Genomic DNA, 57,671 nt, shown 5'->3' on the forward strand with positions numbered 1-57,671 from the left:
ATGGCAAAAGAAATGATGGAACAGACTAAAAACTCTATTCTATCTCAAGCAGCTCAAGCGATGCTTGCTCAAGCTAACCAACAACCACAAAACGTACTTCAATTGTTACGTTAATCTACTTTAAAGAGGGACCTATCCTGGTTCCTCTTCTTTATATTCCCTCACAATTCTCTCTTATCCTCTTAAAGTCTGTCCATTCCTACCGATATACCTAATAACAGTGAACTGAATAGTTGGAGGTGCGAGATGGTGAATGGTATTTCGGCTGATATTGGTCATTTGGCTCCACAGTCTTTTACTAAAAGTTCTGTTCCTATAAATGAGCAGGCTATGGTTCAGAACGTTATTCCTCAACAAGAACAGTCACCTATGACAGATGTACAAATGAAAGAGAAGCTTACAGAAACGATGGAAGCTATGAATAAATTTATAGGTCCGATGCATGCGTCTTTAAAATTCGAGCTTCACGAGGATCTAAATGAATATTATGTAACCGTGGTTGATGATGTAACAGGCAATGTGCTACGTGAAATTCCTCCAAAGAAGATGCTTGATATGTATGCAGCTATGGTAGAGAACATGGCTTTGTTTGTAGATAGAAAAGTTTAAGGATGTGAAAGAATGCGTATTTCCGGTTTAGCTAGTGGCATAGATACAGATACAATGGTTAAACAGCTAATGCAGGCTGAAAGAATCCCTTTAGATAAATTAAAACAAAATAAACAGACACTTGAGTGGAAACGTGATGATTACCGTTCTATCAATACACTGTTAACGAATTTTCGCCAAGATGTATTGAACATGAAGCTGAGTTCTTCCTATCGTTCCAGAACGACAAGCAGTACGAATGATGCAGCGGTTACAGCCACCGCAACATCTGGCGCGAGCGCAACCAGTTATCAATTATCCGATGTTAAGCTGGCCAAAGCGGCTTCTCTTACAACTAAAGTATTGTCCGGTACAAATCCTAAAATAGATTCCAGTAAACCCCTAGAGTCCATGTCGGGCAACTTTTCTTCAGCTATCGAATGGAAAACAGGTGTGGTCGAAACACAAAAGTTTACGGCCAACGGGTCATCCATTGATCTTAAATTACCTGACACTGTAGCTATTCAAAATGATCAGGTTCAAATAAAAGTGGCAGGAAAAGTGTTGGAGCAATATTCGAAGGATGCCGATGGTAAGGACGTTAGAAATTATTCAATTGATAAAGGAATTATTACATTCGAAAATAATATACCTGCATCAGGGTCAGCCATCGAAGTAAACTATGTAACCAATAAAAAGGTAGAAAAAATCTCTATAGCTAAAGATGCCACAAGCTTTCAACTTTCTAAAGTAGCCATTAATGAAGGGTCTATGACCCTGAAAGTTGGGGGTAAATCTGTTACGGTTGACGAAAATGGAGACTTTAGTGTTGGTACTATATCTGGTACGGTAAATTTTAAAACAGGTAAGGTTGATCTTAAAACTGCTGCAAGTGAGGATATAGAAATAGAGGCTGAGTATACGAAAAAATATACTGCCATGAACATGAAGACTACAACCTCAAGTGGAGAGATGAGTGAAACATTCTTCATTACTTCTGATCAATCTCTGGATAACGTAATCAGTAAAGTGAATTCATCAAAGCTTGGATTAAACATGTTCTATGATTCATTTACAGACAAAATATCTATGACAAGAAAAGAAACAGGTACCTTTTCCACAGATTTGAAGGATATTCAAATAGATAATTCATCATTAGCTCAAGCCCTTCAATTGACTTCAGCTGATTACAAAGCAGGTTCCAATGCGTTATTAAAAATTAATGGTTTAGAGACTCAGCGGGCAAGTAACACATTCACTATGAATGGTGTCACATTCACGCTTAAGAGTGAATTTACTGAAGCGGTTACGGTTGGAATTAACAATGATACTACTAAAGTGTACGACAACATAAAGGGCTTTGTAGATAAATACAATGAATTAATTGCAACAATCCAAAGTAAGGTCAGCGAGGAACGTAACCGAAACTATTTACCTTTAACAGATGATGAACGTGATAGCTTGAGTGAAAAAGAGGTTGAGAAATGGGAAAATATTGCGAAGACAGGAATGCTGCGCAATGATTCTATTTTAAATGGAGCTTTAGATTCCATGCGGGGGAGCTTTTATAGCTCGGTTAATACATCAACAGGTATGTATTCATCCTTAAGCAGCATCGGAATCACGACAACCTCTGATTACATGGCAGGCGGTAAACTCGAAATCAATGAAACCAAATTAAAACAGGCTTTAGAGGATGATCCTGAAAGTGTAGAAGCTTTATTTGCTTCGGAGGATGGAATTCTATCAAAGCTGCAGAAAAATATATCTGCAGCTACTGACCAGCTGAAGGCAAGAGCGGGAACCTCATTGTCGACCAATGCTACGTTTACGATGGGAAGAGATTTAACCAATATTGATGATCGTATTAGTCGATTTGAAGACAGGCTTGTCCAGGTAGAGAATCGCTATTATAAACAATTCACTGCGATGGAAAAAGCAATTCAACAGGCAAACAGCCAATCAAGCTATTTATCATCCATGTTTGCGACTAGTTAATAAAAAGGAGTGTACGTATAAATGGCAATACAAAATCCGTACCAGGCTTATCAAACGAATACTGTAACCACCGCTTCACCGGGAGAGTTAACGCTTATGCTGTATAATGGCTGCCTGAAATTTATTAAAGCCGCACGAGTAGCGATGGAGTCGAAACAAATCCAAGCCAGACATGAGAATCTTCTAAAGGCGCAAAATATCATTAGTGAATTACGAATTACACTAAATATGAATATGGCAATCTCTCAAAATATGATGGCGATGTATGATTATATCAACAATCGGTTGATAGAGGCGAACACAAAAAATGATTCAGCTATGTTGGACGAGGCCGAGGAATTGGTTTTGGAGTTCCGTGATACATGGAAGCAGGCCATTCAACTCAATAGACGGAAGCAATATACCTCAGGAGGACATGCCTGATTCTAATAAAGAAGGGCTGAAAGATGAAGTAGATTGTTCATCTTTCGGCCCTTTTTCTTTCTATATTACTCTACTATATCTTGATCTTCTATATGAGTGATCCAAATATGATGCACACTATTAATAATACCAATCATAAGAATTTGCACAGATCCAAGAATGGCTAAGTTCAATCCTTGTAATCTTCCAGTTATGAAAGAATAGATGTTAAATATGATTAATACAACTAGTAAGCCATTCAGTATATGGATACTTTTACCCCTTTTCATTTCTCATCCTTCTTCCATTTTGATTAAAAACCCTTATGTGTTATTTATACCCATTATTGCCGATTATTTCTGTCAAAGCAAACGTTTTGTTGTATATTAAGAAATTTTTGTTCTTTTTAACGAATATTAGTGCTTAGGCAAACTAGGAAATTGTGTCTATTTCTTTATCACAAACTAATATTTGTATGCAATTTACCGATAAAAAGAGTAAGGAATTTGGACGGAGAGTGAACGCAATGCAGATTCAAGCAATCCATTCGGGGCAAAGCTTAAACGGAAAAAGCAATCAATATTCAGTTGGACAGATCCAGTCTGTAACCATTAAGGAAGGGGTATCCGTTAATACAGCTGTTGTTTCTTTAAAAGGGAAAGAGATGAGCATGACGTTTGAAAATGGAGTGCCGGCACAGAACAAGGCTCAAGTTGAGATTACAGCAATTAACAATGACCAATTAACGGTTAAAACTCTTTCAACAAGTCAGCCCGCAGCAGAAGGCCAGGCTCCTACCAAGGTTGAAGAAATTCTGAAAGCGGCCGGTGTTGATGCATCTAATAAAGACTTCCGTCAGGCTTTGCAAATTTTGCAGGAAAAAGGGTATCCGCTTTCTAAAGATAGTTTACAGACGATTCAGCGCTTTATGAACACAGAGGCGGGGACAGTGGAGCAAAAATTAGCTACCATTACGGCTTTGGCGGAGCGTCAGTTAGAGGTACGCAACCTTGAGCTAAAAGCAATTCACTCTGCCTTGCATGGTGAATCGATTGGGAAGATGGTTAGTAAAATTGGCAAAGAGCTTCCGGAGATTTCGAGGGTTTCTACACCACCTATTCATGTGCCGATAACTACAATCCGCGATTTAAAATCAGCCATCATACACCAGCAGGATTCTGCCAAAATCACTGAACAGGTGATGAAATTTATAAAGGATTCACCGGACCTTTCTCAAGCCGAAAAGAGTGCCATCTTAAAATCGCTGCTGGCTGGTAAAGAAGCTTTAATTCAAACTCTTTCCATCATTGATAAAAGCAAGGGAGCAGTCACTCCAGTGAATATGGAGGTTTCTGTTCATGGCAAGGAAGTAATGGATTTGATGAAAAGTGTTCAAAAGGATTCTTCCATGGCGGTGGTCTTAGCAAAAGCAACGGAATTTCTGAGTGGTGAATCTGCGAAACTATTTGAAGGTATTGAACGTCTGACAGGAGTGGTTGAAAAGGCAACAGAGCTTGTGTCCAAGGGTAGAGAATTGTCAGCGCGCAAAGAACTGATGACGGCATTATCAATCATGCAGGAGGAAAACCCAAAATTAATGGATGTAAAACCGGCCAACTCATTAACCGAATCTGAGCAGAATGCAATCAAACAGATCATCCAGGGTCTGAATCTCTCATCAAAAGATGTGATTGTTACTGAAATTAGTAAAAAGCTATCTCAGCTTACGATCGATTTTAAACATATAAAAAGAGAGATTACGAGAAACTTGGATCAGTCTATCAAAATGATGGAGCAAAAACAGCCCCAGGTTAAGCAGGTCTTGGAATCTACCATTAAGCAACTCGATCAAGCTATTTTAAAAGGTGAATTTATGCTTTATACCGATATGTCGACGGAGAAGAAGCTCCTGCAGGCTAGCAGCAGATTGCAGGAAGTAAAGAATTTTCTTATGAGTGGAAAGTCCCTTGAGGCGAACCAGATCGTGAAGGAAGTTAAAACATCGGTTGAGGGTCTTTTGTTTAAACCGTCTGATGTTAAAGTTAAGCATTTTGTGGCAGGCATGACGAGTAATGTCGGTGAAGATGTATTTACGCAAACTGCAAAGCCTGAGCAGTCTGGACGGAATGTGTTGGAGCTGATTCGAAAACTCGGGATGATGAATGAACATGAGGTGGCGAAGTCTGTTTTGAATGGAAAACAGCCGGAAATGCCGCAAACTGTAAAATCCTCTCTGCTTTCAATCTTACAATCAGACCAGCTGAATCCAAAGCAGGCACAGCAGGTGGAACAGGCTGTTCAAAATTTAACCGGTCAGCAGCTTCTAACTAAGCCTGACTCATCTGGAATGCAGAATCTGGCCATGCAGCTTCCGCTTTTACTTCATAAGGAAGTTGAGAATGTAAAAGTATTTGTAAACTCTCAATCTGATAAGGATCAAATTGATTGGGAGAATTGCAGTCTTTACTTTGTAATGGAGACCAAGCGTCTTGGTGAGATTGGAATTTCGCTGACGGTGACCAATCGAAATTTGTTTCTAACCTTTAAAAGTGATAAGGAAGATTTGCAGCAATCCATGACTCGAATATCGGATTCATCGCTTGATCGGTTCAAGGAAATTGGTTATTCGATTGGCTCGGTTCAATTTAAACCGATGACGGTGGAAACGAAGAATTCAGAACGAGAGGCAAGTCCAACAGCCCAAACAGCCTTTACGAAAAAGGGGTATGACATAACGATATGAGACAGCAATATTTCAATCAAATAAACCGTAAAAAGATGAATGGACCGACCGCAGCTGTCATCAGGTATGACGAACAAAATGGAGAGGCCCCGCAGCTAGTCGCTCAGGGAACTGGGGAAGTAGCCAGAAGGATTATTGAAACGGCTAAGAAAAATGATATTCATCTGCAGGAGGATGAGTCATTGGTCAGCCATCTTTTAGACATTGATCTTGGCGATTCAATTCCTCCGCAGCTTTATGCAGTGATTGCTGAAATCCTCCTTTTATTAGAAGAGCTCGATAAACAATATAACTAGCCCGTCGATATATAAAATAAGAGGACATGGAGGTTTTTGTGAATGGAATTTTTAACAGAGGAACTTATTGTGCAAAAATCATCTCAGGAATTAACGGCATTGCTGTATGAAGGATTATTAACCAATTTATATGAAGCAATTGATCAAATAGACGAGCCTAATTTATTCCAGGCTAATAAAAGCCTGCAAAGGGCCAGTGATATCGTTCATCGACTTGGTGTGGGACTTCGGTATGAAGCAGGCCCAATTACGGAGAATTTGGACACCCTCTATAATTTCCTGGCTGATGAGCTAATCCGGGTAAATCTAACTAAGAATACGGATAGCATTTCATTTCTGATCAAAATCGTTGAGACCCTATCCACTGCCTGGAATGATGCCATGCAACTGAAAAATAATGCAAAGGCTGATTCGTTAATTAAGATGGTATCGGCCTATGAAAATAACGTGATGAGGAAAAAATTCTAATAGAATGAGGGAGCATTTCCATGAAAATTAATCATAATATATCTGCCTTGAATGCCTATCGTAATCTATCAACTAATACAACCAATACAAATAAAAGCTTAGAAAAGCTATCATCTGGGCTTCGTATTAATAAAGCTTCGGATGATGCAGCGGGACTAGCTATTTCAGAGAAAATGCGTTCACAAATTCGCGGTCTAAATATGGCGGAACGAAATGCCCTTGATGGAGTTTCTCTCATTCAAACAGCAGAAGGCTCCTTGTCATCTGTCCATGAAATGCTGCAGCGTATGAGAGAGTTAACGGTTCAAAGCGCGAATGGGACGTATACGAATGAAGATCGTGAAGCCATCCAGGAAGAGTATAATCAGCTTACAGCAGAAATTGATCGTGTTAGTGAAACGACTGAGTTTAATAGTGCGAAGCTATTAGATGGAAGCCAATCTGAATTTAGTTTTCAAATAGGCGCTAATGCAGGCCAAACGATTGAGTTAACGATAAATAAAATGAATGCTGAAGAACTCGGATTAGGAACCGCAGCTGCACCATTGAATGTGAAAACAGCGGTGGCTGCCAATGCTGCTCTTTCAAAAATTGATGCAGCGATCGCGGCCGTTTCTGCAGAGCGCTCCAACTTAGGTGCGATGCAGAATCGTCTGGAGCATACGATTACGAATTTACAAACAATGAGTGAAAACGTAACCTCTGCAGAATCACGGATTCGTGATGTAGATATGGCTCTTGAGATGACCGAGTTCACAAAGAATACTATTTTAAATCAGGCAGCACAGGCCATGTTAGCACAAGCCAACCAACTTCCACAGGGTGTGCTACAATTATTGAAGTAACAAAGTTGAGGTGATCTCATGGAGGTACAAAGAGTAGGCAGGACTGGTTTGCAAAAGGTTAGTTCTAAGGAAGAGGTAGCGAAGGATTCCATTGCCTTTAAAGAGGTTATGGGAACTAGGCGCAATGATCTGACTCTTGAGCGATTGACACGGAAAATGCAGGAGATTGAGGAGCAGGGCAAGAGGCTCGGTGAAACTCAGTCGGTTGATCATTTGCGAAAATATAAGAAGCTTGTGAAAGAATTTTTAGATGATGCCGTAAAAAATGGGCTGCAATTAGAGGAGCATCGCGGTTTTAATCATCGTGGATCAGTAAAGGTGTATAAGCTTGTAAAAGAAGTGGATAAAAAGCTGGTTGACCTCACAAATGCTGTCCTTGATAAGGAAGATAAACGTATACATTTATTAGGCATGATTGGCGAAATCCAAGGAATGCTCATTAATATTTATACGTAATGGGGGTTTGGCCTTGGCTTTTACAGAAGTCAGGGCTTTTTTAAATGAGAGACAGAGGAGCTCGGTTTATGATGAGTGCACTGCGGGAATATTTTCAGGTAACAAGGGAAGCGATAGAGGTATTAAGTGATTTGAGCTGGGAAAAAAAACGCGAGATCGCTATTTCTAGGCTGGATGAAATCATTCGTATTCGGGAAAGTCTACAAAAAGACATACAGCCTCCTTTTACTGACGAGGAAAAAAAGCTTGGCGAGTTATGTGTGAAGTTGAATGAAGAACTGGCGAAAGCAATGGCCAAACGGAGAATGGAAGTGGCTCAGAACCTTAAAATGGTACGGGAGCAAAAGCAGCATAATCAAAAATATGCCAACCCCTATGAGGCGATTTTGACAGATGGAGTTTATTACGATAAGAGGAAATGATTACCTCAAATGAATTATCATGAGAAGTAGTGCTTTTTTGTTGTTGAATAGGGTATACTATATATGAATTCCTTGAAAATCCTGAATATTTAAACTTAAACAAATTGTCGATATAGGCAGGATTTTTAAAAGGGATTAGAGAATATTATAGTTATAGAGTAGAAAAGGAGGACTCACTTATGAATTATAACATTCGTGGTGAAAACATTGAGGTAACTCCAGCAATCAGAGAATATGTAGAGAAAAAAATTGGAAAATTGGAAAGATACTTTACAGAAACACCTGATGCAAACGTACATGTCAATCTGAAGGTGTACAATGATAAAACAACAAAAGTTGAAATCACTATTCCGCTACCTAACCTAGTGCTACGTGCAGAGGAAACAAATACAGATATGTATGCAGGTATCGATTTAATTAACGATAAATTGGAAAGACAAATTCGTAAATATAAAACAAAAGTTAACCGTCGTTCTCGTGAAAGCGGTAAAGAGTTATTCACTTTTCCAGCTGGAGAAGTCGGTGTTGAGCAAGAAGAGGATGATAAATTAGAAGTTGTGCGTGTGAAACGCTTTGATCTTAAACCAATGGACAGCGAAGAAGCAATTCTTCAAATGGACATGCTAGGACACAATTTCTTCATCTATACTGATGCAGAAACTGATGGCACTCACATCGTTTACAAACGTAAAGATGGCAAATACGGCTTAATTGAAGCACAAAGCTAATTTTATACTTGATAATGGGCAGCTCCTGTAAGGGGGCTGCTTTTTCATTGAATGATCGTGATCAGAAAATGGAAATCAGCCTAACCATTTATGAGGAAACCTCTCTTCAATATTTAAGCCCTTCATGCAATTTCTCTATCAAAATTTCAAAGCTCAGTTATGAACTTAAGTATATTTTGAGGTAAAATAACCCAAAAATATCATGTGTGTACACACTCCTTCTGTTGTTTTGTCCATTTGTAAGTGTTACTATTAATGTGAAATTTAAAAATATGAACGATTATTAATCTATATCATTCTAGGGCTAATGAACCCTGTACAGATAAGAGGAGAGACTGCTTAATGGGGATTTTGAATAAATTGTTTGACCCTAATAAATCTGAGCTTAAACGCCTGAATAAGGCTGCAAATAAAATAGAAGCTTTGGCATCTGCCATGGAAGCTTTGTCTGATGAAGAACTGTCTGCTAAAACAACGGAATTTCAAGAACGTTACGCGGGTGGAGAGAAACTCGATGATATACTGCCTGAGGCATTTGCAGTAGTCAGAGAAGCATCACGCCGTGTCCTTGGCATGTATCCTTTCCAGGTTCAATTAATGGGGGGTATCGCCCTTCATGAAGGTAATATTTCTGAGATGAAAACAGGGGAAGGTAAAACATTGACCTCCACTATGCCTGTTTACTTAAATGCGATTACTGGTAAAGGTGTTCATGTCATTACAGTCAATGAATACTTAGCAAGCCGTGACGCCACTGAAATGGGGCAATTATTTAACTTCCTTGGGCTTTCAGTCGGCTTGAATCTTACTGGAATGAGCCGTGAAGAGAAACAGGAAGCGTATAATGCCGATATTACCTATGGTACAAATAACGAGTTTGGGTTTGATTATTTACGTGACAATATGGTGCTGTATAAGGAACAGATGGTACAGCGTCCGCTTCATTATGCTGTAATAGATGAGGTTGACTCCATCCTGATTGATGAAGCACGTACGCCATTGATTATCTCTGGTTCCGCTCAAAAATCAACTCAGCTTTATATACAGGCGAATGCCTTTGTCCGTACTTTATCAAAAGAAAGAGATTACACATACGACGAAAAGACAAAAGGTGTTCAGCTGACTGAAGAAGGAATGAGCCGTGCTGAAAAAGCATTCGGCATTGATAACTTATTCGATATTAGCCATGTTGCCTTGAACCATCATATTAACCAGGCGTTAAAAGCGCACGTTTCCATGCATTTGGATGTGGATTATGTGGTTCAGGATGGCGAGATTGTCATCGTTGACCAATTTACCGGACGTCTAATGAAAGGTCGCCGTTATAGTGATGGCTTGCATCAGGCTATCGAAGCGAAAGAAAACCTCGATATCCAGAATGAAAGCATGACACTTGCGACGATTACGTTCCAAAACTACTTCCGTATGTATGAAAAGCTTGCTGGTATGACTGGTACAGCGAAGACTGAGGAAGAGGAATTCCGTAATATTTATAATATGAATGTTATAGCGATTCCAACGAACCGCGACATCGTGCGTGATGACCGTGCAGACTTGATTTTTGCCTCTATGGAAGGGAAATTCAAAGCGGTCGTTGAGGATATCGCTGAACGCCATGCGAAGGGTCAGCCAGTATTGGTTGGTACAGTGGCGATTGAAACGAGTGAATATGTATCTGAATTATTGAAGAAAAAAGGAATTCCGCATAGTGTCCTGAATGCGAAGCAGCATGAACGCGAAGGAAATATCATCCTTGATGCCGGTCAGCCAGGTGCCGTAACAATTGCTACGAATATGGCGGGCCGTGGTACAGATATCAAGCTTGGTGAAGGTGTGAAGGAAGTGGGCGGTCTTGCGGTTATCGGTACGGAGCGTCATGAAAGCCGCCGTATTGATAATCAGCTGCGTGGACGTTCCGGTCGTCAGGGAGATCCTGGTGTTACACAATTCTATCTTTCATTAGAGGATGAATTGATGCGCCGTTTTGGATCTGACAATATTAAGAGCATGATGTCCCGTCTCGGTATGGAGGATGACCAACCGATTCAAAGTAAAATGGTATCTAAAGCCGTTGAATCTGCGCAAAAACGAGTTGAAGGTAATAACTATGATGCCCGTAAACAATTGCTTGAATATGATGATGTACTTCGTCAACAACGTGAGATTATTTATAAGCAGCGTTTTGATGTACTATCAAGTGAGAATCTGCGTGAAATCGTAGAGACTATGATTCGTTCCTCTCTGCAGCGCAATGTCTATGCCTTTGCGCCTGATGTGGAAAGCGAAGAGTGGAATATTGAAGGATTGCTTGATTATGTCTATGCCAACCTTCTGCCTGAAGGTACTTTTAATGCTGAGGAATTAAAAGAGCTTGATGGGGAAGAATTAATTGAATTAATTTATGGCAAAATCATTGAAAAATACAATGAGAAGGAAGAAGAGCTTTCTTCTGAGCAAATGCGTGAGTTTGAAAAGGTAATTGTATTGCGTGCGGTTGATAGCAAGTGGATGGATCACATTGATACAATGGAACAATTGAGACAAGGTATTCATTTACGTGCCTATGCTCAAATCAATCCGCTCAATGAATATCAGCAAGAAGGTTTTGCGATGTTCGAAGCCATGATTTCTGCGATTGAGGATGATGTGGCTAAATACATCATGAAAGCTGAGATCCGCAATAATCTCGAGCGTGAAGAGGTTGTGAAAGGGCAAGCTGTTAATCCGAAGGGTGATGAAGGAGAGACAGTTAAGAAAAAACCGAAACGCAATGAAGAATCCGTTGGGCGAAATGCTCCGTGTCCATGCGGAAGCGGTAAGAAATATAAGAATTGCCATGGAAGATAAATAAGACATGTCAGTATCTTTAAACGACGTTGACGCGTATAATAAGATATGTTAAATAAAGAGGGACGGCTAAAGGATAGGCCGGCTCTCTTTTTCCTGAAAAGGAGATTTCAATTGTGAGTAACAAGCTTTGTAAAAATAGATGAGGTGAACGTAAATGGAAATAGCAGAAATTCGTAACGAGTTAGAAAAAACAGCCACACGTTTGGCGGACTTTAGGGGGTCTCTTTGACTTAGAAGAAAAAGAAGCCCGTATTATGGAATTGGACGAGATCATGTCCGAACCATCATTTTGGAATGACCAAGCGAAAGCGCAGGGAATTATTAACGAGGCAAATGGCTTGAAGGATCAAGTGGGCGAATTTAATGCATTAAATGAGTCATACGAGAATTTGGATTTGACCTTTGAATTAATTAAGGAAGAGCCAGATGTAGATCTCCAGGAAGAACTGGAGAGCGAGCTTATGGAACTATCCGAGAGATTGAATGCGTTTGAGCTTCAGCTGTTATTGAGTGAAGAATATGACAAGAATAATGCCATTTTAGAGCTTCATCCAGGTGCAGGCGGAACGGAATCTCAGGATTGGGCATCCTTACTGCTGCGTATGTATACAAGATGGGCTGAAAAGAAAGGCTTCAAGGTAGAAACACTTGATTATCTTCCTGGTGATGAAGCTGGAGTTAAAAGCGTAACGCTAGGCATTCGAGGCCACAATGCGTATGGCTATTTGAAGGCAGAAAAAGGCGTACACCGCCTAGTACGTATCTCGCCGTTTGACTCCTCAGGACGTCGTCATACCTCTTTCGTTTCCTGTGAGGTAATGCCTGAATTCAATGATGAGATTAATATCGAAATTCGTACAGAGGATTTGAAAATTGATACGTATCGTGCGAGCGGTGCCGGTGGTCAGCATATCAATACAACAGATTCTGCCGTTCGGATCACTCATTTACCAACGAATACAGTGGTCAGCTGCCAAACTGAGCGCTCCCAAATCAAGAACCGTGAAACAGCTATGAAAATGCTGAAATCCAAGCTTTATCAACTGGAAATCGAGCAACAAGAAGCTGAATTGGCAGAAATTCGTGGAGAACAAAAGGAAATTGGCTGGGGAAGTCAAATCCGTTCCTATGTATTCCATCCATATTCCATGGTTAAGGACCACCGTACAAATGCAGAAACCGGGAATATTCAGGCTGTCATGGATGGAGATTTAGATATGTTCATCGATGCTTATTTACGTTCAAAATTATCCTAATTCATATAGAACTTTTAAAGGATCAGCTAAGATATAGCTGGTCTTTTTTGGTTAATTTTTAATTATTTTGTATTTTCTGTAACTTTTATCCGTTTTATACGGTATTATTAATAGGTGTAATTTTTGAAAGGACGGGATGGTATGAATGAAACGGCTCTTGAAGTGAAGTCATTAACGAAAAAGATTGGCAGCACTGTTATTGTCAATGATGTTAGTTTCAGCGTTAAAAAGGGTGAAATTTTTGGACTGCTTGGTCCGAATGGTGCTGGTAAGACAACGATTATCAGAATGATTGCCAGTCTAATTAATCGTACGAACGGCCAGGTTCTTATTAATGGGCATGATCTGGATAGGGATTTTGAAGGGGCAATGCATGATTTAGGGGCAATTGTAGAGAATCCGGAGTTTTACAAATATATGACCGGCCGAAAGAATATGATCCATTATGCCCGAATGGCCAAAGAAAAGATTAAAAAAGAGCGGATTGATGAAGTTGCTCGCTTGGTAAAGCTTGACCATGCGATGGACAAGAAGGTAAAGACCTATTCGTTGGGAATGAGACAGCGTCTTGGGGTTGCGCAGGCTGTGCTGCATCGTCCTCAGTTATTAATCCTCGATGAACCAACAAACGGATTGGACCCACAAGGAATACGAGAATTCCGTGATTATTTACATCAATTAGCCAATGAAGGAATAGGTGTGCTAATTTCCTCTCATTTATTATCCGAGATGCAATTAATGTGTGATCGTTTTGCCGTTATTGAGAAAGGAAAGCTCATACATATAGAAAACAATATTATAGAGGAAAAAGAGGAAGATTTAAGAGAAGTGGTTTTCTCCATCAATAATGTATTGGCAGCAGTCAATGTAATTAAAGAGCAATTTTCAAGTCTGAATATTGTAAAGCAGGATAAAAAGATGATTACCCTCCAGGCAACACGCGAAGATATTGCCAAAGTAAATCGACAGTTAAATGAAGCAGAAGTAGATGTTTATGAAATTAATGTTGTGAAGAAAACGCTTGAAGATCGATTCTTCGAGATTACAGAGCAAGAGGAGGTGCGAGTATGATTTCATTGATTAAAAATGAATGGATGAAAATTTTCTCTAAAATGTCTTCGTATATATTTATCGGCTTTTTGCTAGTTGCTCTAGTAGGGAGTGCTATTCTAGTAAAGACCATGAATAATGCAGATGATTGGAAAGTGAAGGAAGAGAATAACATACAGTCCCAGCAAGCTGTTTTGGATGATCCGAAGACGTCTGAGGAAGAAAAAGAGTGGATTCAAGAAGATATTGCCCGAAGTCAGAAATTATTGGATACTGGTATCAATCCTAACCAAGAAACAAGTTGGACCTTTATGGTCAATTGGGTTACGTCAATCGCATCTTTTGTGACCTTATTTGCTGTTATTATCTGCAGCGCCTCAGTGTCCGCGGAGTTCTCTGATGGAACAATTAAGCAATTATTAATTCGTCCGCATCGGCGCTGGAAAGTTCTTCTCTCGAAATATATAACAACTTTATTATATGCAGCTACAATGGTGGTTGTATTAAGTGTTGCAGGATACCTTGTCGGGTTAATTTTCTTTGGTTCAGCATCATTCACAGATAAGATGATCGACCCTACAAGTTTTGACGAAGTGATAACATTAGAAGCAGGCCCATACTTTTTTGAGCTTATGCTATATTGGGTTCCAGGCTTCCTCATCATTATTACGATGGCTTTTATGTTGAGCACTTTGTTTAAAAGCCAGGCAATCGCAGTCGGTATTTCTGTTTTCATCTTGTTTGCTTCTTCAACCTTAAATATGTTAATCACCTCCCTTGTTGAACGATATGAATGGTTAAAATTTGTTTTGTTCCCTCACATAGATTTGAGAAGATATATTATGGAAAGTGCGCCTATGTTTGAGGGAGCGACGGTAGGTCTCTCACTCGGTGTGTTGGCTGCTTACTATGTACTGTTTATCGCGATAACCTTTATTGTTTTCAATAAGAAAGATATTTCGATTTAATCTACAATAGGTGCCCTTTACAGGGTGCCTTTTTCTTTTCAATTTGGCACAACTATTGTCTGACTTTTTCATCTTTTGCTCCCTTTCATTGTTTCATGTCGGAATTTCGTATAGAATGAATATACTTTAGTAAAGTTTAGACGGAGGCTTTTGCAATTGTGAAGAAAAAAAGAAACGCACAGAAGGAATCGCATCCTTACTTCAATCTAATTAAGGATTATTTATATGTTCTGATCGGCTCTGCCATTGTGGCCATCTCCTTTAATATGTTTTTATTGCCGACAAAAGTTGCATCCGGTGGGGTCAGCGGAATCAGTACGATTACGTATAATGTATTCGGATGGGAGCCGGCCTTTGTACAATGGGCCTTTAATATTCCGCTATTTATAGCTGGGGTTATTCTGCTTGGTACGCATTTTGGAATTAAAACAGCTGTAGGAACGATCTTTTTCCCATTCGTTGTTTTCCTGACGAGTAACTGGTCTCCATGGACTCAGGATCCTTTATTGGGAGCTTTATTTGGTGGGATTGGTGTTGGATTGGGACTTGGGATAGTATTCCTTGGAAAAGCTTCAACCGGCGGTACCGATTTAGCGGCGCAAATTGTTAATAAATATACCGGGCTTTCTTTAGGAACCTGTGTTGCCGCCATTGATGGTTTAATCGTACTGGCTGCTTGTCTTGTATTTGATATCGAGCAAGGTCTATATGCATTGATTGGGCTATATGTAACGAGCAAAACTATTGATTTAGTCCAAGTCGGCATTAATCGCTCTAAAACGGTTATGATTATTACCAATCATGAAACAGAAGTAAGACGAGCTATTTTAGAAGAAGTGGATCGCGGGGTTACAAGAATATCTGCCCATGGCGGATATACAGAGAGTGAACGTCCGGTATTAATGTGTGTAATCGATCAAACTGATTTCACAAAACTTAAACAAGTGGTTCAACGTATTGATGACCAGGCATTTGTCGTCGTGATGGATGCTGCCGAGGTACTTGGAGAGGGTTTTAAAAAAGCCTAGATACAGCTAAAATAAGGGTATACAAACGTTTTCCTAATATTGGGAGGGAACTTCCTTGAAGAACTATTTGCATTTTGGCATAGCAGTTGTTATCATTGCCCTTGTTGGTTGTACAACTCATTCGGGTACTGAGAATAATGAAACAGCCTCATCCACTCCCATTTCGATTGCTAATGATGGAAGTGAAGCGGCAAAGATTTATGAACAAAAATGTTCAAATTGCCATGGAGACACACTTGAAGGCCGAATTGGTCCTGGGTTGGTTTCTGTAGGTGAAAAATTATCCGTGCAAGAAATTGAAGCAATCATTAATGATGGGGCACCTGCCATGCCAGGCGATTTGATTGCAGAGGATGATGCTAAAAAAGTGGCTGAATGGCTTAGCAATAAGCAGTGAAGTATTTTAATAGAATTTACCAAACCGGAGGAGATTATCTTACCGGTTTCTGTTTGTCCTTTAATTAATTGAATAGGTTAAATGACCTCTTCTTTAAGATTGCAACTTGAGTACAATGAACCACAGGCATAGTTAATACTATATTTACGGTATCTGACAAAAAAGGTAATAGAGTTGAAATATAAATGTAATATAAACGTGGTTTTTCTGACATTTTATGATGTTATAATAAAATCGTGACAAAAGATGGATTTTTCCATCATAAAACAAGAAATAACGACACCTGTCGATAAAGCATAGAGGTACTATACACAACATGAAGGTAGAAAAAGGTGAAAACGACATGATAGAAATGATTAATGTTCAAAAGACATATCCTAATGGCGTTTCAGCAGTCAAGGGCCTAAATGTAAAAATCAAATCAGGAGAATTTGTTTACGTTGTTGGGCCAAGTGGCGCAGGGAAGTCTACATTTATTAAGATGATGTACCGCGAAGAAAAACCGACAAGTGGTACGATCATGATCAATGGCAGGAATATTGCCAATATCAAAAACTCGAAGGTGCCTCTTTTAAGAAGAGATATCGGGGTAATTTTCCAGGATTATAAACTGTTGAATAATCTTACAGTCTATGAAAATGTAGCCTTTGCTCTGGAAGTAACAGAGGAAAGACCACAGGTCATTAAGCAAAAGGTTATGGACGTGCTTGATTTAGTTGGTTTAAAGCATAAGGTTCGTATGATTCCAACTGAATTGTCCGGGGGAGAACAACAAAGGGTAGCGATTGCCCGATCCATCGTTCGCTCGCCTAAGCTGGTAATTGCAGATGAGCCGACTGGTAACCTGGATCCAGAAACATCATGGGAAATCATGAAGATTTTCGAAGAAATCAATAGTCTCGGTACAACAGTTGTGATGGCAACGCATAATAAAGAGATTGTTAATACACTACAACATAGAGTTATTGCGATAGAGAATGGATACATCGTGCGTGATGAACAGAAGGGGGAATATGGCTATGAACTTTAGAACCTTCCTCCGACATATAAAAGAAAGCTTCAAAAATATTGGCAGAAACGGCTGGATGACATTTGCTTCTGTCAGCGCCGTAACAGTTACACTATCTTTAGTAGGTGTATTTGTTGTTATTATGATGAACTTAAATAACTTTGCCAGCAGCATTGAGAGTGATGTTGAAGTACGTGTCCATGTGGATCGCACTGCTACTGAAGAACAAAGGATTCAACTTGAGAGTAATCTAGAAAAATTAGGGGAAGTAGATTCTATTACTTTTTCCCCGAAAGAAGATGAATTAAACAACCTGATTGAAAATATGGGTGATCAGGGAAGTGCCTTTGAACTCTTTGAGCAGGACAATCCTCTGAACGATGTATATATCATCAAAACATATCGCCCTGACGATGTCGCAAAGGTTGCGGAAGAAGCAGGAAAAATGGATTATGTTGAAACTGTCAAATACGGACAAGGCTTCGTTGAAAAAATGTTTAAAATAGTCGATACATCACGGAATGTAGGGATTGTTTTAATCGCAGCCTTGTTATTTACGGCGATGTTCTTGATATCCAATACGATTAAAATTACCATCTTCGCAAGAAGACGTGAAATTGAAATTATGAGATTAGTAGGTGCCACAAATGGATTTATCCGTTGGCCGTTTTTCCTTGAAGGATTATGGCTCGGCATCATGGGATCTATTATTCCAATAGCGATTATTGCTGTAGGGTATAAGTTCCTTTACGATAATTTTGCATTAGGTTTAACCATTGATTACATGAGCCTACTTCCATACAATCCATTTATCATTCAGGTCTCCCTATTGATTGTCCTGTTTGGAGCTTTGATTGGTATTTGGGGAAGTTTAATGTCGGTTCGTAAGTTTTTGAAAATATAACCATCTAAATTTCAAACATTATCAATTGTGCCCCTTGTAACAAAGGGGCCTACATAGAATAGACAGATTGTGTTACCTAGTATGAAAGGGGAAAGTCACGTGAAGAAGACCATTGTTGCATTAAACACAGCGCTAGTGCTGGGTTTTGCTGGCCTCTTTGGAGGCAGTGTTCAAGCAGCATCCATTGATTCTTTACAACAAAAGAAGAATAACATCCAAGAAAAGAAATCAGCTGTTGAAACAGATATCTCAGAAGCAAACGGTAAAATCAATCAGATTGAATCTCAAAAAGCTGAAGTAAAAGCAGAACTTAATAAATTACAAAAATCAATAACTGAAACACAAGAGAAAATTAAAGAGAAAAATAGCCAAATTACTTCAACACAAGAGAAAGTTACAAGTTTAAAAGAAAGCATTAAAGAAATTGAGGCCAGAATTGAAACTCGCAATGAGATTTTAAAAGAACGGGCTCGCTCCTACCAGCAAAATGGTGGAGGAGTGAATTATTTAGAGGTTGTTTTTGGAGCCAGCAGTTTTGGTGAATTTGTTGAACGTGTAGGTGCTGTATCCACTATTATGCAAGCGGATAAGGATATCTTAACGGAACAAGAAAATGATAAAGCTGACTTGGTTGCAAAAAAAGAAGAAGTTGAAGATAAGCTCAATAAATTAAATGCAATGAAACAAGAGCTGGTAACTATAAATGAAAAGCTTGATGGCCAGAAGGTCGAAAAAAATAAATTAATGGCTATTCTAAAATCCGAACAGGCTGAACTTGAAGAAGAAAAACTAAGCCTGGAGGAGGAAAAGCAATTATTGGCGAGTCAAGCAGAAGCTGTGAAAAAAGCCATTCAACAAGAAAAGAACCGTCAGGCAGAAGAAGCTAAAAAGGTTTCTGCAAGCACAGGCGGGGGAAATGGTAATACAGTATCTGCGCCGGCCATTACGTCCGGTAAATTTATGCGCCCTGCAGCAGGATATGTATCCTCAGGATTTGGCGGAAGATGGGGAAGAAACCATAATGGGATTGATATTGCCAAGTCAGGTACAGTTCCAGTCGTAGCTTCGGCAGCCGGTGTCGTAACAAGGTCAAATTTTTCAAGTTCCTATGGGAATGTTATCTACCTGTCGCACTATATAGATGGACAAGTTTATACAACAGTCTATGCCCATTTGAGATCAAGAAATGTTTCTGAGGGTCAAACAGTAAGTAAGGGCCAACAAATCGGAATCATGGGAAATACGGGTCGCTCATTTGGACAGCATTTACATTTTGAATTATACGTAGGTGAATGGACTGCTTCTAAAAAGAATGCTGTAGATCCATTGAAATATTTAAGTGGTATGTAAGTTGAAAGATGCACGTAACGCAGTTCTATATTGAACTGCGTTTTTTTATTCATGGGGTAAATGTGAATATGCTAGCAAAGAAACCCGAAATATGTCGGTTTACCTACTATTTTGGTGGATAAATAAAGTGTACTATTTAGACAACGCCTGCTAAAATTTGTATTATGGTATAGAATTTTACAAATAGTGAGGTGTGGCATGGAGGGTGTTATTTTGAAGGATTATCTGATCAAGGACGATCAACAGTTTACTGATTTTATCAGTAAACAAAAAGAACTCTATGATCCTACACAAATCGATTTACATAGTATTATATTTTCGCTGAATGATTTATTTCCTAATAACTATGAAAAACAGAAATATTTTCTGAAGGAATATTATATCAATTGCAGAGATGCTATAAAACCTCACATTTTAATGGAATACTTTACGATGCAGGGGGATACGAAAGAAGTAGAATCCCTCCTTCAAACTGAGAGAGAATTCGACAGTCCGGAGATGAGGACATGGCTCTCAATCTATTCCATCCTAAGTAAGCGAAGAGATGGTCTTTTAACTGGTACGGATTTAATTGATGCCATTTTTAAGGTGAAGAATACGAGTAATGAAACGCTTATTCTTTCATTAATTATTCATCTATATGGAATCAGCGAAACAGGCCTATATGAACCTTTTCATAAGGTCAGGCGTGTTATCGTACCAATGGTTGAATTAATGGATAATGATTTCCTGCGTGAATCATATTCAATCCGTTTGGCTGAGATGGAAGTTCTCACCTACCTGTATATGAATAAAATTGATCTCTGCAGAGAAAAATGCATGAAAGTGATTGAAAGACGCGAATTGGAAGTATATTTTCCTGTTATCTATTCCGTTTTCTATCACACATTGGGTCAATCCTTTATGTTTGAAAATTATCAGGTGGCAAAATACTGGCTAAATAAATCAATGGCTACTTTAAGTTCCCTGCCAGCCGATATACAATCCAAAAGGATGAGTTTTTTAATAAATACTATGGAGTTTTTGAACTCTTTTTGGGGAGTCGATACTGACTCAATACCAAAGGATGAAGCAGAAAAAGCCCATCGCTATCTTGTAACAGGACGAACAGAAGAGGCTTTGCATATATTAGATAATCTGAAAAAAGAGAATGGGTATTTAACTTCGTATCAGCTGTTTTTTTATAGCATCGCAACTGATAATGAAAAATTAATGCAAGTTGCCAGAGATGTTTTTACATCAAACTCAAACTTTTTTTATCTTCAACTATTGAACTCCGAGAATGTACATAGATACAAAGCAAGATTGGGAGGTGAATAGGTTTATGAAGCGAATAGCTGGGTTTGTCATCACGTTATGCATACTGACTTGCGCTTTTGGAAGTGCTGCAGTATTTGCTAAAGATCCAGGACCGATTGCTCCGGGTGCCAGTCAAAAATTAGATAAATAATCATACTATGTACAAGCCTTTCATACAGTATATAGTAGGACTAAGCATTGCACATTTATATGTGCAGTGCTTTTTTAAATGATAGAACTATGAAAGGAGCGATCTATGAAAAATAAATGGTACTGGTTATTTTCTGTAGCCATCTTTCTATTAGTTGTTACAATCGCTGGCTTGTGGTGGAAGTATGTGACATTGGAGAATACGCTTGAATCGAAGAATCAAAAAGAGAATCAGGCTGATTCCTGGCCCCAGTTTGATAAAGTACGACAGGCATATGATATTATTACGTCTAATTACGTAGAGCGTATAGATGGAGCGCAGCTGACTGAGGGAGCTATTAAAGGGATGCTTGGGGAGCTCAAAGATCCATATTCGGTATATATGGATGAAGAGACTTCGTCGCAGTTTCAACAAACATTGGATTCCAGGTTCCAGGGAATTGGAGCTGAAATAAGTTTTATGGACGGGAAGTTTATCATTGTGTCCCCATTTAAAAATTCCCCGGCCGAACGATCCGGTATAAAACCTGGTGATGAAATTATCCGTATTGATAGTAAGGATGTTAAGGGATTGGAACTATATGATGTGGTTTCCCTGATACGTGGGAAGATTGGAACTAAAGTGACGATAGATATTAAAAGAAACGGCAATGATCAGCCAATCACGTTTTTAGTGGAGCGTGATGAGATTCCGATTGAAACAATCCACACGGCTATAAAGAAAGTAAGGGATAAAAAAATTGGTTATATCCAAATCACCTCATTCAGTGAAGAAACTGCAGAGGATTTTCTGGAAGATCTAAAAGGTCTGGAAGAGGATAAGGTGGATGGACTTTTGATTGATGTAAGGGGAAATCCTGGAGGACTGTTAACAAGTGTTCAGGAAATCCTGGAGGTATTTGTAACGAATGAACATCCTTATATTCAAATTCAAGAGCGAAATGGCAAAAAGAATAAATTTTTCTCTACTTTAAAAAGTGAGAAGGAGTACCCGATTGCTGTGCTTATTAATAAGGGAAGCGCATCAGCTTCAGAAATATTTGCCGGTGCCATGCAGGAAGCGGAAGGTTATCCATTGATTGGTGAGAAAACATTTGGAAAAGGGACTGTTCAGCAGCCTGTTTCAATGGGGGATGGTAGTACTATTAAGTTAACCTTCTATAAATGGCTGACACCAAATGGTACGTGGATTCATAAAAAGGGTATTGCTCCGACGATGTCCGTTCATCAGGATAGCTACTATACCTTACAGCCCCTTGTTGTTACGGAAGACCTGCGGAAGGATATGAATAATAAACAGGTGAAGACACTGCAGCAGATGTTAGAGGGATTGGGATATGCACCAGGGCGTACAGATGGTTATTTTAGCAGTAAGACAGAGAAGGCTGTCCTAGCCTTTCAGCGGATGCATAAATTGCCGGTTACAGGGAGTGTTGACCAGGATGTCGCAGCTAAGCTCCAGCAGGCCGTAATGGATAAGATTAAGGATGAAAAAAATGACCGTCAGCTGCAAACAGGTTTAAGTTGGTTGGCCCAGCAATAGCGTTCGAGTGCCATGGATACCACTGTGAATATGAGGTGCCTTGGTCTTTAAAAGGTGAATATCAAAAAAGTGAAGGTTATGTGCCTTCACTTTTTTGTATGGCTGATTCATCCATTATCATTGTAATTCGTTACCGATCCTTTGTTTCTTCTGCAGGGTAGACATCTTAGAAGTTCTTGGTGAGTTTTGTAGTATAGTGACTATCTGAAAAGAATTGATAGGAAAGGAGGGGGGGATTTGATAGAATATTAAGTAAGTGTATGCGAGGTTGGTGATTAATTTGTGGGAAACGTGGATAATTGAAATTGCAAAAGGAATAGGCGAATTGTTTTTACACCCGCTTTTCTATGTGGGATTTATACTTACATATATACTTGGCTCCATGAGGGTCAAACAGGAAAGAAAACTGTTTCATGTCCGTGTAGAGGATTCTATGATTGAAATGAAGGAATATATTGTCCCTAGTTTAGTATGGGGACTCATTGTATCGGTCATCACTGGGCTACTCGGCTTAGCTGTACCATTTGATTTCATTGTAATCGTAGGAATCTTCATGTTACTGATTAGTGTAAGCATGCAAATCAGATTTCTTTCCCCGGCTTATACAGTTGGATTGGCCTTTCTTGTTATCTATATTTTATATGTAACAGGGTTTGAGGGCATCCTAAATAACAGTTTTTTTGCATTTGAGCAGGCGATTTATCCTTCAATAGCTGTTTTAATAGGTTTATTGATTATTACAGAGGGAGTATTAATTCGGAAAAGAGGAGCTATTCAAGTTTCTCCTTCAGTTGAAAAAGGAAAGCGCGGTCTCTATATTGGAACGCAAACAACAAAAAGAGTTTGGCTGGTGCCGGTCTTATTATTTATTCCTAATGGAATGTTGAATGTTAGCGGAGATTTTTGGCCTGTCTTTTCATTTGGAGGAACGGATTGGAGTCCTATTCTGGTGCCATTTTTTATTGGGTTCTCCCTTAAAGTGAAAAGTAATTTGATGGGCAATGTGGCTGGAAGGCTTGGAAACCATGTAGCTATCCTAGGCATCATTGTATTAGCTCTGGCTGTAGCTGGAAAGTGGTATCCGATTGCCAGTTTAGCAGCTGCCATTGTTGCAATCCTTGGCAGGGAAGTCATACAGTTTGTGTATAAAAATAATGAAAATCAATCGAATGCTTTCTTCACTTCAGGAAAAAAAGGCTTGATGATCCTAGGTGTACTTCCGGAATCGCCGGCAGAGCGAATGGGATTAAAAGCAGGGGAGCGTTTGACCCGTGTGAATGGACAACAGGTTTACAACTCTGAGCAACTTTATGAAGCCTTACAAATCAATCGTGCTCATTGTAAGCTAGAAGTCTATGATACGAATGAGCAAATCAGGCTTGTCCAAAATGCCTTATATGAGGGAGACCATCACGAATTAGGTATTTTGACAGTTGATAGTGAACTGAAGAGGTAGAAGCTTTAGTAATAGTATGAATGAAATAAAACAGTGGTCACAGGCTTATATCTGTGATCACTGTTTTATTTAGTTTTCGGATCATACTATTCAAATATTCCTGGACTTATTCAAAATAATATTCCCTACTCTAATCAACTGGTCCTGATCAAATATTTCATCAAATTCCAATCTACGCTTACCATATTGGATTTTTAATCCTCTTTCTAATAGTCCATCCTTGAACCAGTTGACGTTTCTAACGGTCTGATACCTGAATCTTTGTATTACACTGAACCTCTTATTAACAAAAATTATCCTTTTATTGGTAGGAATTAAGTATCCGAAAATTTCCTTCTTACTGCTTTTATCATATTCACAGTAAATGAAGGCCAAAGCCTTCTCATTAGGTTCAAAAACACGTTGAATAAGGGATCTAAAGAATACTTTATTCCTTTTAATTTCGTTATATTCATAAGGGGAACATTTTTGGTTGTTATTTTCCAATAAATCAGAGATGATAGCTTCAGTTTCTATTCTTTCCTGTTCTTCTCGTTCCCGTTTCAGCCTCTCTTTTTCCTGTTGCCTTTGAAGGCGAGCATGTTTCTTTTCAGCTCTCTTTTGTTCAACCTCAGCTTGAACCTCGGCATATTTCCCTTTTTTTGTAAACAATTTAATAAGCATATCTTCTACTTTATAAAGTATGGTTTGATAAATATTCATTTTAGCCCTCTTAACTATTCTATTTTTACCAATCAATCCTCTTGCTATTGTAATAATTGTCTCTTCCCATGCTTCATTATAATCTTCTCATTAATGATTTCAAAAGGAATCTGATCAGTTTTCAGCCATAATTTCATTTATGTAATCTAAATTCTTTTTGTAATAGTAGTATTGGTTTTTGTAATATTTGTAATACATATTTAGTGAATGTTATAATATGGAAAAACAGTAGGGGTCATTTAATGAATTTAAACAAGGTTCGTAAGAGTTATTTTGATCTGGACTTATTGTTGATTATCTTTGTTTTTATGGGCATCAGCTGTTTCTATATTTATAGTGCACAGAAGTATTTACCTTATGGAAATCCATTTGCAATAAAGCAGGCCATTTATTTTTGTATAGGACTAATCCTGACATCGGTTGTTTATTATTTTGATTTGAGCCAGATTAAGAGAATGTCTATCTATCTATATCTTTTCGGAATCGGTGTATTAGCTTTCCTTCTAGTCGCTCCTGAAAGTATTGCGGAGGAAACGAAGGGGGCAAAATCCTGGTTTCAACTACCTGGTTTTTCTGTGCAGCCTTCAGAGTTTATGAAGGTATTTCTCATTCTTTTTTTGGCAAAAATCATAGTCTCCCATAATGATAAATTTATGAGAAATAAATCTCTTAAATCTGATTTCATCTTATTGCTGAAATTAGGATTGGCTGCAATTCCGCCCCTTGGATTGATTCTCTTGCAGCCCGATGCAGGTACGGCTATGGTAATCGCAGCTATTTTAATAGGCATGATTTTTGTGTCCGGAGTGAATTGGAGAATCATTTTCACCTTGATTTTAACAGGGATTTCTGCCGTGGTTACGCTAGCTTACATCTATCTTTATCATACAAAACTATTACTAAGCTTTTTAGGAGAATATCAAATAAATCGGATACACGCCTGGGTTGATCCATTTAATTTTAGTGAAGGCTATCAGCTGAAAAATTCCATACTTGCCATTGGATCAGGAATGGATTCGGGCAGAGGCTTTAACAATGGTGTTATGTATGTTCCGGAAGCTCACTCTGATTTTATTTTTACCGTGATTGGAGAGGAGGGAGGCTTTATCGTTGCCAGTATGGTCATTGCCCTTTACTTCATTATGATTTATAAAATAATTGCAATTGCCACATTAAATAAGGGACAGTATGAACGGTATATCTGCATAGGTATCGTTTCCATGCTCTCCTTCCATATCTTTGAGAATATAGGAATGGTCATGGGACTTGTTCCGATTACTGGCATCCCTTTACCATTGCTGAGCTATGGAGGGAGCTCAGTATTGGGAACTCTTCTCGCTTTAAGTATTGTGTTAAATATATCTACAAAGACTAAGACCTATATGTTTTCTAAATAATAATTGTCAATCCTCTCTATTGTGAGAGGATTTTTTTGTAATCAGATATCTGGATGCGCCATATAGATTGATACAAAAGGGATTCATTTATAGGAATAAATAGTATAAGTTCTTTCTGGAATTATTTGACTGTTAAATAAATAGATAGTAAAATGTTCTTAAAAAAGAACGTTTCTATATTTAATATGGATTTAGACCATTAGTCCGTATTCAGGACTTAATCACCATCATTATATGCTATTTTTTTGACGTTATTGTTCTTTAAAAAGAACATTTAAGGAGGATATTATGTATCGTAAAAATTGTTATATCTGCCATCGAGCTTCTTATAGCAGCTGTGAAATTGGTGAATGGCTATGTCCTTCCTGTGGGAATGATTTAACCAAACAACAGGTGTTAAGAGCCTTAGAGTATTCGCAAAATAAACAAATTTATTATGAAAAATATCAGATGGAAAAGGACAAATTTCATTTGTTTTCGACATAAGTCTAGTTTAGAAACGGCATATATCATCCTTTTTACCTATATTTGTAGAAAAATGAAGGAAAATATACCCAAAAAAGGTTTGAAAACTACAAACAGTGGCAATAAAATAGTGAGTAAGCAATTATACTAATGAAGACTGACAGTAAAGGGCAAACTTATTGAAAAATAAGGACGCAAAGTCACAGGTCTAAGGTTTAATTACTATGATGGCTGGACTGCCTGAAATAGAGGAAAGTATTTTAGGGGGGAGATATAGTAGATGTGTACCGTTAAAGCTGAATTGGATCAAGAGTGGGTAAATCTTATATTGATCGCCCGACAAATAGGATTTACTAAAGAAGAGATTAGGGGCTTTATAGAGAGAGAAGAAAACGCACAGGAATGAGGGTGAATATATGAAATGCCTCGGTTTCAGTTGAAGTTCGGGGTATTTATTTTGTTTTCTTAAACAAGAAAAAACACTTACAGCTATATAAGTGTTTTGGGAATTCTAGTATTTATTTTAAGGCCTTTCTATTCAATCTTTCTTAATACGCCATTTATTAAATTCAATAAACTCTCTGAACTGATCTTTGGATACTCCCGAATTCATTGCTTCTTTTATTAACTCTGCCCAGTCCTCATCAAGATTGGTCATGTCTGGTTCATCGTTTAAGAGAGCATCAAGTGGGATATTTAGTACAGCTGCTATCTTTTCAAGAAATTGAACGGAGGGATTCACCTGTATATTTCTTTCGAGTGAACTTAAATAGGACTTTGCTACTCCTGCCTTCTCCGCTAGCTCCGTCATAGACATCTTTTTCTCTTTTCTAATTCTTTTAACACGATCACCGATCATATTTGATTCCCTTTCTAGATAATAGATTACAAATTATGTAAACATTACCTTAGCTGATAAAATTATTATAATAGTTAGAACCTTCACATTCAATTGCTTTTAGAATTTGACTTGAAAACGTAGCGAAATTGTAATCTTAATAGGTTAATGGCCATTCAGTATTAGTTACATGGTTCATGTTGACTGCTCTCTGCTATAGTGTATCCTTCGATTTGAAATGTACAATGTTCAATCTGATGATTGTTCTTTAACCAATTCTGTAATTGAATAAGAATTTCATCACGGTCCACTTTTTTCTCAACGACAACATGGCAGCTAAGTGCTGGGAAACCGGATGTGATCGTCCAGATATGTAAATCATGCACATCCAGAACACCCTCTATACTCATTAGACTTTTTCTTACCTGCTCGATTTGGATTCCTGTAGGAGTACCCTCCATTAAAATATGATAAGAGTCCTTTAATACACGCCATCCGCTAACTAAGACAAGAGTTGCTACAATCATGCTGGCAATCGGATCTGCCAAGTTCCAGCCGAACAGAATGATTAAGATTCCGGCAATAATTGCGCCGACTGATCCAAGTAAATCCCCTAATACATGAAGGAAGGCTCCTCGCATATTCAGATTTTCCTCTGTATCACCTCTCATCAAGATCCAGGCAACCGCTAAATTGACAATCAATCCAATTAGAGCAATCCAAAGCATATTGGAGCTAACCTCTGGCGGCACTCTAAAACGTTCAATTGCCTCCCAATAGATAAAGAAGGAAATAATGATTAAAGTCATGCCGTTTATAAATGCAGCTAATATTTCGAAGCGCTTATAGCCATAGGTTTTGGAGTAATCAGCAGCCTTTTCTGAAAATTTAAAGGCAAATAAGCCTAATCCCAAAGCAGCTGCGTCACTAAGCATATGGCCAGCATCGGAAAGAAGAGCAAGACTGTTGGTCCAAATCCCGCCAATCACTTCTATAATCATGAAGGCAAATATTAAACTAAAGCTAATCGCAAGGGCTTTTTTATTTGCATTATGATGATGATGGCCTCCGCTTTCGTGACTATGATGATGACCATGGTGATGATGCTCACTCATTGTAAACTCCTCCAATCTCAGGATTTATAGGTATGTTTATAAGCCTGTGTTCTGTTGACTATTTAATCGTATTATATATGTTATGCCCCCTCTTTATTGAATATCTATCATGAAATAAATACCTGATTTAGTTTCAGCAAATGGTTCAATTTTATTTTCGGTTTATTTGAAGTATTTTTTAGACGAACGAAATTATTTAAATATTGTTATTTTATAATACTACCTAAGTATAAATTATAATGATTGCTTTGTTCATTAGTTTTTTTTCCTTGATGCAGATTTAGAGGGGTCTCAGCTAATCCCGGGAATCTATAATCATCCAAATGAATAAAGGGGTTATGAATGTTTCGGAAGGTATGCAGTTGATTATAGTTCTTTTCATATGTGTTCTGAAAAGTTCGGAAGCTGCCTCTGAAATAGCCGGAACGTGTAATTGACAGTATTAAGAAATCAATAATCAGATATATATTAACTCAAACAAATATCGAGAATAACCATAGATTAAGTGATGATACTCAGGGTATTGCTGAAAAGGTTGCTTGTCTATAGTATATCCATCCAGTCAGAGATGATGGCTTAAGTTGTTTCAGAAGATCAGAAAGTATATCCATATAAAATGAAAGGATCTTCTGGCCAATATAGACCTGAAGATCCTTTTTGCATAGTTTATCCACAGGGGGAAATTTACTTTGCTTATTAAATGTTATGAATAAACTGTGATTACCGTGTATAAGTGTGTGGACAACTTGGCTTATCCACAGGCGGTTAAAGTTCTATTCCATTCTCTTTCATTTCTAAAACAGTCAAAATGAACATAGCGTGTGACCAAGTAAGCGGTAATACCCAGGCAGGTCTGCCTGTAATTTTGTCAATTTGCTCTGCTAAAAGATCCAAATCAGTGGCATGATCGACGACCCATTTAAATAATTTCTTTGCTTCAAGCTGTTTATTAATGCGAATATAATAAATCGCGAGCCAGAGCGTCGATATGATCCAAGGGTCACCACTAATATAGATATCCCCCGGGAAGCGTTCGATACCGCCAATAATCTTGGAGCGGCACAGTCGGTCAATGGTGGCAGCTGTTTGTTTCATTTTTGGATCATTGGCATCAATCATATTGAAGGGTACCTGAAGGCCAAGTAAACAGATATCGATGACATCATCCCTGACCTGACGATAGATTGGATATCCCTTTGCATCATATTCCTTTGAGACATCCTTGCCCTGAGCTTTCTTATTTAAGTAGGCCGGTTCATCGAGTCTTAAATGAAAAGCTCGGAAAAACGCTTCATTCGTCTCATTGTAGCCAATCTGCATGATAGTCTTTTTAATAGCTGCTGCAGTATTCCTATAAAGAATAGCTTTTTCGGGATGACCTAATTTCTCGGCCCATTCAGAAGATCCTAACAGCCCTCCATATACTGCGGCGGCTGAATAAAAGTGTTCAGCTTCTCTTTTTTCCCATATATCCATACTAGGAAGAGGAAGATGGGTGATGGGATCGATAAACTTAGTAAGGAAGTCCGCCCCTTTTTCCATGACTGGCCACATTTCAACTACAAAGTCCTCATCACCGGTAATTTCATAAAATTGATGGAGTCCCCACAGAATGGAGCCTGTTTCATCAATTTGCAAGCCCCAGGCAGGAGCTAAATGTCCGTCTAAATAGTGGCGCTGATCCCATTTTCCTTCCTCATCCTGAAGAGTTCTGGCAAATCGGTAAAACTCTTTAACCTGTCTGTGATAGCCTGCACGAGCATATGCAGTGGCGGTGTAGGCTGCATCACGACCCCAGCAATAGGAATATCCACCTGAAAAGGCATATTCCTCATCTACCTCAGGGGCAGCAATGAAACCGCCATTTTTATTATTCATTAAATGAAACATAAGTAAAGAACGCTCATAAATTTTCTTTGTTCGTTCATCTTTAATTTCAACTGGCTTCGCTTGATCCAAATATTCATACCAATAGTGCAAGGTCTCCTTGAAATGTTCGTCAAAGGGAATCTCTTTTACATCCTTTAAGATGTCAATCGCTCCTTGAGAGCCGTTGCCTGCTGCAATATAAAGCGTAATGGATTTTTCCTCGTTGGGATCGAGAGAAAGCGGATCATATTCAATTCCACATGATGATTTATTGGCAATTCTTTTACCCCTAAGAATACCGTCATTTAGCTCCTTAAATGTAGCTCCACATTGAAATTTCTTAACGTTATGAGTGGAGCCAACTGCAAATCCATATTCTCTGTGGTAATGGGTAAAGCTATCTGTATCTTCCTCGAACATAACAGTTTGATAGCGTCTTTTTTCATCAATCATAAAATCGCTGTAAACTACGAAGCTTATATTTTGTGGACGATCTGATAGATTTTTAAAGGTAAAGTGCCGAACATAGACATCTTTTTTGGGTAACACAAAATCGAGCTGTCTGATAGACAAGCCAGAACCGCCGAGTGTGGATATGGTTTCTAAAATGTTCGTGCGGTTCATATATGCTTGTTTATGATTCCAAACATTCTCATGAAGGAAGAAGGTCTTTACCGAGCCTTCAATGCCGCGAATACCTGTATAAAATAGATTTAGATGCTGGGGAAAATCGATATTTGGCCATGTGATCCTTTGCGCCTGCCCATCTTTTGTTAAAGATACCAGCATGCTTGAATTACCAATGATTGCTTCTGTAATATACGGTTTTTTTTCCAACAAAATCCCCCTCAACGTTGAAACAGTACATTCGTTTTATCCCTTCACTGATCCTGATGTCAAACCGGATACTATTTTTCTTTGGAAAATCAACACCAATATAACAATTGGAATGGTGACGATGACAGTTGCTGCCGTTATATCACCCCAAGGAATGGTGTAATCACTTTGGTAAAGGGATATACCTACTGGTACAGTTCGTGCTGCTTCTTTTGAATTAATAGTTAAAGCAAATAAATATTCATTCCAAGCTGCGATAAATACAAGGATGGCTGTCGTAAATACGCCGGGTGCAGCCAATGGGAAAATGATTCTTCTAAAGGTTTGAAATGGTGTAGCACCATCCATCTTCGCTGATTCCTCAAGATCCTTTGGTATTTTCTGAAAGAACGTGGATAATAGCCAAATAGCCAAAGGTAAGCTGAATGTAATATAGGGAATCACCAACCCTGTATACGTATTACGTAAATTGAAGTCGGTTACAAAGTTATAGATTGGTGAAATAATAGCGATATGCGGAAACATAGATGATGCGAGTATTACAGCAAATATAATACCCTTTCCTTTAATCGGTAAACGTGTTAACGCATAAGCTGCAAATGATGCAAACGTTATGGCGATTACGGTCGTAACGGTAGAAACGATTAAACTATTTTTCATGTAACTGAGCAGGGGCCTTGAAGTTAAAGCAGATTTATATGAATCTAGAGATGGATTCTTGGACCACCATTTATACGAGGCAAAAATTTCACCCGGTTCTTTTAAGGATGTAAGAAAGACCCAGAGAAATGGGAACATGATAACAAAGATAAAAAGAGCAATCGACACATAGAAAAGTATGGTTTTTACAGGCTTCTTCATTTAATTTTCCCCCTTTCCGTTTATGCGGTCTCCAAATAGGTCAGAACCTATGAATTTAATGTAAATCAGGCTGATAATCGCCACTGAAACAAACACAATCATCGAGAGGACGGAGCCTTCGCCGAAATTTTGTTGAGCGAATAAGGTTTTATATGCATATATGGTAATCACTTCTGTTGAATTTGCAGGTCCGCCGCCTGTTAAGACGAAAATGAGGTCAAATACTCTGAACGCATCAAGTGTACGGAAGAGCAGGGCAACAAGAATGCTGGATTTTAATAAAGGTAGTGTTATTCTGCGGAATTGGTACCACTTGCTTGCTCCATCGACTGAAGCAGCTTCATAAACATCCTTGGGGATGGTCTGCAAGCCCGCTAACAATAACAAAGCCATATAGGGTGTTGTTTTCCATATATCCGTTAGAATAACAGACGCCATCGCTCCGACACCTGTGCTTAATAAATCCCCGGCGTTTGAAATAATATGAAGCTCTTCGAACAAGTGGGCGATAATGCCTGATTGCCCATCATAGAGGAACATCCACATCATCGCTGATACAGCGGTAGGGATCGCCCAGGGAATTAATACAACTGCTCTGACCGCACCTCTGCCAAAGAACGCTCGATTAATTAATAAGGCAATGGCTAATCCAATCACCAATTCAAAAAAGACTGTAATAACTGTGAAAATCATCGTATTGGATAACGATTTCCACATGCGTGCATCAGATAGGTATTTACTGTAGTTATCTAACCCAACAAAGTTTTCCTTCAAAATAGAATCAGAGACAGAAGCAGATAAAGCAGCTGTATCCTTTGCAAGTTCTGACTGCTCTCCCTCGATCGCTTTCAATTCACCACTGATGGATTTTAAATCAGCTTTATAGGCTTCTGCTGTATCCTCATTAATGGAGGCATATTTTTCATCTTTCTCCTTAATAGGTTCAAAGTTGGCAACCTTTTTCTCTACATATTCATATTGCTTTTCGATATCGGATTCATTTAAAAGTTTTTGATGATTTTTTTCAATGAGTTCTGCCCATTGGCTGGATTTATCGCTATTCAATTCTTCTAGATTTTTTTGTAGATAATAATAATCAGTGGCATACCGTTCAAGGTCAACTTGAGAAGATAGCATTCGTACGGATTTCTCTGGAGTATTCAATCGATAATCAAACATACTGTTCCAAAAAGACATGGCAATTGGATAGAGAACAACAATTCCAATTAGTATAAGAGAAGGGATAATCATGGCATATCCTAATTGTCGTTCGGATAGCGAAAATTTCTTTTTCATATCATTACTCCTTTCAGGATGGACTTCAAAAGCTAAAAAATAGGAGACAAGCTTTTGTGCCCATCTCCCTCCCATTGCCGTTCCTATTAGGCTAAGTTATCTATTCCTTCAATGCAGCCTTCATTTTTGATTCCATATTTTCAATGGCTTCATCAACTGTAATATCCTTTGTTAATGCTTTAGAAATTTCGATTTGCAAAATATCCGATATTTCCTGGTAATTTGGAGTAACCGGCCTAGGTACAGCGTTTTCTAGTGTTTCAACAAAAGACTTTTCTTTGAAAACAGGAGCCGCATCCTGTACTTCCTTATCCTCATATAAAGCTTTTATGGTTGGAGCACGTCCGCCTTCGGTCGCAGAGATTTTTTGTCCTTCTTCCCCAGTCATGAATTTCACAAATTCCCATGATTCTTTTGGATGATCAGTATAGCGGTTAATCATGGCCATATAGCCTCCGAGTGTCGAAGCTGAGCCTGAATCACCAGCAGGCAAGGAGGTAAAGGCAAAGTTGCCAGCTACCTTTGAGGTACTTTTATCAGCAGCTGTTTTTTCCATATAGGGCCAATTGCGTGCGAATACAGTTTGGCCTTCTTTAAAGGCAGATTCAGTTTCCGTTTCAGTAAAAGTTAAAATGTTATTTGGCATGAAATCTGCGTTTGCAATTTCAACCATTTTACTAAGTCCTTTTTTGGCTTCTGGACTGTTAATGACGACTTCATTGTTTTCATCGATGATTTTGCCGCCGTAGGAGGCAATGAATTCCATGGCGTTCACAACAATACCTTCATATTGCTTTGCTTGGAAGACAAAGCCTGAGCTTGTGCCTTCTTTCCCGTTTCCTTCTTTAGCCATTTCTATTAACTCATCCCATGTTTTTGGGGGTTCGCTAACCAAATCTGTTCGATAATAAAGAATACCGGCATCTGAGTATTTTGGCAGAGCCCATTGCTTGCCTTCAAATTTCCCGGCTTCAACTGGACCGGGGAAGTAGTCCTCAAGATTTATTTTATCCTGATCAATGAAGCGGTCTAATTCCATCGCGTAGTTAGCCTGGGCGAACTCTGCCGGCCAAACAACATCTGCATCAAATACGTCGATTTCAGCGCTTTTACTACTGAATGCGGTTACATATTGATCGTGCTGTTGAGTAGAACTATTCGGCATTTCCTGATAGTTTACTTTAATATTGGGATGTTCTTTCTCGAATGCCTCTATCAGTTTTTCTGTACTGCCTGTCGTATCGACTCCTCTGGCATATGTAATTTCGACTGTTTTTGAATCGTTCTCATCGGTAGAGGTTTCTTCGGTATCCGAACATGCTGTTAAGGCAATCCCTAAGAAAGCAGCAGAAGAGATGGATAACCATTTTTTAAGTTTCATATTTTCCCTCCTATATTAATGAATACTTGCTTCTTTATAAATTCCTTTAGATTTGGTTAACGAAACCTAATTTTGGATAAAATTTCATACATGATCCTAAAGGCCTATGGACACATTTGAAGTCAGAGGGTGCCAAATGGAGGGCCAGTCAGCGATTAACTTAGTATCCTGCTGGATTAATCACATGAAATGTAATATATTTGTAGCTGAATAGAATTGCTGGAAAATAGCTGCGTGATTCCAGAGGAAGCAGGTGAGACCTCAGATGAAGATTTTAATAGCTCTTTTAGCTCCAGGTTTATTAGTTGTGCTCTTTTCAAGAGTGACATATAGCTGCATAGTCGGTTTGTGTTTAACGGTTGCCCTAATCGCCGCATCAGCGTATAAAGGCTATACATCATCCTGGCCTCTGATTATAATTGACGCATTTTCATTAACGGCCGGGTATTGGTATTCTCAGCGCATGATCAAAAGAACACCTAAAAGTGCATAAACAACAGACTGAGTCTTCCATATTATTGAGGAAGACTCTTTTATTTTTTTGCAGGATGGGCATAAATGATATTATTAAAGTTAAAAAAGGGAATGTTTGTTCGCTTTTTATTGGTTTGTTTATAGATGATTGTGGTAAAATATTGTTATCAAATAAAACGAGACTTGAGATGAAAATGATGAAAGGGGCTTTTGTGTGAGTAAACAATTTGAATTGGTTTCCAAGTATACTCCTCAAGGAGACCAGCCAACTGCAATTAAAGAGCTAGTGAATGGAATTAATAATGGCGTTAAGCATCAAACGCTGCTTGGCGCTACTGGAACCGGAAAAACATTCACGATTTCAAACGTGATAAAAGAGACTAATAAGCCCACCCTTATCATTGCTCATAATAAGACGCTTGCTGGACAGCTGTACAGTGAATTTAAAGAGTTCTTTCCGAATAATGCAGTCGAGTATTTTGTCAGTTACTATGACTACTATCAGCCTGAAGCGTATGTACCTCAGACTGATACCTTTATAGAAAAGGACGCCAGTATTAATGATGAGATAGATAAACTGCGCCACTCTGCAACATCTGCATTATTTGAGCGGAAGGATGTCATTATTATTGCCAGTGTGTCCTGTATTTATGGCTTGGGTTCTCCAGAAGAATACGGGGAAATGGTTTTATCCATACGAGTTGGCATGGAAATGGAGCGGAATCAGCTATTACGTAAATTGGTCGACATTCAATATGAACGAAATGATATTAACTTTCAACGCGGAGTATTTCGAGTAAGAGGAGATGTAGTAGAGATTTTTCCAGTCTCAAAGGATGAACACTGTGTACGTGTTGAATTTTTCGGCGATGAAGTGGAACGGATCAGAGAGGTGGATGCGCTGACTGGAGAAATTATCGGCGAAAGAGATCATGTAGCTATCTTCCCTGCATCCCACTTCGTTACAAGAGAAGAAAAGATGAGGATTGCTATTCAAAATATTGAGACGGAATTGGAAGAGCAGCTCACCTTTTTAAGAGGTGAAGGAAAGCTTCTCGAAGCACAGCGGTTGGAGCAAAGAACCCGTTACGATCTTGAAATGATGAGAGAAATGGGCTTTTGTTCAGGAATCGAGAACTATTCCCGACATCTGACCTTAAGGCCGCCGGGCTCTACCCCCTATACCCTTATCGATTATTTCCCTAAAGACTTTTTAATGGTTATAGATGAATCCCATGTTACAGTCCCGCAGGTTCGCGGAATGTATAATGGAGACCGCGCCCGGAAAGAGGTACTTGTCAATCATGGTTTCCGTTTGCCGTCCGCAATGGATAATAGGCCTTTGCAATTTCAGGAGTTTGAAGAACATGTCAACCAGATTGTTTATGTATCTGCTACACCGGGGCCTTATGAACAGGAGCATTCACCGGAAATGGTTGAACAGATTATCCGTCCAACAGGACTGCTGGATCCAACTATTGATGTTCGCCCGATTGAAGGTCAAATTGATGACTTGTTAGGGGAAATTAACGAGAGAATCACAAGGGATGAGCGTGTCCTAATCACTACATTGACTAAGAAAATGTCTGAGGATTTAACGGATTATTTAAAAGAGCTTGGCATCAAGGTTCAATATTTACACTCTGAGATTAAAACACTCGAACGAATCGAAATCATCAGAGATCTGCGTCTTGGAAAATATGATGTGTTGATTGGAATAAATCTACTGCGTGAAGGGATTGATATTCCGGAGGTCTCACTCGTAGCTATTCTTGATGCGGATAAAGAAGGATTCCTGCGTTCAGAACGGTCTCTTATTCAAACGGTCGGCCGTGCTGCCCGTAATTCAAACGGTCATGTTATTATGTATGCAGATAAAATAACGAATTCCATGGAAATAGCGATTTCAGAGACTAAAAGGCGCCGTGCGATTCAGGAAGAGTATAACAGGAAACATGGCATCGTTCCCAAGACGATTCAGAAGGATATTCGCGATGTCATTCGGGCCACTCATATAACGGAAGATGAAGAAGAAAAAGCTGCAAATAAATACGAGAAACTTTCCAAGAAAGAGCGTCAAAAAGTAATTGCAAATATGGAAAAAGAAATGAAGGAAGCAGCCAAAGCGCTTGATTTTGAACGTGCTGCCGAACTTAGAGATTTAATTTTAGAGTTAAAAGTGGAAGGATGAACATAGGATGGCACTTGATAAAATTGTAATTAAAGGGGCCAGGACCAATAATCTTAAGGATATTGATGTGACAATCCCCCGGGATAAGCTGGTTGTACTGACGGGTTTATCCGGTTCCGGAAAGTCCTCCCTGGCTTTTGACACAATCTATGCGGAGGGCCAGCGCCGCTATGTGGAATCTCTTTCCGCATATGCCCGGCAGTTCCTCGGCCAAATGGATAAACCGGATGTTGATTTGATTGAAGGGCTGTCTCCAGCGATATCAATTGACCAAAAGACGACAAGCCGCAATCCTCGTTCAACCGTTGCGACAGTGACAGAGATTTATGATTATATGCGTTTATTGTATGCCAGAGTCGGCAAACCAGTCTGTCCTGTGCATGGGATTGAAATTACATCTCAAACAATTGAGCAAATGGTAGACAGAATCTTGTCCTATCCAGAACGCACGAAAATGCAGATTCTGTCTCCGGTTGTAACAGGCAGAAAAGGTACCCATGTCAAAATGCTTGAAGATATTAAAAAGCAAGGGTATGTCCGTGTCCGTGTAAACGGAGAAATGTATGATTTGGATGATGATATTCGTCTGGATAAAAATAAAAAGCATACGATTGAAGTGGTCATCGACCGGGTTGTCGTGAAAGAGGGAATCAATGCCCGCTTAGCTGATTCAATTGAATCTGCACTCCGTCTGGGTGATGGTAAAGTTATCATTGATGTAATAGGCGAGGAAGAGTTGCTTTTCAGTGAGCATCATGCCTGTCCGTATTGTGGATTTTCAATTGGGGAATTGGAGCCTCGGATATTCTCGTTCAACAGTCCATTTGGCGCCTGCCCAACATGTGATGGACTGGGCTTTAAAGTAAAAGTTGACCGGGCTGCCGTAATTCCTGACCCGGAATTAACATTAAGGGAGCATGCAATCGCTCCATGGGAACCTACCAGTTCTCAGTATTATCCTAAATTACTTGAATGTGTATGCAATCACTATGGTATAGATATGGATGTTCCAGTCTCTCAAATACCGGAAAGCCAGCTTGATAAAATTCTTTATGGCTCGGATGGGGAGAAAATCTATTTCCGTTACGAGAATGATTTCGGGCAAATACGGGAAAACAGAGTGGAATTTGAAGGCGTATTGGCTAATGTAGAACGCCGGTTTAAAGAAACAAGTTCAGATTATACACGTGATCAGATGGAAAAATATATGGCCGAGCAGGCATGTCCAACCTGTAAAGGCTATCGTCTGAAGAAGGAAACGATGGCGGTATTAATAGCAGGACAGCATATTGGCGAGATTACGGCCCTCTCTATTAAAGATGCTAACGATTTCTTTGAAAATTTGAATCTATCCGAGAAAGATATGAGTATCGGCCGTTTGATATTTAGGGAAATCAAAGAAAGGCTGGGCTTTTTGAATAATGTTGGCTTGGAATATCTGACATTAAACCGAGCAGCCGGAACACTTTCAGGGGGAGAAGCACAGCGAATCAGATTGGCTACTCAAATCGGCTCGCGCTTAACAGGTGTTTTATACATTTTGGATGAACCTTCAATTGGTCTTCATCAACGTGATAATGACCGATTGATTGCGACGCTGAAAAGTATGCGTGACATCGGGAATACGCTTATTGTGGTGGAGCATGATGAGGACACGATGCTGGCAGCGGATTATTTGATTGATGTCGGTCCTGGAGCAGGAGCGCACGGCGGTGAGATTGTCTCAGCAGGTACGCCGGAGGAAGTGATGGAGGATTCTAATTCCTTAACGGGCCAATATTTATCAGGGAAAAAATTCATTCCTTTGCCACAGGAACGCAGAAAGGGCGATGGACGATTAATTCAGATTAAAGGTGCTAAAGAGAATAATCTCAAAAATGTAAATGTATCTTTTCCGCTTGGGACATTTGTAGCTGTTACAGGAGTATCCGGATCAGGTAAAAGTACATTAGTGAATGAAATTCTCCATAAATCATTAGCTCAAAAGCTGCACAGGGCGAAAGCGAGACCAGGAAACCACCGCGAGATAAAAGGTGTGGAGGAACTGGAGAAAGTGATTGATATTGACCAATCACCAATCGGTCGTACGCCGCGATCCAATCCGGCAACCTATACAGGTGTGTTTGATGATATCAGGGATGTGTTTGCTTCCACAAATGAAGCGAAGGTCCGTGGATATAAGAAAGGCCGTTTCAGTTTCAATATTAAAGGCGGACGCTGTGAAGCATGCCGTGGAGATGGAATCATCCGAATAGAAATGCATTTCCTTCCGGATGTCTATGTTCCTTGTGAGGTTTGTCATGGAAAACGGTATAATCGGGAAACATTGGAAGTAACCTATAAAGGGAAGAATATTTCTGATATTTTAGATATGACAGTAGAAGAAGCACTTCAGTTCTTTGAAAATCATCCGAAAATCAAACGGAAGATCCAAACCATTTATGATGTTGGTCTGGGATATATTAAGATGGGTCAGCCTGCCACAACACTATCCGGCGGAGAAGCGCAAAGGGTTAAGCTGGCGAGTGAATTACACCGTCGCTCCAATGGCCGCTCACTCTATATTTTGGATGAGCCGACAACAGGACTTCATGTTGATGATATCTCGCGTCTCTTGGAAGTATTGCAGCGCTTGGTTGATAATGGCGATACAGTGCTTGTCATTGAGCATAATTTAGATGTCATTAAAGCAGCTGATTATTTAATTGATTTAGGTCCTGAAGGTGGAGAAAAAGGCGGAACCATTTTGGCTACCGGAACACCGGAGGTTATAGCGGAGACACCTGAATCTTATACAGGAAAATATTTAAAGCCCGTTCTAGAACGTGATCGGGACCGTATGAATAATAAAATCAAGGAAAAGCAAGCCGCCAGATAAAACGGCTTGCTTTTTATCCATATCCGGCGTATTTGCTTCAGAGAACTTACTCATACGTTTGCCCGTGCACCTTTAGAAAACTCATAGATTAACGATTTCTGGCCAGGGTATAATCGAAAAGTTACCATTTTCCAATTGTTGTAAGGTATTGTTGATATATAAGAAACTTTCTTTCAATTTATACGTACAATTAGGAGAGGTGTCTGTATCTATGACAACAACTAATCGATTTCTGGCTGCTCTATGTTATTTCAGTTTCTTCTTTTTAGGCTTCATCTTTCCTACGGTTATTTATTTCGTAGCTGTAGATGATTTTGAGCTAAAAGGGCATGCTAAACGAGCTTTAATCTCACATCTATTTCCATTAGTCATGGGCATTATCGTGTTCTTTGTATTTCTAACTCAGCTTGCCTCGAGTTCGGAAATAACGGCCTTGCCCTATACTGCTATACTGGCTATGTTTCTTTTCGGTTTGATTAGCTTTATTGTGATGATTTGGAACGTCATTCAGGGTATTAAACTAGTAAAGGATTGATAGGTACATACCATGGAAAAGGGAGCTGGTAAGAATGAATCAAGAGAAAAAAAGAATTTTGGAAATGGTGAAGGAAGGCTTACTTAACGCCGATGAAGCATTATTATTACTTGAGCAAATTGAAAAGAAAGACAAACTGATTAAAGAAGATGAGCAAAGGACAGAAACCAGTGAATTATCAACGGTTGTAAACCAAAGTGAATCAGAATATAAGGGGTCACCATCCAAAAAGTCTGCATCCACAATGGATAAACTATTAGGAATCGTAGACGATGTTGTTAAAAAGATAAAAGATGTAGATTTTGACCTTAATTTTGGCTCAGCGGTTGATATCGAGCATATTTATCATCATGATCATGTATCTTTGCGTAAAATAGATGTCGATCTGGCAAACGGCAGTGTCCAGTTCCTCCCATGGGATAAGGACGAGATTAGGATTGAATGCCAGGCGAAGGTGTATAGGGCAGAAAATACGACTGAAGCGAGAGAAAAACTGCTTAAAGAAGTAACTTATTCGCTTGAAGAAGGAAGACTTCGATTTGCTGCACACGACAAATCCATTAAATTACAAGCAATCATTCGTGTGCCAGACAATCGCTATGAGGAATTGAAAATTCGACTATTTAACGGAGCAATTACCGGTGAAAATGTTAAAGTCGATACGGTTATGACCAAAACGGGTAATGGGCAAATTCAATTTACGGATTTGAATGCAAGAGAAGCAGAATTTGAGACGGTCAATGGTGTTGTCAATCTTAAAGGATTTGATGTAGGCGAATTGGAAGTCGAAACGATGAATGGTGCAATCCAAATCCAGGGAGGCTTCCGAAAAGGAGATTTCCAGACGATTAATGGAAGTATTCAATGTGAACAAACCGGCCGTTATGGAGAAACGATCCGAGCTAAGGCGTCGGCAGGAAGTATTAATCTGCAAATCCCAGCAAATACTGGATGTGATGGGGAGTTAAAATCCAATCTCGGCAGTTTTAATATTGACCTGAAGGGTATTCACATCATTGAGGAAAAAAGTGATGTGGTCCAAAAGATGCTCCGATTCAAGTCAGAGGGTAATTATGAGGAATCCATTCATATTTTGGCCGAATCAAGAGCCGGTAATATTAAAATCAAACATTAATCAATACGTTAATGGATTAAAAGGAGCTGCGGGGTATTTTGAAGGAAAAAAAGCGTTTTGTCCGTTCAAGGTCAGATAAGATTGTTTCGGGTGTCCTTGGAGGAATCTCACAATATTTTGGTATGAGTTCAAAGCTTTTGCGTATCCTATTTATAATCGCGCTCATTCCAACTAGCTTTATGCTGATTATTCCCTATACGATTCTTAGCTGTTTTATGCCGAGAGAAGAAGTGAAGGAGATGGACATATGAAATGGATAGCCAAAATACTTGTTAATGCAGTCGTTTTCGTATTGCTGACACAGATATTTGAAGGTGTTCATGTAACCGGGTTTGGTGCAGCCATTATTGCAGCCATTGTATTATCCATCTTTAACGTAATTGTCAAACCAATTGTGACCATCCTAACGATACCTATAACGATCATTACGCTAGGAATATTTCTGCTCTTCATTAATACCATTGTGTTAATGATTACGGATGCAGCAATGGGAAGTGCCTTTGATATCAATGGCTTCTGGCTGACATTCCTGGTATCGATTATTCTTTCATTGGTTAATACGATTATGGAAAGTGTAATGGATGATAAATAAAGAACCTGAAGCCTGTTTACTAGGCTTCAGGTTTTTTAGCATTCTTGCTTGTCCGTTATGATGGTTGTTTCAAAACCAAGACGTTTTAGCTGTGTTGCTAAGTTGGCTGCATTCTGCTTGTCTGAAAAGGCACCTAACTGAATCTTGTACAGTATTTTTTCCGGATCTGATTTTTTGGAAGGATTGCTTAATTTCTTTTTCAATGAATAATGAGAGATGATAGATTCGGCAATTGCTTGTGCACATTTTTTTCGGTAGTGATTGCTTTTAAGCAGCTTTATTTCCTTTTCATTTGTCATAAACCCGCATTCAACCAGTACAGCTGTCATTTTTGTGGCGCTCAGCACATGAAAATCAGCAGTTTTAACTCCTCGATTTTGTAAACCGGTGGTGGCAATCAATTTATTCTGGATTTTTGTAGCGAGAGAGAGGGCTTCTTTAGGCCCTGATGTATGAATATACGTTTCAATTCCTCCTGCTTTATGCCAACCTCGATTTACGGCGGCGTTGGCATGAATTGATACATATAAATCTACATGGAGAGAATTTGCACGATTCGTTCTTTCTTGTAAAGGAACATCTACTATGTCCGAATGGGCAAAGAAAGTATTAACTTGATAGTTGGTTAATAAATCCTTTAAATATTCAGCAACACTTCGATTAAATTCATATTCCTTCATTCCATCCGGTGATGACTTTCCAGGTGTTTTATAGCCATGGCCTGCATCAATCATAATCTTCAACTTTAAAAGCCCCCTGTCCTTTTACTACCATAATATGAGGCAAGCCATCTAAATGGCCCATCTATGGTGACGTTTTAAATTAAAAGGACAGGATCTCTTGATTAAAATTGATATTATATTTCAGTCAGGCTTCATTGCTGTCAGAATGTATGTAATGGCTTCATCTAATATGCGTTATAGCACTCCATAGAATGTGGAAAGCCAATGATTAATCGAGCATAGAAGCTGCTTCTTTATCTACGATTACGGTTACTGCCGGATGCTGCTTTAGAATACTTGCTGGTAGTTGTTCTGTTAGATCACCGTGAATCAGTTTGTAGGTTGCTTCTGCCTTTGCTTCACCAGAAGAGAGCAGTATAATCTCTTTGCTTTTCATAATTGTAGAAATGCCCATTGTGATCGCTTGTTTTGGAACCTCATCCAGATGATTAAAGAAGCGGGCATTAGCTTGTCGAGTGCTTTCTTTTAATTCAATGATATGTGTCTTACTGGAAAATGGTGTTCCAGGTTCATTGAAGCCAATGTGACCATTCTTTCCGATTCCTAATACCTGAAGCTCTACATTACCAAGATTATTTATCACCGTTTCATATCGCTCACATTCCTGCATAAGGTCCTCTGCATCCCCATGTGGAAGATGAATATGATTTTGTGGGATGTCCAAGTATTTGAATAGATTATTCATCATATAGGAGTGATAGCTGTTTGGATTATCTTTTGAAAGCCCTATATATTCATCCAGGTTTACGGTATGGATTTGCTGATAGCTTGTCCCATTTTTCTGGTGATCCTCTATAAGATTTTTATAGAGACCGAGTGGGGTGCTTCCGGTAGCGAGTCCAAGGACTGCATCCGGTTTTTGCTTGATTTTGCTGATGAAAATTTCTGCTGCAATTTGGCTCATTTCATCATAATTGTCTGCTTTAATAATCCTCATAGTTGTTTGATTCATTGCTCTTCACCTCTGTAAGCTATTTTACCACGGCAGATTGTCGTGGATACATTAAAGTTTGTATCCATAATCACAAGATCTGCGTCTTTCCCAACAACAATGCTTCCTTTTTGATCATAAATATTAAGCTGTTTAGCTGGATTAACAGATGCCATTTGGACAACTTCTTGCAGTGAATATCCGGTAAAATGACATACATTTTTTATGGCATCGTTCATTTTGAGAATACTGCCTGCCAAAGTACCATCTGCAAGACGCGCTTCATCACCTGTAACGGTTACTTCCTGTCCGCCAAGATCATATTGTCCATCCGCCATTCCTTTTGCCCGCATGGCATCCGTAATAAGAATGGCCTTTTCTGTGCCTTTAACCTTGAGGGCAAGCTTTATCATTTCAGGTGATATGTGAATTCCATCCGCAATCATCTCCACGAATACCTGATCATGCAGCAAAGCTGCTCCAGCGGCACCTATGTCACGATGGTGTAAGCCGGTCATTTGATTAAATAAATGTGTAGCATTCGAAATTCCGTGTTCAATCGCCTCTGATGCCTGTTCGTATGTGGCATTAGTATGACCCATGGAGCAGATGATATTTGAATTGCGGAGATGTTTAATTAATTCCTTTGCACCAGGCTGTTCCGGAGCAAGAGTGACCAATTTGATTGCATTACCTGATGATTCGTTCCACTCCTTAAATAAATCCACGTCGGCATTCTTGATATGATGCAACGGCTGTGCTCCTGCTTTTGATGGACTGATAAATGGACCTTCTAAATGTACGCCCAGCATTTCGGTTTCTCCGGCAGGATTTCCGTTAATCTTAAAGCTTTTGATAGCTTGTAACGCTTTATTTATATTGGCAGGATCCTGTGTCATTGTTGTTGCAAGAAAAGATGTGGTTCCCTCTTTAGGCAGCTCTTTTGCCATGATTCTAAGTGCTTCTTCTGTAGAATCCATGGCATCAGCCCCGGCCGCGCCATGAATGTGGATATCAATGAAACCGGGCAGTACTAGCTGTCCCTCTTTAAGGGTGATAATTTCATCAGCGTGCTGTGGTGAGTTTTCCATAAGACCCACTTCTTTAATTTGATTATCTTTAATTAAGATATATCCGTTTTGCAGGATGGCATTCTCTTGATATATCGTTGCGTTTTGTATCAGTAGTGTCATTTCTCTTAAACCCCCAGGTAAGTTGTCCTATCCTTATGGTACTTTTAACTTTTTAGAAAAACCAGAATTATATTATTGTAATTGTATGGTTATGTAGGAAATAATGATAAAATGAAAGCACAAATTTAATAATCACTAGATCAGGGAGTGAATTTTTTGGCAAAAGTTAAAACAATCGACCTCATTGATGAATTCCAGCTTGAACTGGTTTGTGGTGAAGAAGGTGTAAATAGACCTATCACTACGAGCGATCTTTCCAGACCTGGTTTAGAAATTGCAGGTTATTTCGATTATTACCCTGCTGATCGTATTCAAATCCTTGGGATGACAGAATTATCGTTTTTCTCTAAGTTAAATGATGAAGAAAGAATTTCAAGAATGCAAATGCTATGCAGTGATATTACACCTTGTATCGTTATCACGCGTGATTTAGAGGTGCCGAAGGAATTATTGATGGCTTCTGAAAGCGTTTCTGTACCGGTTTTACGAACATCGATGAAAACGACCCGGTTTTCCAGCCGACTGACTAATTTCCTTGAAAGCAAGCTTGCTCCAACGACTGCTGTTCACGGCGTTTTGGTAGATATATATGGCGTAGGTGTCATGATTACCGGAAAGAGCGGAGTCGGAAAAAGTGAGACTGCGCTTGAACTTGTAAAAAGAGGACATCGTTTAGTTGCCGATGATTGTGTGGAAATTCGCCAGGAAGATGACGACACACTGGTCGGAAATTCACCTGAATTGATCGAGCACCTTTTGGAAATTAGAGGCGTAGGCATCATTAATGTGATGACTTTGTTTGGTGCGGGAGCAGTCAGAAGCCATAAAAGAATCTCCCTTGTCATCAATCTGGAGCTATGGGATCAGCAGAAGAATTACGATAGACTTGGTTTGGAAGAAGAAAAGGTACGAATTATTGATACGGATATCACCCGAATGAATATACCAGTTCGGCCGGGCCGAAATATTGCGGTTATTATTGAAGTGGCGGCTATGAATTTCCGTCTGAAACGAATGGGCGTTAATACAGCTCAGCAATTTACCGAAAAATTGAATGAAGCAATTGAAAAAGAAAAATAATTAGAGTAGGTGTTAGGGTAGATGAATACGATAGACCGTGTTGCCATACATATCGGTTCCATCCAGATTTACTGGTATGGAATTATTATTGGAATGGGTGTCTTTATTGGGCTTTGGCTTGCCATGCGTGAGTCAAAACACCGTGGGTTGGACAAAGATTTGTTTGTTGACCTGTTGATCTATGCAGTTCCAATCTCTATTATCAGTGCACGTATTTACTATGTTATTTTTGAGTGGTCCTATTATAAAGATCACCTCGGCGATATTTATAAAATATGGAATGGCGGAATTGCCATTCATGGAGCCTTGATTGGGGCCGTCATTACAACCATTTTCTTTGCTCGCTCCAGAAATATATCCTTCTGGAAAATTGCTGATATTGCAGCGCCATCTCTTATTCTCGCGCAGGGTATTGGCAGATGGGGTAACTTCATTAACCAGGAAGCATATGGTGATGTGGTTAGCCGCCAATTTCTTGAGAATTTAATGTTGCCCGACTTCATCATTGATCAAATGTTTATCAATGGTGCTTACCACCACCCGACTTTCTTGTACGAATCCCTTTGGAATTTCCTTGGATTTGGTTTATTGCTTCTGTTAAGAAGAGTTAATCTGCGTCAGGGTGAAATATTCCTGACATACGTAATTTGGTATTCCATCGGCCGCTACTTTATAGAGGGGATGCGAACAGATAGCCTCATGCTGTTTGGTGAATTCCGAATGGCGCAGGTCTTATCGCTTTCATTGATTATTGGTGGAATAATCCTGCTTGTTGTAAGACGGAAAATGGGATATTCAGAGAAAAAATATTTAGACATATGATGTCCATTGCTCATAACCACATCTTTAGAATTTCAGATTGCAGGTTGTACATCGTGAACAGCTAAAGGGGTGGAATTTATGAAAAAAGATACCATATCAAAAGGGATAATGGCTGGGTTAAGAACTACGTGGATGCTCGGGAAGATTATTTTTCCCGTTACATTTTTAATATCCATCTTGCAATATACACCGGTATTACCTTGGGTAATTGATTTGATAAGTCCTGCCATGGGACTGATTGGACTTCCGGGAGACGCAGCAATTCCGTTGGTACTTGGGAACTTTTTGAATCTCTATGCCGGGATTGGGGGCATATTGGCACTTGATTCTTTAACTGTTAAAGAAGTATTTATTATTGCCGTAATGCTTTCCTTTTCCCATAATCTCTTTATTGAAACCGGTGTTGCGTTAAAGGTAGGAGTTAAACTATGGGTTGTCCTGCTCACGCGTATTGGGCTAGCGCTATTATCAGCCATTGTCATTCATTTAGTATGGCAGGGCGGATCAGAGAGAATATATTATGGGATCAGCGGGAATGAGGAAGTAGTATCAGGCTTCATGCCTGTATTATTGCTGGCATTGGAAAAAGCAGCTTATGGAACATTGAAGCTGGCATTGATCGTTATCCCATTGATGCTAGTTATCCAAATTATGAAGGATCTTAATTGGCTAAATAAGTTTTCGGACTGGATGAAGCCTATCACTAGGATGCTGGGGATGAAAGAAAACACATCCATGACTTTGGTTGCGGGCTTGGTCATTGGTCTGGCTTATGGAGCGGGAGTTATGCTTGATGCCGTTCGTGAAGATGGGGTTAGTAAAAAGGATATTACGATCGCCTTTATCTTTCTAATCGCCTGCCATGCAGTGGTGGAGGATACGGTCATTTTTATCCCTCTTGGCGTGCCAGTTCTGCCCCTGCTGCTCATCCGTTTGGTGACAGCCATTCTTTTAGCCGTAACAATTGCATTTATATGGAAAAAGGTAGAATTAAGAAAGAGGAAGGACGAACAGCGTGAAGCAGAAAATCACAACATTACTATTTGATTTAGATGGAACATTAATTGATACGAATGAACTAATTATTGCTTCATTTTTACATACATTTGATCATTACTATCCAGGCCAATATTCACGTGAGGACGTCTACCAATTTATTGGTCCCTCCCTGGCTGAAACCTTTGGAGGCTTGGACGCTGAGCGTAAGGATGAGATGATTGCTTTTTACCGCGAACACAATTTTGCCAATCATGACTTGCTTGTTCGTGAATATGAAGGTGTATATGAGACGATTGAAATACTTAAAAAAAGTGGATATAAAGTCGGTATTGTGACAACTAAAATGCGCAATGCTGTTAAGATGGGCTTGATTAAAGGCCGCCTTGAATCCTTTTTTGATGTTGTTGTCACACTTGATGATGTTCAAATGCCAAAGCCAGATCCGGAGCCAATCCAGTTAGCGTTGAAATTAATCGGATCTGAGCCTTCTGAAACGATTATGGTTGGAGACAATAGCCATGATGTTTTGGCTGGGAAAAACGCTGGAACGAAGACAGCGGGCGTTGCCTGGACAATCAAGGGAAGAGAGTATCTTGAGCAATTCAAGCCGGATTATATGCTTGAAAATATGCGCGATCTCTTAACGATTGTAAAGCAATGAGAAGAACAAAGCGTTATCCGGTAAAAGGCGATGGCAATTCCCTTTGGTATGTTTATAAAACCGTTCCCTTTTGGAAGGTTGTTCGCAATTTTATCGTTATACAGCTTGCGAGATATACACCTTTTTTAAGCATGAAAAATTGGCTTTATCGGACTTTTTTAGGAATGAAGGTTGGGCAGAAGACCTCCTTTGCCTTAATGGTTATGCTTGACGTTATGTTTCCAGAAAAAATATCCGTTGGACGTAACTCGGTGATTGGCTATAATACAACGATTCTCGCGCACGAATACTTAATAAACGAATACCGTTTAGGGAGTGTAATTATTGGTGATGAGGTGTTGATTGGTGCCAACTCTACTCTGTTGCCCGGAATTGAAATAGGTGATGGTGCGATTGTTTCGGCAGGGACCCTCGTTCATAAGGATGTTCCGGCAGGGGCCTTTGTAGGAGGTAATCCGATGAAAATCATCTATAGTGCGGAAGAAATGAAAATTAGAATCAAGGAAGATGATTTCTTTCGGTAAAAGAGGAACCCCGTTCATTAGAGCGGGGTTTTTAATTGTGTAATTTGCAGGCCTAATGATAGATTGGTGGAAAGGAATATCCATATCACTTGACGTTATTTGGAAGGAACGATACACTTTAACTTAACTTCATCATATTAGCATATTAGCGAACTAAAGTATTCTAAAAACTTATAATAAAGGACTGTTAATTATGCCGGATTTATTTATGTTTGAAAAGCCCTTGGGCATGCGTGACACATTGCCGGATTTATATAAGATAAAACAATCCATGAAACAAAGGATGATGGATCAAACGGTTCAATACGGATATCGTTTTTTGGAAACTTCATCACTCGAATATTATGAGACGGTCGGTAAGGTATCTGCTATCCGTGATGTTCATTTATTCAAGTTATTAGATAAAGATGGTCATAGTTTAGTGTTGCGACCGGATATGACCTCGCCTATTGCTAGGGTTGCTTCTTCCCATCTATTGAAGGAAGGGAATCCCGAGCGGCTCGCCTATAGTGCAAATGTGTTCAGAGCACAGGAAAAAGAGGGAGGACGTCCAGCAGAATTTGAGCAATTTGGGATTGAATTGATAGGGGATCGTACCCTTTCGGCTGATGCTGAAGTGCTTTGTCTTCTGTCTGATGTTTTAAAATGTGCTGGTTTGGAAAGATTCCATATTACGCTTGGTCATATTGGCTTTGTACAGGATTTACTCCTTCATTTTGGCGGTTGCGCAGAAACTGCAGGGATTATGAGGAAATTCCTGTTTGAAAAAAACTATGTTGGTTTTAAACAGTATGTGAACCAATTGCCAATCTCATTAAAGGATAAAGAGACTCTGTTTCAGCTTCTTGATTTAAAAGGGGGCCGCGAGATTCTGGAAATGGCTGAAAAACTGACAAATGGGCAGCTTGGTCAGCATGCGGTTAAAGAGTTGAAAAAATTGGCCGATATCCTTCTTTTAACAGATCATACAGAAATGATTACGTATGATTTATCACTTGTCAGCCATATGGATTATTATACAGGTATTTTGTTTGAAGTATCTGGGGAAAATGTAGGCTTTCCACTTGGAAATGGAGGAAGATACAACGAGCTATATAAACAGTTCGGGACAGATGCTCCTGCCACAGGATTTGGTTTACGTTTAGACCGTATACTGGAGGCGCTCGATTCAGGAGTTGAAGAAGAGCCGCCCCTTTGCATCATTTATCACCCTGTACAGCAACAGAAAGCGATAAGCCGGGCAACGGAGCTGCGACAATCCGGCATGCGTGTGGTTTTACAAAATGTGAATGGAATAAAGGATGTAAATACATTTACAAATCATTTTCCGAATATTGAATTTATGATTGACATGACAGATGGATCAGGGGGAGAGGGATAATGGAACAATTAACGATTGCCATGCCAAAGGGACGGATTTTGGATGAAGCAGTGGAATTATTAAGAAAAGCAGATTATCAGATTCCTCCTGATTTTGACGATACTAGAAAATTGATCATTCATGTAGAGAATGAAAATCTTCGTTTTATCCTGGCTAAACCAATGGATGTTCCCACTTATGTCGAGCATGGTGTGGCTGATGTAGGGATTGCCGGTAAAGACGTTCTGATGGAAGAAGCACGTGATGTGTATGAATTGTTGGATTTAGAAATAAGTGAATGCCATTTAGCAGTGGCAGGCATGCCGAATACAGAAATGAACAAGATTGCTCCGAAGATTGCCAGTAAATACCCAAATATCGCTTCCCAATATTTTCGTGAGCAGGGTGAACAGGTTGAAATTATTAAGTTAAACGGGTCCATTGAGCTGGCTCCCATGATCGGCCTTGCTGATCGAATCGTTGATATTGTATCGACCGGACAAACTTTACGTGACAATGGACTGGTAGAGTATGCAGCAATCCAGAATGTGACATCACGATTTATTGCAAATCCGGTAAGTTATCGAATGAAGGAAAAAGAAATCGCTGAAATGGTAACTCGACTGGGGAAGGTTTTGCAGCCGAAGGAATAATTGGAGGGAGAAGGCATGGAAATTAAATCGTTAACGAGTGGATTATCGTTGAAACGTACGGTGGATGGCGGATCCGATGCTCAAAGGAAGGTTGTCCAACAAATCCTGCAGGATGTAAAGGAACGCGGAGATCAGGCTTTATTTTTTTATACAAAAAAGTTTGACCAAACAGAGATGGATTCTCTTAAAGTAACAAACGATGAAATGGAAAAAGCAATCGCCAACATGCCGCAAGAGATGATTTCAATCATGACTGAAGCTGCTTCAAATCTTCGAAGCTATCATGAAAAACAAGTGCAAAATTCATGGATAGATATGTCCGTGACAGGAACTATGCTTGGTTTAAGGCGTACTCCGCTGGATTCAGCCGGCATCTATGTTCCAGGCGGTACGGCCGCCTACCCATCCTCCGTATTAATGAATGCCATCCCGGCTAAAGTGGCCGGTGTAAAGCGGATTGTCATGGTTTCGCCGCCGGGAATAGACGGGAGATTACCTGACTCCGTGCTTGCTGCCGCGCATATTGCAGGCATCACTGAAATTTATAAGGTAGGCGGTGCCCAAGCAATCGGAGCTCTTGCCTATGGAACAGAATCAATCGGAAAAGTAGATAAAATTACAGGACCGGGTAATATTTACGTCGCGCTTGCCAAAAGGGAAGTATATGGGGATGTGGATATTGATATGATTGCCGGTCCTAGTGAGATTACGGTGCTTGCTGATGAAACGGCAGAGGCTCGGCATGTTGCGGCAGATTTGCTATCACAGGCTGAACATGATGAACGGGCATGCAGTGTGCTGATTACCACGAGCCGAAGATTGGCGAGCCAGGTCAAAGTGGAAGTGGAGAAACAATTGGCCGTGTTACCGCGTAAAGAGATTGCGCTCGCTGCCTGGAATAATTTTGGCGGTATATACGTAGCAAACACATTGGAAGAGGCGATTGAGGCTGTAAATGAGCTGGCCCCTGAACATTTGGAAATTCAAACAGCGGATGCGATGAATGTGGCGGGCGCAATTCGGCATGCAGGTGCTATTTTTATCGGTAAATATAGTTCTGAGCCGGTTGGCGATTATTTTGCAGGTCCCAATCATGTGCTGCCTACAAATGGTACAGCCCGTTTTTCAAGCCCATTGAATGTAGATGATTTTCAAAAGAAAACGAGCTTAATTATGTACAGTCAACAGGATTTTGAGGCTAATGCATCTAAAATCGCTGCTTTTGCTAGATTAGAAGGATTAGAGGCTCATGCGCGGGCCGTGGAATCGCGATTTATTTCGAAGGAGGAAGGTCAATGAAACGTACAGCCGAAATAGATAGAAGAACGAACGAAACGAAAATTAAGCTTGCTTTAGGCCTTGACGGTGAAGGTAAGACGGAGCTTTCAACAGGTGTGCCTTTTCTCTCGCATATGCTGGATCTATTTGCGAAGCACGGCCATTTTGATTTACGAGTAGATGCGGATGGGGATATAGAAGTGGATGGGCATCACACAACAGAGGATATTGGTATTTGTTTAGGGCAGGCGTTGAGTCAGGCGCTTGGAGATAAAAGAGGGATTAAGCGATATGGAAATGCCTTTGTTCCGATGGATGAAGCACTGGCACAGGTCGTTGTTGATTTGAGCAATCGGCCGCATCTTGAATTTAGAGCAGACATTCCGGCACCGATGATTGGATCCTTTGATACAGAGCTTGTACATGAATTCCTGTGGAAGCTTGCGATTGAGGCGAAGATGAATCTTCATGTCGTCGTCCATTATGGCCGCAATTCCCATCATATTGTTGAAGCCATTTTTAAAGCGCTTGGACGTGCGCTTGATGAAGCGACATCACACGATCCAAGGGTGAAAGGAATTCCATCTACAAAAGGGATGCTGTAAGTGGAGAGGGGTGGCAGTCTTGATTGGAATCGTTGATTACGGGATGGGAAACTTATTCAGCGTTTATAACGCATTAGACAGGCTGGGAGCGGATCCTGTGATAAGCGGTGATCCGACTGTATTGGCCGGCTGTGATGGGTTAATCTTACCCGGCGTGGGTGCTTTTCGGGATGCAATAACTGCATTAAAAGAGCAGAAATTGGACGTATTTTTAAAGGAGTATGTCGAAAGTGGTAAGCCCCTGCTCGGCATTTGCCTTGGAATGCAGCTATTGTTCGAGAGCAGTGATGAACACGGGTTTTCCGAGGGGCTATGTTTCTTGGAAGGACATATTGCGAAATTTACGGGGATTGATCAAACCGGTAAAACCTATAAAGTTCCTCATATGGGATGGAATAAACTGCAATTTAAGAATGTGAATCCTTTAATTGAAGGATTGGAAGAGGATTATGTCTACTTTGTCCATTCCTATTATGCACAAATAAAGGACTCAGCGGAATTAATCGCAACAGCAATGTATGATGTCGAGGTACCCGGAATTGTAGGAAAAGGAAATGTGATGGGAATGCAATTTCACCCTGAAAAAAGTGGACAGATGGGAAAAGGTTTGCTCGGGAACTTCGTGAATCTGGTAATAGAGAAGGCGGGGGATAAGTGATGGGGACTAATTTTACAATCTATCCGGCAATTGATATGAGAGGCGGTAAATGTGTCCGTCTTCTGCAGGGAGATTATGGGCAGGAAACGGTTTATGGAGATTCTCCATTTGAAATGGCCAAGTCCTTTTCTGATTTAGGAGCCAAATGGATTCATATGGTCGATTTAGACGGTGCCAAAGAGGGAAATCCAGTTAATGAGGAACACGTACTAAAGGCAGCCCGGGAATTAAAGAGCGTATCCATTCAAGTCGGAGGCGGGATTCGCAATGAGGAGCAGGTAGCCCGTTACTTGGAGAATGGTATATCGCGTGTCATTCTTGGCAGTGTGGCTGTAAGAGAACCGGAATTTGCCACACGGATGATTCAGCAATATCCGGGGAAAGTTGCGATAGGACTGGATGGTAAAAGCGGTAAGGTGGCGACTGATGGCTGGCTGAAAACAAGTGAATGGACTGTCGTTGACTTAGGCAAGTATTTTGCCGATAAAGGGGCAGAATGGTTCATTTTTACGGATATCGCCAATGACGGGATGCTTAATGGTCCCAGTGTAGAGGCAACAGCTGAACTTGCGCGCGCAACCGGAAAGAATGTCATCGCATCAGGAGGAATGAGTCAGCTTGAGGATATCGCTGCTTTACAGGCCTATCAAGCGGATGGAATTGAAGGAGTCATCATCGGGAAGGCACTTTATGAAAATCGCTTTACATTGCCGCAGGCCCTAGCGAAGGCGGTTGAATCCTTATGATTACGAAACGAATTATTCCCTGTTTAGATGTAAAAGAGGGCCGTGTCGTGAAAGGGATTCAGTTCCTTGGGCTTCAGGATGCAGGTGATCCAGTTGAATTGGCAAAAATGTATGATGACCAAGGAGCAGATGAGCTAGTATTCCTTGATATTTCAGCGTCCCATGAAGGAAGAAAGACGATTGTGGAAGTGGTTCGGGAAGCGGCGACTGTCCTGAGTATCCCATTTACAGTTGGTGGAGGGATTAACTCAGTTGCTGATATGAGGACCATTCTGCGTGCCGGAGCGGATAAGGTATCTGTAAACACGGCGGCAGTGCTTCGGCCGGAGCTGATTGCAGAGGGAGCCAGCTATTTTGGGAATCAGTGTATCGTTCTTGCTATTGATGCAAAGTATGATGCGGAGATGAACGGCTTTCGAGTTTATACACATGGCGGCCGTAAAGCTACCGAATTAAATGCTATTGATTGGGCTAAGCAAGCCGTTGCGCTCGGTGCCGGTGAAATATTACTAACGAGTATGGACTGTGACGGGGAAAAAAGCGGATTCCATATTGAACTGACCAAGGCGATCAGTGAGGCTGTTACAGTCCCGGTGATTGCGTCCGGTGGAGCGGGAAGTAAGGAAGATTTTGCTGAGGTTTTTACAGAAGGAAAAGCAGACGCAGCACTGGCTGCTTCCATTTTTCATTACAAAGAGACAAGCGTACAGGAAGTTAAACGTAGACTGCGAGAACAAGGAGTGCTTGTGAGATGAATATAGAGAATATACGATTTGATACGAACGGATTAGTGCCGGCCATTGTTCAGGATGGAGAAACGAAGGAAGTCCTGACACTGGCTTATATGAATAAGGAATCATTGGAGAAAACGATTCAAACGGGAGAAACCTGGTTTTACAGTCGTTCCCGCCAGGAGCTTTGGCATAAAGGGGAAACAAGCAAAAACACTCAAGCCGTACGGGAAATCCGCTATGATTGCGATCAGGATGCATTAGTAGTATTGGTTCAACCAGCAGGTCCAGCCTGTCATAACGGCACGGTAAGCTGCTTTACGGAATCGCTCTATCAGGCTGATGATATTAATTTAATTCAGCCGGCAGATGAAGCAAAGGATTTTATGTATGATTTGGAGAAAATCATTGCTGAACGGGAAGCAGAGCGTCCCGAAGGCTCCTATACAACGTATTTATTTGAAGAAGGGGTAGACAAGATTCTTAAAAAGGTGGGAGAAGAAGCAGCCGAAGTCATCATCGCTGCCAAAAACCGCGACCTAGAAGAATTAAAATGGGAAGTATCCGATTTATTCTTTCATGTCCTTGTCCTCTTAAAAGAACAAAATCTCCCATTCTCTGAAATTCAAAAAAACCTCCGTGAACGCCATCTTACTAAACAGAATGATGAAGAAACTGACTCAAAAGGATGAATGATATCCTTTTGAGTTTTTTTGTTTGATGAAGGGGGCAGGGTGAAGGAGCTATGTCATGGCTATGGCCGACCTATGCCCGGGCTATACCCGGGTAAAGGTAGGTCGAAGGTGGGTGAAAGGTAGAGGAAAGGAGCTATGCCAGGACTATGACCGACCTATGCCCGGGCTATACCCGGGTAAAGGTCGGTTGAAGGTGGGTGAAAGGTAGAGGAAAGGAGCTATGGTAGGACTATGACCAACCTATAACCTGCCTATACCCGGGTAAAGGTGGGTCGAAGGTGGGTGAAAGGTAGAGGGGAAAGGAGCTCTGGCTGGGCTAAGCCCCTCCTGCTCCTGAACCGCCACTCCATATGCTTGTCGGATGCCTACAGGATGTAGGTCACAAAGATGTTGCCACAGGATGTGGCGTTCTTAATCTTTGTTCCTTGAATCAGTCGTCTCGCCTCCGCTTTTCATCTGATCCAGCGTCAGGGCCTAGGAGCTCGGGACATAAGCATAGCCTCTACGGGGGAAAACATCCCCCTCCGAGCCTCTGTCTTATGCTCCTCGCTCCTGGGCAAGGCCCTTCCGCTTTTCTTTCTATAATTCTCTTAATATGGTATAATTGTAGGGTTAAAGTATATGTGCTTGGAGGACTAGATGGGGAATAATTTTAATTTGACTAATAAGGCAAAAGTTGTTTCGTTTAACCCCACGGGAGAGTTCTATTTTACAAAGGGAATAAAAGCTTTCCAGCGAAGGGAATTATATAGAGCTAAGAAATATATGAACCGTGCGTTGCAGCTGGAACCGGGTGAGCCGATGATTGCTTGCCAGCTGGCTGTGATTTGTACGGAATTAGGTGAATATCAGTTTTCGAATCAGCTGCTTGAGAATATTCTTCAGGAGTTGGATCCGTTTATGACGGAGTGCCATTATTTCCTGGCTAATAATTTTGCTCATATGGGTTTATTTAAAGAGGCCTATAAGCATGCTAACGAATATTTAAATAAAGATCAGTTTGGTGAATTCAGTGAGGATGCAGAAGATTTGCTGGATTTAATCACATTTGAGACGGATGAAACAGAAGAGACCTTGGAAGTTCAGGATGATTTAATGATGCGCCAAGAGGCGGCACGTGAGTTGCTTGAAGCGGGTAATTTTGTGAAAGCCGTTGAAAAAATTGAAGAATTAATCGATTTATATCCTGAATTTTGGTCGGCTTATAATAATTTGGCACT

General features: G+C 39.9%; 59 protein-coding genes and 1 riboswitch (2 of these 60 running past the window's edge). Of the genes, 48 read left to right on the forward strand and 11 right to left on the reverse strand.

Features of this window, described 5'->3' with window-relative positions; translation table 11 throughout:
- The 4 genes from hag to fliS (AC4G3N_RS11045) all read left to right on the forward strand — a co-directional run.
- Positions 1-114: the final stretch of a flagellin Hag gene (gene hag / locus AC4G3N_RS11030; RefSeq protein ID WP_491090219.1), read on the forward strand. Its footprint begins 783 nt before the window's first position; 114 of the gene's 897 nt are visible here — the last part of the coding sequence; its start codon lies off the left edge, out of view; its stop codon occupies positions 112-114.
- A 132-nt stretch (positions 115-246) separates the two neighbouring features.
- Positions 247-609: a flagellar protein FlaG gene (gene flaG, locus AC4G3N_RS11035; RefSeq protein WP_148630610.1), complete on the forward strand. Its 363-nt coding sequence runs from the start codon at positions 247-249 to the stop codon at positions 607-609.
- Positions 610-621: 12 nt separating this feature from the next.
- Positions 622-2,586: a flagellar filament capping protein FliD gene (gene fliD / locus AC4G3N_RS11040; RefSeq protein ID WP_491090220.1), complete on the forward strand. Its 1,965-nt coding sequence runs from the start codon at positions 622-624 to the stop codon at positions 2,584-2,586.
- Between the two features lie 21 nt (positions 2,587-2,607).
- A complete protein-coding gene (fliS, locus tag AC4G3N_RS11045) occupies positions 2,608-3,009 on the forward strand; it encodes a flagellar export chaperone FliS (protein ID WP_491090221.1) in 402 nt (133 codons plus the stop codon).
- A 65-nt stretch (positions 3,010-3,074) separates the two neighbouring features.
- Here the strand turns inward: fliS (AC4G3N_RS11045) and AC4G3N_RS11050 are convergent, their stop codons facing one another.
- A complete protein-coding gene (locus AC4G3N_RS11050; RefSeq protein WP_148630614.1) occupies positions 3,075-3,278 on the reverse strand; it encodes a hypothetical protein in 204 nt (67 codons plus the stop codon).
- A gap of 236 nt (positions 3,279-3,514) precedes the next feature.
- Here AC4G3N_RS11050 and AC4G3N_RS11055 point away from each other — a divergent pair, with 236 nt between their 5' ends.
- The 20 genes from AC4G3N_RS11055 (at position 3,515) to AC4G3N_RS11150 (ending at position 24,206) form a co-directional block, all read left to right on the forward strand.
- Positions 3,515-5,731 carry a hypothetical protein gene (locus tag AC4G3N_RS11055; protein ID WP_491090222.1) on the forward strand — a complete coding sequence of 739 codons (2,217 nt, stop codon included), beginning with the start codon at positions 3,515-3,517 and terminating at the stop codon, positions 5,729-5,731.
- Positions 5,728-6,027 carry an EscU/YscU/HrcU family type III secretion system export apparatus switch protein gene (locus AC4G3N_RS11060; RefSeq protein ID WP_491000103.1) on the forward strand — a complete coding sequence of 100 codons (300 nt, stop codon included), beginning with the start codon at positions 5,728-5,730 and terminating at the stop codon, positions 6,025-6,027. The genes AC4G3N_RS11055 and AC4G3N_RS11060 overlap by 4 nt, the downstream gene beginning before the upstream one ends.
- Positions 6,028-6,069: 42 nt before the next feature.
- Positions 6,070-6,495: a flagellar export chaperone FliS gene (fliS, locus tag AC4G3N_RS11065; RefSeq protein ID WP_139892179.1), complete on the forward strand. Its 426-nt coding sequence runs from the start codon at positions 6,070-6,072 to the stop codon at positions 6,493-6,495.
- Positions 6,496-6,515: 20 nt separating this feature from the next.
- A complete protein-coding gene (locus AC4G3N_RS11070; RefSeq protein ID WP_490558611.1) occupies positions 6,516-7,340 on the forward strand; it encodes a flagellin N-terminal helical domain-containing protein in 825 nt (274 codons plus the stop codon).
- 18 nt (positions 7,341-7,358) lie between these two features.
- Positions 7,359-7,796, forward strand: coding sequence for a YaaR family protein (locus AC4G3N_RS11075; RefSeq protein WP_491090223.1), 438 nt, complete (start codon positions 7,359-7,361; stop codon positions 7,794-7,796).
- A gap of 68 nt (positions 7,797-7,864) precedes the next feature.
- Positions 7,865-8,218 (forward strand): flagellar protein FliT, encoded by a 354-nt coding sequence (gene fliT / locus AC4G3N_RS11080; protein WP_491090224.1) that lies wholly within the window; start codon positions 7,865-7,867, stop codon positions 8,216-8,218.
- Between the two features lie 179 nt (positions 8,219-8,397).
- Entirely contained in the window at positions 8,398-8,946 is a 549-nt protein-coding gene (hpf, locus tag AC4G3N_RS11085; protein WP_066106072.1) for a ribosome hibernation-promoting factor, HPF/YfiA family, read from the forward strand.
- A 342-nt stretch (positions 8,947-9,288) separates the two neighbouring features.
- Complete coding sequence (secA, locus tag AC4G3N_RS11090; RefSeq protein WP_066106075.1) at positions 9,289-11,793, forward strand: preprotein translocase subunit SecA; 2,505 nt, start codon at positions 9,289-9,291, stop codon at positions 11,791-11,793.
- Between the two features lie 157 nt (positions 11,794-11,950).
- Positions 11,951-13,052 (forward strand): peptide chain release factor 2 gene (prfB, locus tag AC4G3N_RS11095; RefSeq protein WP_139063848.1). Its coding sequence is split into 2 segments (ribosomal slippage): positions 11,951-12,022 and positions 12,024-13,052, totalling 1,101 coding nucleotides; the frame shifts between segments, so codons are not numbered across the junction.
- A 141-nt stretch (positions 13,053-13,193) separates the two neighbouring features.
- A complete protein-coding gene (locus AC4G3N_RS11100) occupies positions 13,194-14,123 on the forward strand; it encodes an ABC transporter ATP-binding protein (RefSeq protein WP_140461795.1) in 930 nt (309 codons plus the stop codon).
- Entirely contained in the window at positions 14,120-15,070 is a 951-nt protein-coding gene (locus AC4G3N_RS11105; RefSeq protein ID WP_140461794.1) for an ABC transporter permease, read from the forward strand. The genes AC4G3N_RS11100 and AC4G3N_RS11105 overlap by 4 nt, the downstream gene beginning before the upstream one ends.
- Before the next feature lie 158 nt (positions 15,071-15,228).
- Positions 15,229-16,098 carry a YitT family protein gene (locus AC4G3N_RS11110; protein WP_395940468.1) on the forward strand — a complete coding sequence of 290 codons (870 nt, stop codon included), beginning with the start codon at positions 15,229-15,231 and terminating at the stop codon, positions 16,096-16,098.
- Between the two features lie 55 nt (positions 16,099-16,153).
- Positions 16,154-16,495: a c-type cytochrome gene (locus tag AC4G3N_RS11115; protein ID WP_491090225.1), complete on the forward strand. Its 342-nt coding sequence runs from the start codon at positions 16,154-16,156 to the stop codon at positions 16,493-16,495.
- Between the two features lie 343 nt (positions 16,496-16,838).
- Complete coding sequence (gene ftsE, locus AC4G3N_RS11120) at positions 16,839-17,525, forward strand: cell division ATP-binding protein FtsE (protein ID WP_066106856.1); 687 nt, start codon at positions 16,839-16,841, stop codon at positions 17,523-17,525.
- Positions 17,515-18,408, forward strand: coding sequence for a permease-like cell division protein FtsX (ftsX, locus tag AC4G3N_RS11125; RefSeq protein WP_066106086.1), 894 nt, complete (start codon positions 17,515-17,517; stop codon positions 18,406-18,408). Before ftsE ends, ftsX begins: the two co-directional genes overlap by 11 nt.
- A 99-nt stretch (positions 18,409-18,507) precedes the next feature.
- Positions 18,508-19,758 (forward strand): murein hydrolase activator EnvC family protein, encoded by a 1,251-nt coding sequence (locus AC4G3N_RS11130; RefSeq protein ID WP_490558617.1) that lies wholly within the window; start codon positions 18,508-18,510, stop codon positions 19,756-19,758.
- 213 nt (positions 19,759-19,971) lie between these two features.
- Positions 19,972-21,078 (forward strand): AimR family lysis-lysogeny pheromone receptor, encoded by a 1,107-nt coding sequence (locus AC4G3N_RS11135; protein ID WP_139892188.1) that lies wholly within the window; start codon positions 19,972-19,974, stop codon positions 21,076-21,078.
- 4 nt (positions 21,079-21,082) lie between these two features.
- The gene (locus tag AC4G3N_RS11140) at positions 21,083-21,208 is read left to right on the forward strand and encodes a hypothetical protein (protein WP_257469103.1); all 126 of its coding nucleotides are present in this window, start codon (positions 21,083-21,085) and stop codon (positions 21,206-21,208) included.
- Between the two features lie 105 nt (positions 21,209-21,313).
- Positions 21,314-22,750, forward strand: a complete 1,437-nt coding sequence (locus tag AC4G3N_RS11145; protein WP_491090226.1) for a S41 family peptidase — start codon at positions 21,314-21,316, stop codon at positions 22,748-22,750.
- 280 nt (positions 22,751-23,030) lie between these two features.
- Complete coding sequence (locus tag AC4G3N_RS11150) at positions 23,031-24,206, forward strand: PDZ domain-containing protein (RefSeq protein ID WP_491090227.1); 1,176 nt, start codon at positions 23,031-23,033, stop codon at positions 24,204-24,206.
- A 90-nt stretch (positions 24,207-24,296) separates the two neighbouring features.
- On the opposite strand, the gene AC4G3N_RS11155 is transcribed toward AC4G3N_RS11150, so the two are convergent.
- On the reverse strand, positions 24,297-24,908 hold the full coding sequence (locus AC4G3N_RS11155; RefSeq protein ID WP_491090228.1) for a PH domain-containing protein: 612 nt from the start codon (positions 24,906-24,908) through the stop codon (positions 24,297-24,299).
- 242 nt (positions 24,909-25,150) lie between these two features.
- Between AC4G3N_RS11155 and AC4G3N_RS11160 the strand changes: the two genes are divergently transcribed.
- The 3 genes from AC4G3N_RS11160 (at position 25,151) to AC4G3N_RS11170 (ending at position 27,176) form a co-directional block, all read left to right on the forward strand.
- Positions 25,151-26,305, forward strand: a complete 1,155-nt coding sequence (locus AC4G3N_RS11160; RefSeq protein ID WP_491090229.1) for an FtsW/RodA/SpoVE family cell cycle protein — start codon at positions 25,151-25,153, stop codon at positions 26,303-26,305.
- Positions 26,306-26,593: 288 nt separating this feature from the next.
- Complete coding sequence (locus AC4G3N_RS11165) at positions 26,594-26,791, forward strand: hypothetical protein (RefSeq protein ID WP_066106104.1); 198 nt, start codon at positions 26,594-26,596, stop codon at positions 26,789-26,791.
- 138 nt (positions 26,792-26,929) lie between these two features.
- Positions 26,930-27,014, forward strand: a riboswitch (cyclic di-GMP riboswitch).
- Positions 27,015-27,050: 36 nt separating this feature from the next.
- Positions 27,051-27,176, forward strand: a complete 126-nt coding sequence (locus AC4G3N_RS11170; RefSeq protein ID WP_077248107.1) for an anti-repressor SinI family protein — start codon at positions 27,051-27,053, stop codon at positions 27,174-27,176.
- 132 nt (positions 27,177-27,308) lie between these two features.
- Here the strand turns inward: AC4G3N_RS11170 and AC4G3N_RS11175 are convergent, their stop codons facing one another.
- From AC4G3N_RS11175 to AC4G3N_RS11200, 6 genes are all read right to left on the reverse strand, one after another.
- The gene (locus AC4G3N_RS11175) at positions 27,309-27,629 is read right to left on the reverse strand and encodes a helix-turn-helix domain-containing protein (RefSeq protein ID WP_066106107.1); all 321 of its coding nucleotides are present in this window, start codon (positions 27,627-27,629) and stop codon (positions 27,309-27,311) included.
- A gap of 161 nt (positions 27,630-27,790) precedes the next feature.
- Complete coding sequence (locus AC4G3N_RS11180) at positions 27,791-28,723, reverse strand: cation diffusion facilitator family transporter (protein WP_066106111.1); 933 nt, start codon at positions 28,721-28,723, stop codon at positions 27,791-27,793.
- Positions 28,724-29,488: 765 nt separating this feature from the next.
- Positions 29,489-31,429 carry a glycoside hydrolase family 15 protein gene (locus AC4G3N_RS11185; protein ID WP_139892194.1) on the reverse strand — a complete coding sequence of 647 codons (1,941 nt, stop codon included), beginning with the start codon at positions 31,427-31,429 and terminating at the stop codon, positions 29,489-29,491.
- 36 nt (positions 31,430-31,465) lie between these two features.
- On the reverse strand, positions 31,466-32,290 hold the full coding sequence (locus AC4G3N_RS11190; protein WP_066106115.1) for a carbohydrate ABC transporter permease: 825 nt from the start codon (positions 32,288-32,290) through the stop codon (positions 31,466-31,468).
- Positions 32,291-33,586 (reverse strand): carbohydrate ABC transporter permease, encoded by a 1,296-nt coding sequence (locus AC4G3N_RS11195; RefSeq protein ID WP_066106864.1) that lies wholly within the window; start codon positions 33,584-33,586, stop codon positions 32,291-32,293.
- 100 nt (positions 33,587-33,686) lie between these two features.
- Complete coding sequence (locus AC4G3N_RS11200) at positions 33,687-34,967, reverse strand: ABC transporter substrate-binding protein (protein ID WP_066106116.1); 1,281 nt, start codon at positions 34,965-34,967, stop codon at positions 33,687-33,689.
- Between the two features lie 265 nt (positions 34,968-35,232).
- Between AC4G3N_RS11200 and AC4G3N_RS11205 the strand changes: the two genes are divergently transcribed.
- The 7 genes from AC4G3N_RS11205 to AC4G3N_RS11235 all read left to right on the forward strand — a co-directional run bounded on the left by AC4G3N_RS11205 (position 35,233) and on the right by AC4G3N_RS11235 (position 42,772).
- Entirely contained in the window at positions 35,233-35,460 is a 228-nt protein-coding gene (locus AC4G3N_RS11205; RefSeq protein ID WP_066106119.1) for a CsbA family protein, read from the forward strand.
- Between the two features lie 195 nt (positions 35,461-35,655).
- Complete coding sequence (uvrB, locus tag AC4G3N_RS11210; protein ID WP_066106122.1) at positions 35,656-37,632, forward strand: excinuclease ABC subunit UvrB; 1,977 nt, start codon at positions 35,656-35,658, stop codon at positions 37,630-37,632.
- A gap of 7 nt (positions 37,633-37,639) precedes the next feature.
- On the forward strand, positions 37,640-40,510 hold the full coding sequence (gene uvrA, locus AC4G3N_RS11215; protein WP_491090230.1) for an excinuclease ABC subunit UvrA: 2,871 nt from the start codon (positions 37,640-37,642) through the stop codon (positions 40,508-40,510).
- 211 nt (positions 40,511-40,721) lie between these two features.
- On the forward strand, positions 40,722-41,045 hold the full coding sequence (locus AC4G3N_RS11220) for a magnetosome magnetite crystal formation protein family (RefSeq protein WP_066106127.1): 324 nt from the start codon (positions 40,722-40,724) through the stop codon (positions 41,043-41,045).
- A 34-nt stretch (positions 41,046-41,079) separates the two neighbouring features.
- Positions 41,080-42,180, forward strand: a complete 1,101-nt coding sequence (locus AC4G3N_RS11225) for a DUF4097 family beta strand repeat-containing protein (protein WP_066106130.1) — start codon at positions 41,080-41,082, stop codon at positions 42,178-42,180.
- Positions 42,181-42,218: 38 nt separating this feature from the next.
- A complete protein-coding gene (locus AC4G3N_RS11230; protein WP_066106133.1) occupies positions 42,219-42,431 on the forward strand; it encodes a PspC domain-containing protein in 213 nt (70 codons plus the stop codon).
- On the forward strand, positions 42,428-42,772 hold the full coding sequence (locus tag AC4G3N_RS11235; RefSeq protein WP_066106135.1) for a phage holin family protein: 345 nt from the start codon (positions 42,428-42,430) through the stop codon (positions 42,770-42,772). Before AC4G3N_RS11230 ends, AC4G3N_RS11235 begins: the two co-directional genes overlap by 4 nt.
- A 35-nt stretch (positions 42,773-42,807) precedes the next feature.
- Here AC4G3N_RS11235 and AC4G3N_RS11240 read toward each other — a convergent pair whose 3' ends face one another.
- The 3 genes from AC4G3N_RS11240 to nagA all read right to left on the reverse strand — a co-directional run bounded on the left by AC4G3N_RS11240 (position 42,808) and on the right by nagA (position 45,639).
- On the reverse strand, positions 42,808-43,506 hold the full coding sequence (locus AC4G3N_RS11240) for an N-acetylmuramoyl-L-alanine amidase (RefSeq protein WP_254654719.1): 699 nt from the start codon (positions 43,504-43,506) through the stop codon (positions 42,808-42,810).
- 217 nt (positions 43,507-43,723) lie between these two features.
- The gene (nagB, locus tag AC4G3N_RS11245; protein ID WP_066106867.1) at positions 43,724-44,452 is read right to left on the reverse strand and encodes a glucosamine-6-phosphate deaminase; all 729 of its coding nucleotides are present in this window, start codon (positions 44,450-44,452) and stop codon (positions 43,724-43,726) included.
- Between the two features lie 11 nt (positions 44,453-44,463).
- Complete coding sequence (gene nagA, locus AC4G3N_RS11250) at positions 44,464-45,639, reverse strand: N-acetylglucosamine-6-phosphate deacetylase (RefSeq protein WP_066106141.1); 1,176 nt, start codon at positions 45,637-45,639, stop codon at positions 44,464-44,466.
- Positions 45,640-45,795: 156 nt separating this feature from the next.
- On the opposite strand from nagA, the gene hprK reads away from it, so the two are divergent.
- The 14 genes from hprK to AC4G3N_RS11320 all read left to right on the forward strand — a co-directional run.
- Positions 45,796-46,719, forward strand: a complete 924-nt coding sequence (gene hprK, locus AC4G3N_RS11255; protein WP_066106142.1) for an HPr(Ser) kinase/phosphatase — start codon at positions 45,796-45,798, stop codon at positions 46,717-46,719.
- Positions 46,720-46,740: 21 nt separating this feature from the next.
- The gene (lgt, locus tag AC4G3N_RS11260) at positions 46,741-47,541 is read left to right on the forward strand and encodes a prolipoprotein diacylglyceryl transferase (protein ID WP_066106146.1); all 801 of its coding nucleotides are present in this window, start codon (positions 46,741-46,743) and stop codon (positions 47,539-47,541) included.
- 78 nt (positions 47,542-47,619) lie between these two features.
- The gene (locus AC4G3N_RS11265) at positions 47,620-48,588 is read left to right on the forward strand and encodes a nucleoside recognition domain-containing protein (RefSeq protein WP_066106148.1); all 969 of its coding nucleotides are present in this window, start codon (positions 47,620-47,622) and stop codon (positions 48,586-48,588) included.
- Positions 48,557-49,201, forward strand: coding sequence for a pyrophosphatase PpaX (gene ppaX, locus AC4G3N_RS11270; protein WP_066106151.1), 645 nt, complete (start codon positions 48,557-48,559; stop codon positions 49,199-49,201). Before AC4G3N_RS11265 ends, ppaX begins: the two co-directional genes overlap by 32 nt.
- A complete protein-coding gene (locus AC4G3N_RS11275; RefSeq protein WP_066106154.1) occupies positions 49,198-49,725 on the forward strand; it encodes an acyltransferase in 528 nt (175 codons plus the stop codon). Before ppaX ends, AC4G3N_RS11275 begins: the two co-directional genes overlap by 4 nt.
- 193 nt (positions 49,726-49,918) lie before the next feature.
- Positions 49,919-51,106 carry an ATP phosphoribosyltransferase regulatory subunit gene (locus AC4G3N_RS11280; RefSeq protein WP_066106157.1) on the forward strand — a complete coding sequence of 396 codons (1,188 nt, stop codon included), beginning with the start codon at positions 49,919-49,921 and terminating at the stop codon, positions 51,104-51,106.
- Complete coding sequence (hisG, locus tag AC4G3N_RS11285; RefSeq protein WP_066106160.1) at positions 51,103-51,738, forward strand: ATP phosphoribosyltransferase; 636 nt, start codon at positions 51,103-51,105, stop codon at positions 51,736-51,738. Before AC4G3N_RS11280 ends, hisG begins: the two co-directional genes overlap by 4 nt.
- A 15-nt stretch (positions 51,739-51,753) precedes the next feature.
- On the forward strand, positions 51,754-53,037 hold the full coding sequence (hisD, locus tag AC4G3N_RS11290) for a histidinol dehydrogenase (RefSeq protein ID WP_066106163.1): 1,284 nt from the start codon (positions 51,754-51,756) through the stop codon (positions 53,035-53,037).
- Entirely contained in the window at positions 53,034-53,621 is a 588-nt protein-coding gene (hisB, locus tag AC4G3N_RS11295) for an imidazoleglycerol-phosphate dehydratase HisB (RefSeq protein ID WP_066106166.1), read from the forward strand. Before hisD ends, hisB begins: the two co-directional genes overlap by 4 nt.
- 19 nt (positions 53,622-53,640) lie before the next feature.
- A complete protein-coding gene (hisH, locus tag AC4G3N_RS11300) occupies positions 53,641-54,279 on the forward strand; it encodes an imidazole glycerol phosphate synthase subunit HisH (RefSeq protein WP_066106169.1) in 639 nt (212 codons plus the stop codon).
- Entirely contained in the window at positions 54,279-55,025 is a 747-nt protein-coding gene (gene hisA, locus AC4G3N_RS11305; RefSeq protein ID WP_066106172.1) for a 1-(5-phosphoribosyl)-5-[(5-phosphoribosylamino)methylideneamino]imidazole-4-carboxamide isomerase, read from the forward strand. Before hisH ends, hisA begins: the two co-directional genes overlap by 1 nt.
- Entirely contained in the window at positions 55,022-55,780 is a 759-nt protein-coding gene (hisF, locus tag AC4G3N_RS11310) for an imidazole glycerol phosphate synthase subunit HisF (protein WP_491090231.1), read from the forward strand. The genes hisA and hisF overlap by 4 nt, the downstream gene beginning before the upstream one ends.
- On the forward strand, positions 55,777-56,448 hold the full coding sequence (gene hisIE, locus AC4G3N_RS11315; RefSeq protein WP_066106181.1) for a bifunctional phosphoribosyl-AMP cyclohydrolase/phosphoribosyl-ATP diphosphatase HisIE: 672 nt from the start codon (positions 55,777-55,779) through the stop codon (positions 56,446-56,448). The genes hisF and hisIE overlap by 4 nt, the downstream gene beginning before the upstream one ends.
- A gap of 642 nt (positions 56,449-57,090) precedes the next feature.
- Positions 57,091-57,671: the 5' end (the start) of a tetratricopeptide repeat protein gene (locus tag AC4G3N_RS11320; protein ID WP_066106184.1), read on the forward strand. The gene runs 910 nt beyond the window's last position; the window shows 581 of its 1,491 coding nt (coding positions 1-581); the start codon lies at positions 57,091-57,093; its stop codon lies beyond the right edge, outside the window.

The sequence above is a fragment of the Bacillus sp. z50 genome (assembly GCF_058313585.1).

Coding starts and splice junctions, on each gene's coding strand:
- flaG (WP_148630610.1), top strand. CDS start 247: ATGGTGAATGGTATTTCGGCTGATATTGGTCATTTGGCTCCACAGTCT.
- fliD (WP_491090220.1), top strand. CDS start 622: ATGCGTATTTCCGGTTTAGCTAGTGGCATAGATACAGATACAATGGTT.
- fliS (WP_491090221.1), top strand. CDS start 2,608: ATGGCAATACAAAATCCGTACCAGGCTTATCAAACGAATACTGTAACC.
- AC4G3N_RS11050 (WP_148630614.1), bottom strand. CDS start 3,278: ATGAAAAGGGGTAAAAGTATCCATATACTGAATGGCTTACTAGTTGTA.
- AC4G3N_RS11055 (WP_491090222.1), top strand. CDS start 3,515: ATGCAGATTCAAGCAATCCATTCGGGGCAAAGCTTAAACGGAAAAAGC.
- AC4G3N_RS11060 (WP_491000103.1), top strand. CDS start 5,728: ATGAGACAGCAATATTTCAATCAAATAAACCGTAAAAAGATGAATGGA.
- fliS (WP_139892179.1), top strand. CDS start 6,070: ATGGAATTTTTAACAGAGGAACTTATTGTGCAAAAATCATCTCAGGAA.
- AC4G3N_RS11070 (WP_490558611.1), top strand. CDS start 6,516: ATGAAAATTAATCATAATATATCTGCCTTGAATGCCTATCGTAATCTA.
- AC4G3N_RS11075 (WP_491090223.1), top strand. CDS start 7,359: ATGGAGGTACAAAGAGTAGGCAGGACTGGTTTGCAAAAGGTTAGTTCT.
- fliT (WP_491090224.1), top strand. CDS start 7,865: ATGATGAGTGCACTGCGGGAATATTTTCAGGTAACAAGGGAAGCGATA.
- hpf (WP_066106072.1), top strand. CDS start 8,398: ATGAATTATAACATTCGTGGTGAAAACATTGAGGTAACTCCAGCAATC.
- secA (WP_066106075.1), top strand. CDS start 9,289: ATGGGGATTTTGAATAAATTGTTTGACCCTAATAAATCTGAGCTTAAA.
- AC4G3N_RS11100 (WP_140461795.1), top strand. CDS start 13,194: ATGAATGAAACGGCTCTTGAAGTGAAGTCATTAACGAAAAAGATTGGC.
- AC4G3N_RS11105 (WP_140461794.1), top strand. CDS start 14,120: ATGATTTCATTGATTAAAAATGAATGGATGAAAATTTTCTCTAAAATG.
- ftsE (WP_066106856.1), top strand. CDS start 16,839: ATGATAGAAATGATTAATGTTCAAAAGACATATCCTAATGGCGTTTCA.
- ftsX (WP_066106086.1), top strand. CDS start 17,515: ATGAACTTTAGAACCTTCCTCCGACATATAAAAGAAAGCTTCAAAAAT.
- AC4G3N_RS11140 (WP_257469103.1), top strand. CDS start 21,083: ATGAAGCGAATAGCTGGGTTTGTCATCACGTTATGCATACTGACTTGC.
- AC4G3N_RS11145 (WP_491090226.1), top strand. CDS start 21,314: ATGAAAAATAAATGGTACTGGTTATTTTCTGTAGCCATCTTTCTATTA.
- AC4G3N_RS11155 (WP_491090228.1), bottom strand. CDS start 24,908: ATGAATATTTATCAAACCATACTTTATAAAGTAGAAGATATGCTTATT.
- AC4G3N_RS11160 (WP_491090229.1), top strand. CDS start 25,151: ATGAATTTAAACAAGGTTCGTAAGAGTTATTTTGATCTGGACTTATTG.
- AC4G3N_RS11165 (WP_066106104.1), top strand. CDS start 26,594: ATGTATCGTAAAAATTGTTATATCTGCCATCGAGCTTCTTATAGCAGC.
- AC4G3N_RS11170 (WP_077248107.1), top strand. CDS start 27,051: ATGTGTACCGTTAAAGCTGAATTGGATCAAGAGTGGGTAAATCTTATA.
- AC4G3N_RS11175 (WP_066106107.1), bottom strand. CDS start 27,629: ATGATCGGTGATCGTGTTAAAAGAATTAGAAAAGAGAAAAAGATGTCT.
- AC4G3N_RS11180 (WP_066106111.1), bottom strand. CDS start 28,723: ATGAGTGAGCATCATCACCATGGTCATCATCATAGTCACGAAAGCGGA.
- AC4G3N_RS11190 (WP_066106115.1), bottom strand. CDS start 32,290: ATGAAGAAGCCTGTAAAAACCATACTTTTCTATGTGTCGATTGCTCTT.
- AC4G3N_RS11195 (WP_066106864.1), bottom strand. CDS start 33,586: ATGAAAAAGAAATTTTCGCTATCCGAACGACAATTAGGATATGCCATG.
- AC4G3N_RS11200 (WP_066106116.1), bottom strand. CDS start 34,967: ATGAAACTTAAAAAATGGTTATCCATCTCTTCTGCTGCTTTCTTAGGG.
- AC4G3N_RS11205 (WP_066106119.1), top strand. CDS start 35,233: ATGAAGATTTTAATAGCTCTTTTAGCTCCAGGTTTATTAGTTGTGCTC.
- uvrA (WP_491090230.1), top strand. CDS start 37,640: ATGGCACTTGATAAAATTGTAATTAAAGGGGCCAGGACCAATAATCTT.
- AC4G3N_RS11220 (WP_066106127.1), top strand. CDS start 40,722: ATGACAACAACTAATCGATTTCTGGCTGCTCTATGTTATTTCAGTTTC.
- AC4G3N_RS11225 (WP_066106130.1), top strand. CDS start 41,080: ATGAATCAAGAGAAAAAAAGAATTTTGGAAATGGTGAAGGAAGGCTTA.
- AC4G3N_RS11235 (WP_066106135.1), top strand. CDS start 42,428: ATGAAATGGATAGCCAAAATACTTGTTAATGCAGTCGTTTTCGTATTG.
- AC4G3N_RS11240 (WP_254654719.1), bottom strand. CDS start 43,506: ATGATTGATGCAGGCCATGGCTATAAAACACCTGGAAAGTCATCACCG.
- nagB (WP_066106867.1), bottom strand. CDS start 44,452: ATGAGGATTATTAAAGCAGACAATTATGATGAAATGAGCCAAATTGCA.
- nagA (WP_066106141.1), bottom strand. CDS start 45,639: ATGACACTACTGATACAAAACGCAACGATATATCAAGAGAATGCCATC.
- lgt (WP_066106146.1), top strand. CDS start 46,741: ATGAATACGATAGACCGTGTTGCCATACATATCGGTTCCATCCAGATT.
- AC4G3N_RS11265 (WP_066106148.1), top strand. CDS start 47,620: ATGAAAAAAGATACCATATCAAAAGGGATAATGGCTGGGTTAAGAACT.
- AC4G3N_RS11275 (WP_066106154.1), top strand. CDS start 49,198: ATGAGAAGAACAAAGCGTTATCCGGTAAAAGGCGATGGCAATTCCCTT.
- AC4G3N_RS11280 (WP_066106157.1), top strand. CDS start 49,919: ATGCCGGATTTATTTATGTTTGAAAAGCCCTTGGGCATGCGTGACACA.
- hisD (WP_066106163.1), top strand. CDS start 51,754: ATGGAAATTAAATCGTTAACGAGTGGATTATCGTTGAAACGTACGGTG.
- hisB (WP_066106166.1), top strand. CDS start 53,034: ATGAAACGTACAGCCGAAATAGATAGAAGAACGAACGAAACGAAAATT.
- hisA (WP_066106172.1), top strand. CDS start 54,279: ATGGGGACTAATTTTACAATCTATCCGGCAATTGATATGAGAGGCGGT.
- hisF (WP_491090231.1), top strand. CDS start 55,022: ATGATTACGAAACGAATTATTCCCTGTTTAGATGTAAAAGAGGGCCGT.
- hisIE (WP_066106181.1), top strand. CDS start 55,777: ATGAATATAGAGAATATACGATTTGATACGAACGGATTAGTGCCGGCC.